The following is a 41,991-nucleotide window of genomic DNA, read 5'->3' as shown; positions in this document are numbered from 1 at the left end:
CACAAATGCGCGGGGTTCGGGACCGAGACTTCTTCATATTCCGACTGGTCAAACTCTACGCCTAAAAATTTAACACTTCTAACTGCCAAATTTAACATATGCACCGCCATTTCGGCTTGACCCATAAATTTGTCATCGTCATCTTTCAGTGGCAACCCTATTCCGGACGAAGGTTTTGCTCATGGTTCTGCGCTTCCCGATGACTTCAAACTATGGCTAAGCCGACATCCCGGTCTCAGCATTGATGAAGCCCTTCACCGTTACCGCGATGAACAAAAAGCTAAGCAACGTCGCAAAGGGCTTAAACTACACTAATATCAAAAACACCACCGAGAGAAGCATACGCCTCCCTCGGTGGTGTTTTACTATACCCTACATGATTATGCTTAAGCTATGAACTCATATTAGGTTTTTGCTAATGATATTATTTTCTTAGTTGAGTAGCTGTTTTACGCTTTGATTGAGGTTGATTTTTTGAACGAAGTAATTTAATTGCCTTTTCTAAATCATTGAGTGATTCTTTTATTTGCATCAGTTGAAAGGCTGTCCAAACATCATTTGTTGGCAATGAGTTAACGCTTGTAATACGTTCAATCTTTTTAAGTATTCCATCGTAAAAACAGAACTCGATTACTTGTGGTTTCTTCGTAAATTCATCTGGAAATGTTAATTGATAGCCAGTATAGGAGACATGAACCTTCTTGGAGCCTAATCTACTTGTAAAATATTGTATTGAATCTCCAATTTCAAAGTAAGAGAAGGCCTCGCGATCGTTAATTTGTTCTATAGGTTTACTCCTCAAATTTATTAAGTAGACCTCGTGATTATAACGTCGCTTGTCATCTTCATCTAATCCTTCGAAGAAAGTTGTGTCGCATTTTTCGGAATTTGAATATTGATCTATACGTATCAAATCCTTTCCCTTAATTACGTAAAAACGGGATGTGATAGTATTTCCTCTATCAGTTCGAATTAGAACAGTATCTGGTACGGCTATGTTCGAATCCAATGTTGTTGTAGATTTGCGTTGCGCATAACACAATCCCACGCAAAAGAAAGAAATAAAGAGAAATAATAATAGTTTTTTCATGATTTGGAATGCTCTGTGGTACTCAAATCGGCTACATAATATATTCGACATATCCGTTCCACCTATTAAATTTATGTTTATAAATCATTATCACGGTTCTTTAATACGGGCACCTCATATTTAGGACTGTTGGCTTTATCTTCATACGTCAGTTCTATGGTTGCACCTCCGAATATTTTAGGTGCACCAAATAGATTACATCTTATATATCCATTTGATAAAGATAACAAAAGGTCTCCATCAACAGCCTGAATCTTTGCTTTTGGATATTTCGTCCTCAATCCTTGACAAATTCGTTTATATAATGCCACAATTTTAGATTGATTCATTCCAGTCATAGATTCGTTATATCGTACGACGGCCTTGTATACGCTTCCTGTTTCTTTATTGGAACTTATTTCAATGCCTGCAATTGTTCCAAAAAAGAAACCAGAAAACCCTGACTTGCTATAGCTGTCCTTATGTATATCTTTTTCTTCCAACTTTTCTTTAAAAGAATCAAAATCTCCATTTAATGGAATTTCCATAAATTGGATGTGTGACTGTGCATATACGTTAATGCACGCAATAATTACCGCAAGAAAACTGAATACTCTTTTCATATTATTTACGTTTTATCCATGTTGTACAATTTAGAATGCCGCCTGTTAAGGCTACATCGTTGTAATCTATTGTTTCGATGATTTTGTTTGGGAAAACTTCTTTGAGTTTGGAAAGTGCTTCTGCATCTCTATTGTCGGGAACGCCAAATACTGGCATAACAATAAGATTGCCAACTTCAAGATAATTTAAGTATATTCCAATTGCGTGTTCATTGTTACCTTTTATTTTATGCTCAAACCATGGAAAGTTAATATATTTTAGATTAGCTTTTTCAAGGGCTTTGCTAACGGCCACTTTCATATACTTTAAATCCTGGTCCAGATTGTTTACGAGCACCGTATTACTGTCTACAAAGCGAATCATACCGTCTGCATGTCCCGTGTAATCATACTCAGGTTTATAGGCCGGAATTATTATGATCTCACATTCAAGGAGTGTAGAGAGTTCGTTAAAGAGCTTTTCTTTGTCCCAGTCTGGATTCTCTGAGAAAATGCGGTCGGTTATGATGGCTTTATTGCCAAGCATTACAACATTGCCACCGTCAAGATTGATGCCGGAGAATATAGGATTTATACCGTTGACGTTATCAACGTGTCTAACATCCGAGCGTGAATCAGAATATTCCGGGGCTCTCAGATATGAGGGATCGTATTTGAATTGTATGAGTTTGCCACTTGGCGTTTGCACGGGCATATAATCCCTACACCATATATCTTTTGTGCCTTCAAGGAATGCAAAAGGTATATTATGTTTGTTCAAAATATCAGTCAGACGCTTGCAAGTTTCTGCATATTGTTTCGCTAAGATTGCTGATAGATACACTATCTCTGTGCATTTTTTGTCTTTGGGGGCAGTTTTCGGAATCTTTGTTTCCTGATGAGCAGAAGTAGTCGCGTTAGAATTCGTCTTTAAATGGCGCGTAGCCCACTCATTTCGGAACTTCTTCTCATCAGAACCGAGAAGAAGTTTACAGATTTCGGGAGTTGGCTCGATATGGTTCTCATTGCATATATCATAGGAAAGTGCCGGGTCACAAAACATCGTAGGAGTGAATTCCACGATATGATAGTCGGCAATGCCATGGATATTAAACGGGTCCTGAGCGATGATAGTGTCCACTGCCGAGCGGTTCTCAGCATTTATCACAATCACGCCACCGACACGAGGAGTCTGCGGCCCGGACATAATGAAATCACCTGTGGCATAATGCTCCGCAAGATAATCACGATGAGCCTGAAGATAGCGGTCAACTTCCTCCAAAGGCTTTTTATAAGTCAGAATTGCTATGAACATATGTATTTACAAATTTAGCGTGTCCAGTATCGTTCAGAGAGATACTTACATAAATCCGGATATGAATTCTCAATCGGTTTCATTAGAACCGCAGGATCGATAATAAGATATTTTGATTGATCAGCGAGCATGCTACGCCAAGTTTCCTCCATATTTTTACCTGACACACGATAAGTTTTATTGAGCAAATCAACGTCAGCCGATGGTATGACATGTATGTGCATATAATGATCTGCTTTCACGCATTCTGATTCCTTGTTAGAAAGCATTTGCTCTGCCCAAAGAGTCTGCCTCATAAGTTGATAGAACGGTTCAAAATAGTAAACTGAACCATCGTATACTGAAAGAGATTTAAGTTGCTTGGAGTTGTTGATTAAGTCTGTATAGCGATGCATGCGAACCTTACCTTTTTCTCCAGCCGATTTATCAGAGGATGGATAGTCATTGTAACTCTCGGTATATTTCCATTCGATTGGAAGCAGCCAATTCTCATCGTTATTGTCCACGGCCAGAATAAGAGCATCCACAGATGTGCAGTTGCTCCCACGGGTTGGGCCATCTTCGTTAAGATGGTCGTTGTCGCTAACAGCCTCAAATGCTATGTATCCTTTATCTTTATCGCAGTTAAGGGGTAGAACCTTTTTGAATTTATTGCATATTCCATTAATAAGTGCCAGTACTGCCTCAGGGTCTTTGCGAATAGCGAAAAGATGATTTAAGCATGCAATTTGAGAAGAAAGAACATGTCCGGTAGGAGTTGTTCCGCCCCACCAACTAATATTGTTCTCTATGAAATATTGGATTGCATTTTCACGTATCGGCTCGTAAAGATTATTTCCTCCATTTCTTAATACAAATGGATATTGCTTACCCTTAAAAAAACCGTTGCCTTTGTCTTTTCCAAAGAAGGATTTGTCAATCAGTTCCAAATGTCTTTGTCTCTCAGCGTTGTAAAACGTTCTCATAATTTAAGGACTTCACTGGCTCAATGAAGCAATTTGTTATAAAGGAAAACGTGAGCCGACAATGCCACGTCTTGATTGTAGGTCGTAGGAAACCCTTTGGACAGATGTAACAAAGTGACCCACGCTATGAGCGTGAGAACCACTATGCCAATCCTTGTCCTTGATGAATTTCCTACGTTCACAATCACAAGATTGAGCATAACGCTTCCGATTTTTCAAAATGTCGTGGAATGGTATACGCCAATCCGAATGCAAAGGTACGAAAAATTTTTGAGATTTTAACGATTTTGCGTGGTGACCTAATAGAGATTTTTGCTGAGGTCACCATATTTTCTCCCTGTAACTATTCAGCGGACACGCTAAGGCGATAATGTGGAATAGACATCACCATTATAAGTAAATTCAACCTGCTGATTTTATAGTAATTAGCTGCAATTTTATTTGGTAAAGTCAAATAAGTTTTGTGTCTTTGTATCTGTGAAACAGCCGGTTAATGACATAACAGAAGTGCTGCGCGGATTATCCGCCCAGATTGAGTCGATGCAGAAAACCATCGACTCTCAGCATGCGACAATATGTCAGATTAACCGGAACGGACAGGCTCAACTCAGGAAAATTCAATCTCTTGAGCGGATGCTCAAAAAGAAGGATAAAGAACTTGAGGAACTTCGCAAACGCCTTTCAAAATATGAGGAGCCCCCGAAGAACTCCGGCAACAGCAGCACACCTCCGTCAAAAGAGCAGATGAGAGACGAGATTGTCCGTCGTACAAAGTCCCTGCGTAAACCGTCAGGCAGGAAACCCGGAGGTCAGCCAGGCCATGAAGGAAACACCCTCGAATTGAACGACTCTGTCGACAATATCGTGGATGAGAAACCCGGCATGTGTGATGAATGCGGAGATTCACTGGATGGATGTGATACCGAACTGGATTACATCACACAGATAATCTCGTTGCCTGAACTAAAGCCATTGATAACGGAGGTCAGACATTACGTCACGATATGCCGTACTTGTGGCAAGCGTGTAAAAGCCCACTCCCGACGTCGCCGTTCCAACGCCGTTGTGTATGACGCTTCTGTAAAAGGTTTTGTCGTATACCTGTCAACGGTTCAGTTCCTCCCATATAATCGTATAGCAGCTTTTTTCAAAGAAGTGTTCGGTCTTGAAATCAGCCAGGGGTCAATGGTCAACTGGATCAACGAGGCCAGACGGTCGGCCGAACCTGCCATTGAGAAAATCAAGGAGTATATAATGCAGTCACCTGTAGTTGGTTTTGATGAATCGGGTTGCTACTGCAACAAACGTCTTGACTGGGCGTGGATAGCGCAGACAGTGTATTTTACACTTGTGTTCCATGGCAAAAGCCGCAAAGGGCGGGAACTTGAAGACCGTTTTGGCGATTCACTCGAACGCATGACAGCAGTGACCGACCGTCACAGCGCATACTTCGCACTTCATTTTCTAAATCATCAGGTGTGCCTGGCGCATCTGCTTCGCGAATGCCAGTATCTCAACGAACTTGACAAGGAGCAGCAGTGGTCCGGATCGGTGGAAAGCCTCTTTCAGGAAGCGATACATGAACGGAATCAGAAGCCGACGGAGTCGATTGACCCTCAGTCATGGCTTGACCGCCTTGACAATCTCATTGATGAAAATTTATCAAGGCTCAACGAAAAGTTTACCACTTTCAAGAACGGCTTGCTGAAATGCCGTGACTACATCTTCAACTTTCTACGAGACCCGGCAATACCGCCGGACAACAACTCCTCAGAACGTGGAATAAGAAAGTTGAAAATCAAACTCAAAAACTCCGGTTGCTTCCGTTCAGACCTCGGTGCCGATGCCTTTATGGATCTGCATTCAATCGTCGAGACAACCAAGAAGCACGGCAACTCGCCCTACAACGCAATCCTCGCCCTTTTCTAAACGGCGACTACATCGGCGCGTCCGCTGAATAGTTACGTGGGTTGATGCTTTGTGAGTCGTAAAGTTATGGGTGCGAGGGATGTAGGGTGTGGGAGTCGAAAAAGGGCAATGGGGTTAGTCTAAAGAGTCAATATAGTCAAAAAGTCAGGACCGCAGTACGGGAGGTGAATATTCCGGTACTATTGTCCTGACTTTTTGACTATATTGACTCTTTAAACTTTATAGAAAGTATCAGAGACCTTTGCCGTGGCAGTTTTTGTATTTTTTGCCTGAGCCGCAGGGGCAGGGGTCGTTGCGGTTGATGCGGGGACCGGCCTTGACGGGCTGTACGGGCTGCTTGGCCGAGGCTCCCTGTGAGGCTGCGCGCTGGGCTGCTTCGCCGGGGAGGTTCTCGCGCGAGGTCTGATATTTAGAGTAGTCCTCGCGACGCTCGGGTGCGGCACGTTTGATCTCGGGCTGAGGTTTGGGTGCTTCGGGAGCGGGCTGAGCGGGAGCTTCCGCCTCGGGGGCCTCTTCAGAGCCTTCGGCAGCCTCGGGTGCGGGCTGGGCGGGAGCTTGGGGACGGGGCATCGGGGGAGCCTGCTGCACGTAGATCTGGCCGCGCATGAGGGTTGACATGGCTTTGATGTTGAGCTGGTTGAGCATAGCCTCGAAGAGATGGAACGACTCTACCTTATAGATTACCAGCGGGTCTTTCTGCTCGTAGGAAGCATTCTGAACGCTCTGGCGCAACTGGTCGAGTTCGCGGAGGTGTTCTTTCCACAGCTCGTCGATGGTGACGAGGAGCACTGCTTTGTGCCACTCCTTGACAATCGACTTGCAGCCGGTGCGATAGGCCTCGTCGATGTCGACCACGAGGTTGAAGAACCGTTTGCCGTCGGTCATGGGCACGGCGATACGGCCCTTGAAGCCACGGTTTTCAACGCAGTCGGTGACTACGGGCATTGCAACTTCGATGATGCGGTCGCGCTTGCGGTCGAAAGCCTCGTTGGCTGCGGCGTGGATCTTCTCGATGGCGTCCTCCTTGCTCATGTTGCGGAACTCATCTTCGGTGAAGGGAGCCTCGATGGTGAGGGTGCGGAAGAGGTCCATGGCGAGATCCTGGTAGCCGGCGGGGTAGGTGTTGTTGACAAAGTTCTCGATGACGTCCCACATCATGTTGGCGATGTCGATGCCGATGCGCTCGCCGAGGAGAGCGTGGTGGCGGCGGTTGTAGATGTAGGTACGCTGCTTGTTCATCACGTCGTCATACTCGAGCAGACGTTTACGGATGCCGAAGTTGTTTTCCTCGACGCGTTTCTGGGCGTTGCCGATGGCGTTGGTGACCATGCGGCTCTCGATGCGCTCGCCCTCCTGGAGTCCGAGAGTGTCGAGCATCTTCATGACGCGGTCGGTGGCGAAAAGGCGCATGAGCTGGTCCTCGAAGGATACGTAGAACACTGACGAGCCCGGGTCGCCCTGACGTCCGGCACGTCCGCGCAACTGGCGGTCGACGCGACGGCTTTCGTGACGCTCGGTGCCGATGATGGCGAGACCTCCGGCGGCCTTGACCTCGGGGGTGAGCTTGATGTCGGTACCGCGGCCGGCCATGTTGGTGGCTATGGTCACCATGCCCTGCTTGCCGGCGTGGGCCACGATTTCGGCCTCCTTCTGGTGGAGCTTGGCGTTGAGCACGTTGTGGGGTATGTGGCGCATGGTGAGCATGCGGCTGAGGAGCTCGGAGATCTCGACCGAAGTGGTGCCCACGAGCACGGGGCGTCCCTGCTCGACCATGGCCTGGATTTCGTCGATTACGGCGGCGTATTTTTCTTTCTTGGTCTTGTAGACGCGGTCGTCCATGTCGATGCGGGCCACGGGACGGTTGGTCGGGATGGTCACCACGTCGAGTTTGTAGATGTCCCAGAGCTCGCCTGCCTCGGTCTCGGCTGTACCGGTCATACCGGCCAGCTTGTGATACATGCGGAAGTAGTTCTGGAGCGTGATGGTGGCGAATGTCTGAGTAGCGGCCTCGACCTTGACGTGCTCCTTGGCCTCGATGGCCTGGTGGAGACCGTCGGAGTAGCGGCGGCCCTCCATGATGCGGCCGGTCTGCTCGTCGACAATCTTGATTTTGCCCTCGTCAATCACGTATTCCACATCCTTCTCAAAGAGAGTGTAGGCCTTGAGGAGCTGTGTGACGGTGTGGACGCGCTCGGCCTTGACTGCGTAGTCCTGCATGAGTTCGTCCTTGCGGCGTGCGCGCTCGGCGGGGTCCTCGATGGTCTCGGCTTCGGAGAGCTGTGAGGCTATGTCGGGGAGCACGAAGAACTGCGGGTCGTCGCTCTTGCCGGTGAGCTCGTCGATGCCTTTGTCGGTAAGTTCTACGCTGCGGTTTTTCTCGTCGATGACAAAGTAGAGCGGGTCGGTGACGGTCGGCATCTCGCGCTGGTTGTCCTGAAGATAATAGGCTTCGGTCTCGAGCATGAGATTCTTCATGCCGTCCTGCGAGAGAAACTTGATGAGCGCGCCGTTTTTGGGGAGGCCTTTGAAGGCGCGGAAGAGCAGTAGCGCGCCCTCTTTGCGAGTCTCCTTGTCGTCGGAAGCAATCTTGGTCTTGGCTTCGGCGAGGATTTTGGTGACGAGACGACGCTGGGCTTCGTAGACTTTCTCTACGTTGGCGCGATACTGGTCAAAGAGCTGGTCGTCGCCTTTGGGCACGGGGCCGGATATAATAAGAGGTGTACGGGCGTCGTCGATGAGCACCGAGTCGACCTCGTCGACGATGGCATAGTAGTGTTTGCGCTGCACCATGTCGCCGGGGGTCATGGCCATGTTGTCGCGCAGGTAGTCGAAACCAAACTCGTTGTTGGTGCCGAATGTGATGTCACACATATAGGCGGCGCGACGCTGCGGGGTGTTGGGCTGATGCTTGTCGATGCAGTCGACTGTCGAGCCGTGGAACATGTAGAGCGGGCCCATCCACTCCGAGTCACGCTTGGAGAGGTAGTCGTTGACAGTCACCACGTGGACGCCGCGGCCCGAGAGCGAGCGGAGAAACACGGGGAGTGTGGCCACGAGAGTCTTACCCTCGCCGGTGGCCATCTCGGCGATTTTGCCCTGATGAAGCACGATGCCGCCGATGAGCTGCACGCGATAGTGCACCATGTCCCAGGTGACTTCGTTGCCGCCGGCCATCCAGTGGTTTTTCCATATGGCGTTGTCGCCGTCGATGGTGACGAAATCTTTGCCTTGTGCGGCGAGCTCGCGGTCGAGCTGAGTGGCTTTGACGGTGATTGTCTCGTTGGCAGCAAAGCGGGCGGCTGTCTCGCGCACTACTGCAAACACCATGGGCAGGTGGTGGTTGAGACGCTCTTCGATGGTGTCGAGCATGGTCTTCTCGTTGCGGTCGATTTTGTCCCACACGGGCTGACGCTCGTCAAAGGGAAGTTCCTCGACTTCGAGACGGAGACGTTCGTTCTCTTCCTGCTCGGCTGAAACGGCTTTCTTTATGTCGGCGCGAATCTCGGTGATGCGGTCGCGCAACTGGTCTATATTGAGTGATTTCACCTCGGGCTCGAGGGCCTCGATCTGCTTTACTATCGGCTCGATCTCCTTGAGGTCGCGGGTCGACTTGTTGCCGAACAGCTTGGTGATAAATGATGTGAATGACATACCTTTATTATAATTGGCAATCCTAATTCTAATTAGTAATTAGTAATTAGTAATTAGTAATTAGTAATTGCGTGGTTGGGTGATTTTGTTGTTTTGATTTTTGTTGGCATCATATGGCCGGACGGTGTCCGGATTGCCGAAACGTGAGGGGTGAATCGCCACCTTATGAGGAGTCTGAGTCAGTCAGTCTGTCTATAAATGGTAAGTAGCTAATTACTAATTACTAATTACTAATTACTAATTGCTAATTACTAATTGCTAATTGCTAATTTGATTAAAGAGTATTGACTGAATCGGTGCGGCGGAGGCTGCATTGGGCGAACGTATGCGCAGTATGCGTGCCAGGGTCGGGGCGATGGCACGTGCGTCGATGCGTTCGATGATTTCGGAGGCGTCGAGGCCGGGTGAAAGTATGTAGACCGGCGATGTGGTGGCTTGCCAGCGCACTACGGGGAGCTGAGCGCGCTCCTCGGCCGTCTTGACCGACTCATATTCTTCGCCGTCGGTGACTTCCCAGCCCGGGTTGACCATCACGAGCAGGTCGCCGGCATGGTTGGCCGAGATGTTGCGGTGGAGTGCGGTGGGGTCGTCGCCGGCACGGCGTGCGATAATGTCGTCGAGTGTATATACGTCGCTCACGCCGCTCATGCGGGCCAGAAATTCCGCGCCCTCGCGGCGCAGGTCGGCGTCGTTCATGCCGCGCTCCTTGATGAGCGAGCGGTTGAGATAGAAAAATCCGTTGTGATAACCGCTTACCCACTCACCGTTGCCGTGCAGTGCCATGAGATACATGTTGAGCAGCGACACGGCCTTGCGGGGTGAAAATTCGCCCGACGGTATGCCCCAGCGTTCCTCGTCGCGTTTGCCACCCGAGGGGGCCGGAGTTCCGGCTACGAAGAGCAGGGTGTTGGCCATGCCGGGACCGTTCTCCACGGCCTTGACTATCGAGGCGATGTCGCGGTCGAGGCGGAGCAGGGCGTCCATGGTCTCGATGCGGTTGTCGGCCTCTCGTCCGTAGAGATAGGGGCTGACGTTCACGCCGATGCTGAGCATGTCGGTGACGCCGCGCTTGCCCAGCGAGAGTGTCGAGATATACTCGGCCGCGGTCGTGGCCACCTCGCGGTTGGATATGGCCGACGTCTTGAATATCTTGAAGCGGTCGGTGTCGCGCGAGGGGAATGTATGGCGGAAGGGGTAGAGTTTCTTGTATTCGGGCAGGTCGGGATAGCGGTCAAGCGGTATCGACGGCTCCCAGGCCATGGTGTCGAGGCGCGAGGCGAGTGTGAGGCCCACGTTGCGCCGTGCTATGGGTGTGGGAGTCTCGCGGAAGTGGGTCGAGGTGGTCCACTTGCCGTTGACGTCGCTTATCCAGAAGCTGCTGTTGCCGGCGTGTCCGGCCAGGAGGAGAGCTATCTGCGGGTCGGGGGCTATGGAGTGGACCTGCCCGAGACCGCCGTCGCTGATGCGTATCTCGTCGCTGAGGGTCGACACCAGGAGCGGGGCGGGGGTGAGCTGCTGCTCGGAGTAGCTGCCGGCCAGCTTGGGGTCGAGAAGTATGGGATATTCACGCCGTGTGGTGATGTCCCAGGCCTTGGCCGAGGGCACACCGTTGACCACCGGGGCCGCGCCCGAGACTATTACAGCCGTGGCGGCTGTGGCGTCCATGCCGGGGCCGTAGTCGACGTTGCGTAAGGTCACGCCGTCAGATATGAGCCGCTCGAAGCCGCCCTCGGTGAAGTTGGACCTCAGCAGGTCGACATACTCGGCGGTCAGACCCTCCACAAATATTCCCACCACCAGAGTGGGACGCGAGGCCGGGGCTTTGGCTCCGGGACGTGCGCCCACGGCGGCGATGGATACCATCGAGGCCACGAGGGCGCAGACTATGCGCGTGTTGAGTGAAAGGTCTTTGCGTTTCATTTATTGTTGCCGGTGTCGGCGGTCCGACACGTGTTGTGGCGTGATTTTATTGTGAGAATGTTAGTGACGCTTCTGACAGCCGAGGCTATCATGAGTGGCCAGAAGGCCGGATTGGGCGACTGCACGCCGGCTAAAAATATAGCTGCCAGTGCAATCAGGCATGCAAAGTTAACACTTTGATAGCATATCTCCAAGCCTTTTCCCCTTTTTAGCCAGGGAGATACCGCGCCGACAAAGCAGAGCGGGTTGAGCCAGAGATAGAGCCAGTTGGGCGAGGTGGCCTCGTGGACTGACACGAAGATGAGAAATGTGAGGAGAAGACCTTCCGTTCCGCAGAGCGAGAAGTAGAGGGTGTCAAACCATCGCGCGGCCTTGGCGTGGCCTTGTTTCTGCCTGATACTTACCCATATGGCGAGCAGAAATATGACCGAGGCCCAGAACATCGGGGTGAGTGTCCACGGTGTCGGGCCGGCCGGTGCGGGGGGTGTGGCCGACGACCCAATCAGATAACCGTCGGAGAGGGTCAATTGTTCACCGCCGGGTGTTGTCGCTCCGGCTATCATGTCGGCGAGCACCACGGGGGCAAAGCCTGTCTCGCGCTGTGAGATGGGGCGGTCGATGCCTGAGCCGAGGGCGGTGTCGATGCCAAACTGATACCACGGATAGTTGCGGTGATAGTGGCGCATGACGTTACGGAACGTCGTGGCGTCTCTTCCCTCAAGAGCTTTGCTGCCGAGTGTCACGGTGTCGCCTATGGCCTTCTCGATCATCATGAGCGGACGCGTGGCACAGTTGTCGAGCACGTAGTTGTAGCGATACACGCGGTTTTCGGGCCGTATGTTGGTCATTATCATGTCGACGAGGCGGTCGGTCTGGGCGGGGGTGAGACGTAGAGTCTGCTCCCGCACCGTGCGTCCCTGACGTCGGTAGGCTTCGAGAAAGCGGTCGGTCGACACGGCTGCGGCTATATAGTCGGTCTCGCCTTTGACAAATCGGTAGACAAAGCCGGGCGAGTCGAAGTCAAAGACTCCCCAGTTGACCGTAAAGTCGCCATACAGGGGGTGTTGTATTCTCAGTCCGGTGTGTCCCTCCAGCTCGTAGATTTCCCGCCCTTCGCTGCATGTCAGCAGCGACACCACGGCGGTGTCGGAGGCTCCCGCGCGGAGCGACAGGAGTATGGCAAATGTTATGAACAGACAGCGCAGCATCGGTGTGAGGTGGGTCAGCCCAGGAGGCGGGTTATATAGTCGGTGGATATGATGGCGAAGATTTTCTTGCCGTCGGGGGTGAACGACGGCGAGGAGGAGCGGAAGAGGTCGCTGAGCAGGCGGTCGATGTCATCGGCAGTCAGCGGCTGGCCGCGGCGTATGGCTCCGGCGCGGGCCATGGAGAGGGCAAACTGCTCATACATTGCCGAGGCCGGGTCGAGCCCTGTCGAGGAGATGTTGTCGATCATGGCGAGCACCATGTCGCGCGCGGGAGTGTCGGCCATCTGCGATGGGATGCCGTCGATGCTCCAGGTGTTGCCGCCACGCGGTGTGATGACAAAACCGAGTTCCGACATGCGTGTGCGTATGTCGGCCAGCACTGTGCTCTGGGCCGCGGAGAGCTCGAGCACGTCGGGAAACATCGTGGCCTGGGCTACATACTCCTGTTCGCCGGCCTTGGCGATATATGAGTCATAGAGCACACGCAGGTGGGCGCGGTGCTGGTCGATGATCATGAGTCCGTCGCGCGAGGGGGTGAGGATATATGAGTCCTTATACTGGTAGGCGTTGCCTTCGGAGTGGGAGTGCATGGTGTGCCCGGCCTCGATGGGGAGCGGCGCGGGAGCCGGCTGTGACGACTCGGCTGTGGTCTCGGGCGCGGCTGCGAGTCCCTCGTCGCGCTTGCGCATGAAGTCGTCATAGAGTTTGGCCCAGTCGGTGGCCACCGAGGCGCGTGAGCCTGTCGAGACGTCGCGTCCTGACTGACGGAACGACTGCGAGGCCTCGCGCCGGGCCGTGTGTGACACGGGGCGTGAAAATTCAGGCCCGAGGATGTCGGAAGGGAGGGGCACCGGTTCGCTGAAGGGGTTGTACTCGTTGTCAATCACGAGCTCGGGCATCCGCTCGGTCTCGGGATTGAACACGGGTATCTCGGGCGCGTCCTCCTGGTCAAAGTCGAGCACGGGGCCTACGTTGAAGCGGCCGAGCGAGTCGCGTATGGCGGCGGTGAGTATCTGCCATATGGCCTGCTCGTTTTCAAACTTTATCTCGTTTTTGGTCGGATGTATGTTTACGTCGATGGTCTCGGGGTCGACGTGCAGATTGATGAAATAGTTGGGCTGCGCGTCGGTCGGAATGAGCTTTTCATAACACTGCATCACGGCCTTGTGAAAGTAGGGGTGACGCATGTTGCGGCCGTTGACCATGAAATATTGCAACTGATTACGGCGGCGTGCGTTTTCGGGCAGACCGATGAATCCGTTGACGCTCACTATCGACGTGTCGGTCTCGATGGGTATGAGCTGCTTGTCGAGATTTTTGCCGAAGAGGTCGCATATTCTCTTCTTCATCGACCCGTGCATGAGCGAGTGGAGAGTGGTGTCGTTGCTTATGAGGGTGAAGTCCACGCCGATGTTGACAAGCGCGAGACGTTCAAACTCTCTCATGATGGCACTCATCTCGACCGAGTCCTTCTTGAGAAACTTGCGTCGGGCCGGGGTGTTGAAAAACAGGTTTTTGACCATCATGTTGGAGCCCGGAGCACAGGCCTCGGGTTCCTGACTCTCGACCTTTGAACCGTTGATGACGAGCCGTGTGCCCAACTGGGCATCATGGAGCATGGTGCGCAGGTCGACATGAGCGATGGCGGCTATCGAGGCCAGGGCCTCGCCGCGAAATCCCATGGTGTTGAGAGCAAACAGGTCGTCGGCCTTGGCTATCTTGCTCGTGGCATGACGCTCGAAGGCCAGACGCGCGTCGGTGTCGCTCATGCCCGAACCGTTGTCGATTACCTGTATGAGCGTGCGTCCGGCGTCCTTGAGTATTATTGTGATAGCCGTGGCTCCGGCGTCTATCGAGTTTTCGACGAGCTCTTTGATTACCGAAGCAGGGCGTTGTATCACTTCTCCGGCCGCTATCTGGTTGGCTACGGAGTCGGGCAGAAGGCGTATAATGTCACTCATCGTTATCCTCCTCTTCTTGCTTGGTTACGGTGGTCGAGGAGGAGGTAGGAGTTGCAGCCGCAGGGTCGCTGTCGGGGTCGCCTGACGGGTCGGGACTGTCACTGCCGTCGGGTGTCACGTTGCCGTCACTGTCGGGCACGACTGTCTCGGGGTGAGCGGTTATGGAGTCGGTCCGCAGGGTGAGCGAGTCGGCTGCCACGGCTACGGAGTCGGGCAGTGTCATGTGTATCGAGTCGCCGGTGACCGTGAGGGAGTCGGCTGTCACGGCGGCCGAGTCGGCCGGCGGTGCCGGAATGTCGGGCTTGGCTACGGGCACCTGCGGGGCCGGTTTGCCTGTGGCTTGGCCTCGGGCGGTGAGAGCGGTCTTGCTCATGCGTCCGAGTATGTTCTGCCGGGCCAGTTCGGCCATCTCGGCGGGATATTCAAAGACTTCGGCCGGCGACATGGGGCGCAGCGGCTCATACCAGCGGAATTTTGGCAGGTAATAGCTGTTGCGCTTGGCCAGATAGAGCGGAGTGACCTTGCCGGTGGTCTCGGGCCACATGATGAGGCGGCGCAGAGTGTTGTCCTCAAAGTAGGCGTCCATGTAGGAGCTCTCGGTGTAGGAAAACTTGTTGTAGGTCGAGTCGTTTTCCATCGGAAACATTATGGTCTGCACATTGCCCTCGGCATAGAGCCGGCTTATGGTCGAGTCGGCCATCCACACGGTCATGTCGGAGGCCGAGAGCTGGTTATAGCAGTCCTCGCCGATGTGTTGCGACATGAGTCCCATCTCGGGGAGTCGCGCCCAGTCGGCTGTCGAGTCGGAGAGATGCACCCATATGACGTTGCCCACCACCTGCTTGTCGCCGTTCCAGACGATGGGATTGTAATACATATATAATATAGAGTCGCGTTCCACCATGCTCATGGAGTCGCACAGACCCTGGATGTCGTTGCGGAAGAAGCGCACTCGGTGATAGACGTTGGTGATCTTGGTCGAGTCGGAGGGGGCCATGCATGCGGTGATGGTGTCGCCGTGGAGATAGAGGGTGTCGGAGCGGGAATACTCCATGGCCAGGGCGTTGCCGGTGACAAACGCACTGTCTATCAGCTCGTCATAGTAGCCGTAGTCGCCGAGTATGGACGACTGACGGGCCGAGTCGGTGAGTATCATGTTGCCGAACGCTTCGCCGAAACCGCCGTCGCGGTCATAGAAGAGCGTGTCGCCCGTGAGGGTATTGCCACGCTTCATGTGGACCTTCGACCGCTCGTAGAGGTCGGCGATGCCGGTGCGTGTGTCGTAATATCCCGAGGTGGAGTTGATTTCTCCGTCCTTGCTCGTGATGAGTGTCTCGCACATGAGCTGCGCTATGGCAGTGTTGGTGTTGTAGGTGAGCGAGTCGGTATACATCTTGAGCGTGTCGTTCTTGTCGGGCCCGGTGAGCTCGACGTTGAGGTAGAAGAACGCGTCCTTGGTCGACGGGTAATAGAAACCCTGCTCGGAGGTCAGTGTGTTGGTCTTGTCATCGAGTTTGCCTCCGACCATATAGTAGCCCATATCCTGGGGCATGTCGTAGAAAAATACCGGCGTGGTGAGAGTGACGTCGCGGTTGATGAGCCTCACGTCGCGGCCGGGATAGGCGCGCAGCTCGGCCACTTCGGTCGTGCCGTCATAGTAGAGTTCGTCGCCGTAGACAAAGAGTGTGTCGCCCTGCTCCATCCTCACGTTGCTGTAGGCCTCGAGCGAGGATGACTCCTCATAGAAGCGGGCCGAGTCGCAATACATGAACATGTCGCTCTTTCTGAACTGCACGTTGCCTACAAGTATCTGTACGTCGGTGCCGAGCGGCTTGTCGAGCACTTCGGCATACTCGACAAACACCTTGCCGGGCTCGTGGCGGTCGGCCTGGGGTATGGTGGGGCGTATGACTGGTTTGCGGTCACGGGCCGCGCTCTTCTCCTTAGCTGCCGGAGCCTTGGCCGAGCCGTTTTTGGGCGTCTGGGCGAGCATGGCCGGGAGCGAAACGAGTGCTACGGCCACAATGGCTGCGACCGGAGCTCTCATTTGTCGGATGTGCCTGTTTTGATCCAGCCTTTGTGAGAGAACTCGCAGTCACGCCATCCGTCCTCGATGCGTGTGTATGTGTCGGCAATCTTCTTGTCGAGCCACTTTTCGAGCAACTGATGGCGTCGCGACTGCTCGCAGAGGTTCTTGATGAGCTGATAGTCGTCCGAGAGATTGGCGCGGTGACCCTCGATGCGGGCGGTGAGCCTGACCAGTGCCACGATGTCCTGGTTGGTCTTGGGGTCTTTCATGATGAAGGCCTGCGAGATGTCGCCGGGCTGCATGTTGTTGACCTCCTTGGCTATCTCCTGGGGGAGCTCCGACATCTGGAAGCGGGCGGTGTTGTAGTCGTCCGAGTTCATGTTGGAGTTGACCATCACGCCGCGGTTGTTGCGGGTGTCCTTGTCGTTGGAGAGCACGGCTACGGCCTCCTCAAAGGGTATTTTCTTGTCGATGAGGTCGGTGCGGAGCGAGTCGAGGCGCAACACGGCGTCGGTGAGGTCTTTCTCGGCCACGCGCGGACGCAGCAGTATGTGGCGCACGTTGATACGGTCGCCGCGCTTCTCGATGAGCTGGATTATGTGGTAGCCATACTCGGTCTCGACAATCTTCGACACCTTTTTGGGGTCGTTGAGGTTGAAGGCTACGGCTGCAAACTCGGGCACGTAGGTCGAGCGGCCGGCAAAGCCGAGTTCGCCGCCTCGGGCCGCCGAGCCGGGGTCTTCGCTATAGAGGATGGCGAGGGTCGAAAAATCGCTCTCACCCTTGTTGATGCGGTCGGTGTAGTCGCGCAGACGGGCCTTGACATTATCGATTTCCTCGCGCGGAATGGCCGGGGCTGCGGTGAGTATCTGCACCTCCACCTTGCGGGGCACGTAGGGGATGGAGTCTTCGGGCATCTTGTCGAAATAGCGGCGCACGTCTGACGGAGTGGCCTTGATGTCCTTGACCAGACTCTGCTGCACCTGCTGCACTCTCGAGCGGTTGGAAATCATCTCGTGGAGCATGTCGCGGATGGCGGGGAGCGACTTGTTGAACATCTGCTCGACCTTCTCCTGCGAGCCAAGCTGGGCCACATAGTTGTTGATGGTCATCTCGACCTGCTGCATCACCATTGACTCCGACACATCGATAGTGTCAAGCTCGGCCTGGTGGAGATAGAGCTTCTCGATGGCGAGCTGCTCGGGTATCACACAGTAGGGGTCACCGTTGATGGGGGTCTTCTCATAGAGCATCGACTGATAAGCCTCCTCGATGTCAGACTTCCAGATGGGCTGATCGCCCACAACCCAGGCCACTTCCTCGGCCGAATTGTCAATGGCGGCTACGGCATACGATATGCCCAGGAGCGACACTATGCCTAAAAGTATTATATTCTTGACTTTCACGTGTGTTGGCGGTGTTAGAGTTATGAATTATGCAATTTGGCTTCAAAGTTACGAAAAATTCTTGGACGCGTGGGATTTTTTTTATATTTTTGGTCTTAATAAAAGATAATTGGACTATGAAACCTACCGATATAGACACCACGCCGACCGCTATGGCCCGTGACGGCAAGCCGTTTGTAATCACCGTCGGACGCGAGTTTGGCAGCGGAGGACGCGAGCTGGCCCGCGCCCTCGCCGACGAGCTGGGCATCGCCTACTACGACAAGGAGCTGCTGGCCGAGTCGGCCAAGCTCGCCGGCATAGAGCCGGAATTTTTCGAGCAGAAAGACGAGCGTTTCCCGTCGTTTCTCCACGGCATATTCTCGTTCACAATGGGTGTGACCCCGATGTGTTACTACACCGGAGGCGGCTCCATCACCGACGATTCGCTCTATAAGGCAGTGAGCGATTTTCTCAGGTCGGAGGTCGAGAAGCGTTCGTTTGTTGTGGTGGGTCGCACCGCCGACTACATACTGCGTGACCGTCCTAACGTAATCAATATCTTTCTTCACGCCCCGATGGAGGAGTGTGTCAGACGCATCACGGCGCGTGCCGACGCTCTGACCCCCGAGAAGGCCGAGGCGATGGCCAAACGCACCAACCGCTGGCGTGCCGACTATTACAACTTCTTCACCGACAAGGAGTGGGGTCACGCCTCAAGCTATGACCTCACCATCGACACTTCGCTCATGCCCATGCCCAAAATCGTCGAGCTGGTCAAGAGCTACCTCCGCCTCCGAGAAATATTGCCTGAGTAAATCTCTCGGGGAGGGAATACAAAAGTCTCTCGAGGGGGATACAAAAGGACAAAAGTCTCAAAAGAAACAAAAGTTTTTTATTTTAGTTGTCTGTTATGCTGACAAATAAAAATAAGACTTTTGTTTCTTTTGAGACTTTTGTCCTTTTGTATCCCCTTTCCCGATGGGGTTAATGTTGTTTGCGGCGTTTGCCGATGTTGGTGAGAACCATTCCGGCTATGATAATGGCCATGGCCAGCACCTGTATCCATTTCAGTTTGTCGAGCCCCATGAGTACGGCCGAGATGGTGGCGAATGCCGGCAGGAGATACTGGTAGAGCGACACGAGTTCCGAACCGATGTTTTTGATGGCCGGCTGGACGAGAAAATAGGCTATGAATGTCGGACATAGTAGTATGAAGCCGATTTCAATCCAAGGCGTGGCCTCGGCTGTGTGGAGTATGGGCAAATGCTGCATGCCGGGTAGTAACAGCAGTCCCGGAATGGCCGCGAAGAGAAACACCCATCGGAGCATTGTCACGGGACGATAGGTGGCCGAGGGCCGCTCGAGTATCACGAGATAGAAGGCATAACATAGTGTCGAGGCCACGGCAAGGATGTCGCCGAGCAGATTGTCGCTGCCGTTCTTGCCCCCCTGGCCTGCGAGAATCACTGTCACCGCGCCGGCAAAAGATACCGCCACACCGACATATTCGAGCATCGACGGCCGTCTGTGCTGAAAGATGACGCCGATAAGTATCACGAACACGGGCGGGAGCGTCATGATGATGGAGATGTCGATGGGGTTGCCGTAGCGCAGCGAGGTGACAAAGAGAAAGATGAAGAGAAACAGCCCGACCACACCTCCGAGCACGAGCCTCGGCCAGTCGCCGCGCTTTATACGGTCACATCTGACAAACAGTGAGGTAAGCCACAGCAGCACGGCTCCGCCTATGAGCCGCACAGCGGCGATGCCGTTGGCTGTCATCCAGTCGGGGATGAGTGCTTTGGTGACAGATACGTTGACGCCCCAAAATATGGTGGCGAGCAGTATGCAGACGTTTCCGATGAGAAAGCCGCCTGAGGATCGGGATGGTTTTTGCATGTCTGGGCTTGTGGATGTTGTTATCATAAATAACGAGTCTTCCCGCCGGATGGTTTCTTAAAGGGTGATGTGGCGAAATTAAAACCATAAACTCTTGGCTGAAATTTGTTGGAATCAAAAAAACTCACTACCTTTGCAGTGCATTACGATGTATGACATCAGTGCACGGGGCGTAGCGCAGTCCGGTAGCGCACCTGGTTTGGGACCAGGTGGTCGCAGGTTCGAATCCTGTCACCCCGACCCACTTGAGGCTCTGTCATCCCCCCGCACGTAAGGAGATACATAAGGACAAAAGTCTCAAAAGTTTTTCATTCATCCTCTTTCGGGGCAATGAGTGAAAAACTTTTTCTTTTTTATGCATCTTGCGGCTTGGTTTGGCTAAATGACAATAATATTGTATATTTGCCAATAAAAATGCTGTTATTATGGATGTTCAACAGGAAAAAAACGTAATGGAGGTTGTGTATGACGGTGCTGACGGGATTGTTGGTCGGCTTAAGCATATCATGATGCTCCGTCACCTGTCGCAGCGGGCATTGGCCCGTCTGCTCAAGCTCGATCCGTCAAATCTATCGAAGGTGATGACCGGCAAACTGCCTTTTACCGAGGGGCTTGTCAACCGCATCGTGGCCGACCTCGGTGTGTCAAAGCCGTGGCTCAAGAGCGGTGAGGGATTGCCGTTTGAGAAAGAGCCGCTTGCCCGCGACATCACACTCTCTGGCTCGCCCCGGCTGATGACAGCCGGTGGAGGAGTGCCCGTGTATGACATCGATGTCACCGCCGGGTGCCGCAGTCTGGAGCAGATATTCAGCGAGACACGCCCGGTGGGCATGATGAATATACCCGAACTGCCGGCCGACACGCACATCGTCAAGGTCAGAGGCGACAGCATGAGTCCGCGCATATGCAACGGCGGATATGTGGCCATACGACACATCCGCGACCCCCGCAATATATTCTGGGGCCAGATGTATGTGGTGCAGCTTGAGGAATACAGGATGGTGAAATATGTGCGCCGTCACTCCGACCCCTCGATGGTGGTGCTCCACAGCGACAATCCCGCCTATGACGACATGGATGTAGCCCGCGCCGACATCTGCGCCCTCTACATTGTGGAGGCCGTGCTTAATTACGAACTTTTATAACTATAAACTTTCCAAACTATAAAGAAGTTAGTAATTTTGTAGCAAAATTTCTGAATACGACTATGAGCGATATATTACTTGAAGTCCGCGACCTTCACGCATCGGTGGAGGGGAAGGAGATACTCAAAGGTCTCAACCTTACCGTCCGCGAGGGCGAGGTGCATGCCATAATGGGCCCCAACGGCTCGGGCAAAAGTACGATGTCGGGCGTTCTTGCCGGCAATCCCGCCTATACGGTGACCGAGGGCTCGGCCAAGCTCCACGGCGTGGAGCTGCTCGACCTGCCTCCCGAGACCCGCAGCCACGAGGGTCTGTTTCTGTCATTCCAATACCCGGTGGAGATACCCGGAGTGTCGATGGTCAACTTTATGCGCGCCGCCGTCAACGCCAAGCGCAAGTATCTCAACGAGGATCCCATGTCGGCAAGCGACTTCCTGAAGCTCATGCGTCAGAAGCGCGAGATTGTGGAACTTGACAATAAACTGGCCTCACGCTCGGTCAACGAGGGTTTCTCGGGCGGCGAGAAGAAGCGCAACGAGATATTCCAGATGGCTGTGCTCGAGCCGCGTCTGTCGATTCTCGACGAGACCGATTCGGGCCTCGACATCGACGCTCTGCGAGTGGTGGCCGGCGGTGTCAACAAGCTCAAGACTTCCCGAAACGCTACCATAGTCATCACCCACTATCAGCGTCTTCTTGACTATATCAAGCCTGATTACGTGCATATCCTCTATAAAGGCCGCATCGTCAAGACCGGCGGCCCCGAACTGGCCCTCGAGCTTGAGGAGCGCGGATATGACTGGATTAAGGAGGGCAATTATTAATTAGCAATTGGCAATTAGTAATTAGTAATTGATTCGGTTTCAGTTAATTACTAATTAACAATTACTAATTACTAATTGAACAAGTGCTGCTGATTGAAATGAAATGAGTGCCATTAAGCAATATACCGACCTCTATGACGCGATGCGCGAAGCCGTGCATGCATCGACCGGCGAGCCGCTCAACGCGCTGCGCACCGCCGCCCGTGCAGGGCTTGACCTGCAGTCGCTCCCGACACGTCGCACCGAGGGGTTTGAAAAGACCTCGATTGAGGATATGTTTGCGCCCGACTATGGCGTGAACGTCAACCGTGTGGGCATACCGGTGGATGTGGCCGCCACATTCCGCTGCGATGTGCCCAATATGTCGACACTCCAGGCCACTGTGGTCAACGATAAGTTTGTCCCCTCGGCCACGCTCGACGAGCGTCTGCCCGAAGGGGTGACTTTCATGTCGCTCGCAAGAGCCTCGCGCGAGATGCCCGAGATAGTCGACCGTTACTATGGCTCGCTGGCTCCGCTTGCCGACGCCTCGGTGTCGCTCAACACCATGCTTGTGCAGGACGGAGTGTTTATCCATGTGGCCAAAGGCACGCGTCCCGACAAGGCCCTACAGTTGGTCAACATCTTCTCGTCGCCCGCTCCGCTCGCAGCCTTCCGCCGCATGCTCATCGTGGTCGAGGAGGACGCCGAGCTGACACTGCTCGTGTGTGACCACACCCAGGACCGCACGCAGAGCTATCTCGCATCACAGGTGACAGAGATAGCCGTGGGCCGCAACGCCCGGCTGGAGATGTGCTCCATCGAGGAGTCGTCGGCCAAGACCTCGCGCTACTCGCGCATGTTTGTCGCCCAGCAGGAGGGGAGCGACGTGACTGTCAACAACACCACGCTCACCTGTGGCGTCACACGCAACGATTTTGACATCGAGCTCCTCGGCGAGCATTGCGAGTGTCACATCAACGGCATGGCCATAGGCTCGGAGCGGATGCATATCGACAATGACACGGTTGTGATGCACCGCGCGCCCCGTTGCCGCAGCAATCAACTGTTCAAATACGTTATGGACGATGAGTCGAGCGGAGCCTTTGAGGGCAGCATCACCGTGATGCCCGACGCTCCCTACACCGAGGCTTATCAGAGCAACCGCAATATACTTGCAAGCACCAACGCACGCATGCACTGCAAGCCGCAGCTCATTATCAACAACGATGAGGTGAAATGCAGCCACGGAGCCACTACGGGTCAGATTGACGAGGACGCGCTCTTCTACATGCGTTCGCGCGGCATACCCGAGGCCGAGGCCCGCAAGATGCTGATGCAGGCGTTTATGGTCGATGTCATAGACTCGGTGCATATACCCGGTCTGCAGGACCGTCTGCGTCATCTCGTCGACCGCCGTTTCTCGGGCACGCTCGGCAACTGCGAGACGTGCGAACTAAAAAATTAACAACATGGATATTGAGAAGATTCGCTCCGGGTTTCCGATACTCGAACGAAAACTATATAACCGACCGCTGGTCTATCTCGACAATACAGCCACATCACAGACCCCCGACACGGTGGTCAAGGCTGTGGTCGACGGATACACCACGACCAAGGCCAATGTGCACCGTGGCGTGCACACGCTCTCGCAGGAGGCTACCGAGCTCCAGGAGGCTGCACGCCGACGGGTGAAGGGGTGGATCAACGCCGCCTCGACTTCCGAGGTTATATTCACGCGCGGCACCACCGAGGCTCTCAACCTCGTAGCCTCCTCGTTTGGCGGCATGATGCTCGGCGAGGGTGACGAGTTGATACTCACCGAGATGGAGCATCACGCCAATATCGTGCCCTGGCAGTTGCTGCGCGACCGCATCGGATTTACCATACGCGTGGTGCCCGTCAATGCCATCGGCGAGCTCGACATGGAAGCCTATCGTGAGATGTTTAACGAGCGCACGCGTCTTGTGAGCGTGTGTCATGCCTCCAACGTGCTCGGTACCGTCAATCCCGTCAAGGAGATGACAGCCATAGCCCACGGCCACGGAGTGCCTGTGGTGGTGGACGGAGCCCAGGCTGCACCCCACATGTCGATTGACGTGCGCGACCTCGATGCGGACTTCTATGCGTTCTCGGCCCATAAGATGTATGGCCCGACAGGCGTGGGTGTGCTCTACGGCAAGGAGAAATGGCTCGAAAAGATGCCTCCCTACCAGGGTGGCGGCGAGATGATCGAGTCGGTGTCGTTTGAACGCACCACGTATGCCGAACTACCCTATAAATTCGAGGCCGGCACGCCCGATTTCATCGGTATCTCGGCGTTGGCCAAGGCTATAGATTTCATGGAAGAGACCGGCGTTGAGCAGATAGCCGCCCATGAGCATGAACTGCTTGACTACACTACGCGCCGCATGCTTGAGGAGATACCCGGCATGAGGATTTTCGGACAGGCTCCGGGTAAATGTGCCATTATCTCGTTTCTTGTCGGCAACATCCACCATTACGATATGGGAATGCTGCTCGACAAGCTCGGTGTGGAGGTACGCACGGGCCATCACTGCGCCCAGCCGCTGATGCATGTGCTCGGTGTTGAGGGTGTGGTACGCGCCTCGTTTGCCGTCTACAACACACTCGAGGAGTGTGACGCCTTTATCGCCGCCCTCAAGCGTGTCACCGCTATATTGGAGTGACGGAGATTGGATTGTCAATTATGTGGAGAAATTTCTCGTTGAAATGGGAGCCGTATTCGCTTTCATGGGCGGCAGTGTCATATAGAAGTGTCGGGTGATGATTATTATATCGACATCCTGATGTACAATACCTTTCTACATCGCTATTTATTTACATGATATGGGCTTGGACATATATTCAGGTAAATTGACTCGCTATTACAGTCGCAACTGGAAAACCATCGTACAGCGGATGGCGGAGGAAAACGGACAGAAGTGCGTGATGACAGACGGTGACGGTAATGAAATAAAACCCGTAGAGGATAAAGCGGAAATAGAGGATATACGGACTACCGTGACCAAATGGATTGATAATATCGCCGTGACCATCGACATGCCGGAGCCTTCACCGTTATGGGACGAAACATCCGAATGTGACTATTATACGGACAAACCCGATTGGGAGGCCTTCGGGGCATTGATAATGTTGCAGGCTTGCCTCGCTCTGAATCGCCCGTTGCCAGAATATGTGGACAGCAAATGGAATGCCTATGACGAGCCGGTAGTCAAAGAGGCTATGTCAAAGAAAATAGCCAATTCATTGCTTTATGATACAGCTCTTTGGCTGCCAATCCCGGATGACATTATCTTTGTAGCGGAATACCCTACAGGCACTGTGGGGGCAATCTCTACGCTATCACTTCTGAAACGCGAACTGGAAAACCTAAACCGACAGCTATGGAAGGCCGATGAAGCCACCATACACTCCTGGCGAAACGACAAATACTATATACCGGTAAAACAAAAAGAGCCGAAACTCCTTTTGGGATTCATCCGCAGGTCAGACAAAACACCCAAAGAGAGATACCGCACCGAGGAGCTGGCTCAATGTGCCTACTCGATGCTATATCAGGCGGTGCTTTTTGCGGAAGAACACCGTGTGCCTATATTAATGGATTATTAAAACCTTCCAAATTGGTCTTACAGGAGGCTTTTGGCAAGGAGCCATGTGAGGCGGCGGAGGTGGAGGTTGTGAAGATAGATGAGCCGCTGGCGGCGGGGATGGGGGGTGCGCTGCATGACTTTGGCGTAGAGTGAGGCCGAGAGGGAGTGAGCGGTAGCATAGCCTTCGTGGCCGGCATGCGATGTGTTGTCGAGGGCTTCGCGCTCGTAGGCTGCGGCGAGTATCATGCAGCGTGCGTCGAGCCAGTCGAGCCATCTGCGTCGGCGGCTGTCGGAGTCAGGCAGTGACAGGAAATGGCTGCGGATGGTGTCAAGCGAACGTTGCCATCGCTCGGGGTGCGCGCTGAATCCCATGCCGGTGATTGATTCTTCCTGCTGATAGGTTGTGACGGTCGGCGAGCCCGAGAGCCGCAGGATGGCGGAGGTGTGCATGAGCAGACGTGTGGCGAGCTCGTAATCGTTCCACCCGCTCAGATTCTCGTCCCATGCTCCGACGGCACGAAACAGTGAGGTGCGGGCCACATAGCGTTGGGTCGACAGGCAGCCGCGGAAGAGATGATGAAACATGGCGTCGCGTCCGGCCCGGAAGTATAGCCGCCTCTCTGTCCCGTCGATAAAGCGGGTGAGGATGTCACGGCCGATTATATCAGCCTGCGGATTGGAGTCGATGGCGCGTGAGAAGTCGCTGACGTGGGTCGGAGCCATCACGTCGTCGGAATCAAAAAACATGGTCCACTCGGTGGTCACATGTTCCAGTCCGCGGTTGCGTGCGGCGCATGCTCCGGGACGCGGCTGAGACAGTAGAGTCACATAGTCCTTGCCGTCGGCCCAGGCGCGCATCGCGTCCACTGAACTGTCGGATGAATTGTTGTCGACCAGTATCACCCGAGCCGGTCTCAGAGTCTGCGCGTCGATGCTGCGCAGAGTGCGCGCGATGGTGTGCGCGCGATTGTAGACCGGGATAACTATTGTGACTGGCGAATGCAAGAGTGAAAATGTGACGAAATGGAGAGAGAGGCTTATCGTTTGCGGTTACGCACGGAGCGAGTGGCCGACGAGGGGGTGGAGGCCTTCACGCTCTTGGGTTTCTTGACCTTGGCGGGTTTGGTCTTGGATGCAGAGCTTTTTTTAGCTCCGCGTTTTGTGCGTGACGCGCGAGTGGAGGTCGGTTTCTCCACGCTGTCTTCGGCCACTGAGGTCTCGCTTGCTGCGGCATCGCCCGATGCGAGAGCCTCGGCTTTTTCGGCTGCTTCACGGCGGGCGGCAAGCTCTTCGAGCGAGGGCACCCAGAGCTTCTTTTCATAGTTGTCGAGACGCTGCTGTATGCTGTCGCGTGCATGGGCCAGCTCATCGGGATCGGGATAGAGCTGCATGAGCGACTTGTTTTTCAGATTGCGGGTCTTATAAATGTCACCTTCGTAGAGCCCGAGCCGGAAATAGTCGTCATAGGTGCATGTGGCGAGGTTGTTGTCGTCGTCGGTAAAGATGTTTTGTGTGGTGATGTAGGGACGGAGGTCGTCATATCTCACCCAGAACATCGGGTAGCGTATGGCCTCGGCTCCGAAGTCGCCGGCGCGGTGGAGCACGGGGCATATGGCCTCGACGAGTGTGCGCATGCGGTTGGAGCGGAGGTCAAACTCCCAACGCTCGATGATGTAATAGCTCAGCACCTCCGAGGCCGGGATGTCGGACTCCTCGATGGTGAAGCGCGGATTTTTCTCGGTCGAGCCTTTGGCCTCGGAGTAGAGTATGTAGAAGCGGTCGAGGACATCGCGCATGTTGACCTTGAAATCGTCGCTGAACACCTCGCGTCCGTCAAGATACTCATAGCCTCGGAGCGAGCCGTCGGCCATGCGCTTCATGATGATGCGAAACAGGTTGTCCTGTCCCTCGACGGGTTCGTCGGGATAGTAGAGTGCGCCGTTGGCGTCTTTGGTCAGGTCGAGGCTGCGATACATCACGCGCATCCACTGGAGCTCGCTGTCGTCGGTCGAGGAGCTTTCGAGGCGGTTTTGCATGCGCTGTGTCACCCCCGGGGTGTCTTGCCTTGTGTTGCGGTCGGAGGCCTTGCGGCGCACTACCGACGAACTCGACGAGGCGTCCTGCGCGAAGGCGCAGACCCCGATGAAAAGAGCTATGGCTGTGAGAAGAAATTTCTTCATTGATATATATTGCATGTATATGTTGCGCCCGAAGGCTAAACTTTAAACTCCAAACTTTTAAACTCATTAATTGACAATGACCTCCATCGGCGAGAGCACTCTCTCGATGCCGTCGGGACCCTTGGCGCGGATGCGGGAGATGTAAAACCGCTTGCCGCGCGCGAGCCGCTTGAACTGGTCGCGCTGACGCTGGGTGAAGGCCGGTCCCTGCGACACTTCAGGGATGGCGTTGCCCATCTGGTCGAAAAACACGGTCTCGAATCCGAGCACCTGGAAGTCGATGTTGAGCATGTCGTCATCAATGGCCGCCTCGATGCCGGGTATGGTGGTCAGGAGTGATTTGGCTATAGGTCTGCCCCCCTTGTAGCGGTCTTTGGTGCCGTTTGGAGCCGTGAACGAGAGGAACGCGGTCGGGTCGGGGAGTTTGCGCACGCGGAATGTCGACGTGGCCACAGTCTGCGGGCGTCCGTCGATATTGGCTGTGACTGTCACGGTAGCATTCTCACCCACCTTGGCGGGGCGCGCTATCCACGAGTCGCCCTGACGGGTGAGGGAGCCGTTGGTCATTGTGGCCGACACACCGTTCATCGGCACTCCGGGGACTGAGATGCTCACGGGGTTGTTGATGCCGGCATAGAGCACGTTCATCATGGTGGCCGATACGGTGGCTGTCGGCTCCATGACGGTGTAGGACGAACTGAAGGGGTGGCGTGTCGACGAGCCGTCGCCGTGGGCCACCTCGATATAGCCCGAGTAGTCGAAAGTGCCTGTCGACGAGGTGTTAAATTCGTAGATGCCCCTGTCGTTGCCGAGAGGTTTGCCTCCGACAAATATGTCGGGGCGGGCCGTGGTGTCGACGGCGGCGAGGACTATGGCTGCGGAGTATTTGCCCCCGCGCATCACCATACGCGACTGGGGGATGACAAAGGCGTTGAGCTCGTTGACGCGCACGTCGCCTGCATCCACGCCGGCCAGCAGGGCGGCCAGGGCCTCGCCCTCGGCATAGCGTATGTCGTTCTGGAGCTTTGTCATGAGAGTGACGGCTGCCACTACGGGCTGATGTTCAAACTTGGCCTCTTCCCACAGTTGGTCCTGCACTGTGCCGGGGCGGCGGTAGGGGGCGGTGGAGAGGGCTTCGTCGATTGATGCGCGCTTCACTGAGTCGGATATGAGCGAGGTCACGAAGTCGCGATAGGTGTCGATGGATGTGCGCAGATGCTGACCGCGTGTTTTGCCCGGACCGAGCAGCACGATTGAGGCCGCGTCGAGGTCGTCGCGGCGGTTGATGTTGTCGGGAGAGCCCTCTTCGCCGTCGGCCTGACGCACGATGGCGAGTTTGAGCGAGTCGACCAGAGTGTAGAGGCTTGCGGCATTTTTGCGTACCTGCGAGGCTTTCTCGAGCCACGGGGTGCCTTTCTCCGGATTCTGCTGAGTGAAGCTCTCAAGCTGGCCATATATGGCGTCGTTGCGTCGGCCTATGTTGGCATTGGTGCGCGCCAGCCCGTCTTCGACCTGTACGAAGCCGTCGAGCACGTCGCTCGACACGTTGAGGGCTAGCATGGCGGTGAGGACGATATACATGAGGTTTATCATCTTCTGCCTTGGTGAGAGCCTTACTACTGATTCTGCCATGGGGTATTTGCTCTTCGAGCAAAGGTTATGAGGTTATGAGGTTATAAGGTTATGAGGGGGGATGGGGCTGATGGGCCTGATGGCTTAAACTCTATGCTTTCAACTTTCAACTCTATACTTTATACATCGAGACTGTAGAGTTGTGGATCATCTTTTCGTATATCTGGTTGAGCTGCTGCATGTAGCGGGCCATTTTTTCGGTCTCCTCACAGTAGCGGGCACTCTGCGCCGCGCTTTTTTCATACATGTCGCGTATGTCCTTGATGCCGCGGTTGACACGGTCGATCGATTCGAGCTGCGAGGATATGCTTTTGAGCTGTATCTCATAGATGGTGTTGAGTCCGCCGATGTTGCGGTTGAGGTCGCTCATCTGAGATATGTAGTCGTGAGAGTTGGCCTGGAGAGCCGAAGAGTTGTCGGTGATGGCCTGATAGCTCTGCAGGAGCATTGCGGAGACGGCGTTGAGGCTTTGGGTGGTCTCGCGCAACTGGGCGAGCTGCTCTGTGATGGCCGACATCTGCTCGACATAATCGCGTGAGACTGAGGCCACGTCGGCCGCGGGTACGGGTTGGGGTACTGCGGGGCCTGCGGCAATCACCTGTCCGGCCATTCCCGCAGACGGCTCTGCACAGAGGGCCGGCTGACGGTCGACCTGTGTGGCTATGACTTGTGCGGCGGCCGAAGTCTCCGCATCATCGCCCTCGCCGTCGGTCTTGCGGTCGAGCTCGGGGAACACGTCTTCCCAGTGATATTCCTTGGGCGGACGGTCGAAGGCCGTGAGGATAAACATCACAATCTCCGTGCCCATGCCTATACACAGGAGGGTGTCGCCTCCCTGTATATGCAATATCTTGAAGAGCGCGCCACAGATGACGATGGCGGCTCCGATGCTGTAGGCAAAGTTGAAAAGACGCTGTCCGCCCTCCCAAGTCATTATGGTGCGGTAGCGCGACTTGATATTTTCTTTATTCATGTTCATGGCGTTGTTGACCATTAAACGTTATATTGATTGTAAATTCTAAACTCTACTTGCGCGCCTTGGTGCCTTTGGCAAAACCTATCTGCGAGCGCACGCAGCGGAAGCCTATGTAGCTGCGTTGCTCGTTCTGATATTCCCACATGCGCAGGTCGGAGCGCACGTTGTGGGCCACATCTTTCCAAGAGCCTCCGCGTACGATTTTGCGCTTCATCCTGTAGGGGTCTTCCTGAGCGGCGTCGTAGCGATATTCGGGGTTGAGGTCGCTGGTGAGCTTGCCGACGCTCTCGGTGTAGGCGGTCGATGTCCATTCGCTCACATTGCCGGCCATGTCGTAGAGACCGAAATCGTTGGGGGCGTATGTGCCTACACGCGAGGTGATGAGCTGTCCGTCCTGCACGAAGTTACCCTCCTGCGGCTTGAAGTTGGCATAGAAGCAGCCCTGGTCTTCGGTGAGCGGCAGGTCGCCGTCCCATGGATACATGTTTTCGCTCTTGCCGGCGCGGGCCGCATACTCCCACTCGGCCTCGGTGGGGAGGCGGTAGGGCTCGATATAGACCCCTTCGCGACCGAGCGAACGGCGCAGGAAGTCGGTGCGCCAGTTGGCAAAGGCGTTGGCCTGCTCCCAGCTCACACCCACCACGGGATAGTCGCTGTAGCCTCCGTGAGAGAAGTACATGCGCACGTAAGGCTCGTTGTAGGCGTTGTCAAAGTCGTTGATCCATGCCGTGGTGTCGGGATATACGTTGACTATATAGGTGTTGACGAAGTCATAGGGGCCGGTGAGGGCGCGGGTGACAGTCTCGCGTATAATCTGTCCGTCATCGTTGACATAGGCGGTGTCCTTGGAGATGAGAGGGAGCTCGGTGGGGACAGGACGGTCGGTGTTATACTCGCGACGGGCGGGGTTGAGACGGTTTTTGCGCTTGGCCGCCTCGGTGTGGTTGTATATCTCGTAGCGATAGTTGAGCTGCTCGGGGTCGAGTTCCTTGACGCCGGTGATGGGGTTGATGCGGTAGAGGCTCTCGATGGCGCGCTGCTCGTCCTCGTTGGCGTTGCGCCAGGGTATGGCCTTGGCCCAGTTGAGGTGGGGTGTCACGGGGTTGCCCTCGCGGTCTTCCTCGATTTTATACTCCTCGTTGCCTCCGTAGGAGGGGTCGGCGAGACGCTCGCGGATGATGGAGTCGCGCACCCAGAACACAAACTGCTTGTATTTGGCGTTGGTGATTTCGGTCTCGTCCATCCAGAAAGCGTCGACCGACACGCCGCGTTGGTCGGCCTTGAGATTCCAGAGCGAGTCGTCCTTGGCGGGGCCCATCTTGACCGAGCCGCGGCTCACGAGCACCATGCCGTAGGGGGTCGGTTCGGCCCACGAGGTGCCCCCCACGCCGGTGACTTCTCCTCCCATGGAGTTGCGGCTGCCTGTGGCGCAGCTCACGGCCATGCCCACAAGGAGGAGTGCGGAGAGTATATGTAGTATCTTTTTCATAAGTTACATTATGCGTATGCTCTTGTGTTTGTTGCGGTTTTTCTCTGAGAAGTCGAGTTTAAGGTTGTAGCCGGCAAATATCTCGTGGCTTCCCGACGAAGCCTTGGCGATGTCGCTCAGGTGGTAGTCATAGCTGTAGCCGATGAATATCCCCTTGAGCTCGGCTCCGAGCATGAGCGACACGGCGTCGCCGTAGCGGTAGCCGATGCCGGCCGAAAACATCTTGTTGTATCTGGCGCGGACGGTAGCGGCCACGTCGGTAAACGTGAAGTCGCTCCTTATCAGCACTGAAGGTAGCACTTCAAATAACGTGTTTTTCACGGGAATATTGCCCTCGGCGTTAAAATAGAGCGTCCGATTGGCCGTAAAACTGTATTTTTTAGCCATGCCGTCACCCGATGAGCTCGGTTCGCCCGAGCCTTGAGTGCCGTTTTCGTCGCTGAATGTAACGGTGGGATTGTTGGCATGGAGCAGCGAGAGGCCGGCTTTGAACCGCTTGTGTACATAATAGACACCGAGGCCGAGGTCAAAGGCGTTGCCGGCCACGTCGCGGTCGGGCAGGGCGTTGTCGGTGCTCTGGTGATAGTCATCATCGTCGGGGATGTAGACTTCCGAGCCCTTGAACTGCTCGTTGAAAAATCCGGCCTGGAGGGCAAAGGTAAATTCGCCCTTCAATGCCTTGTGCTTATAGCCTATCTGGGCATTGGCCGTGAGATTGCGAAACAGTCCGTATGACTCCTGCTGCACCACCACTCCCGCGCCCCATCGTTTGCCGAGAAATTTGAACGGGGTGTCGGCCGCGCCTACAAACGTGCGAGGGGCATTGTCGATGCCTGTCCATTGGGCTCGCACGCCTCCGCGCAGACGTATGTTGTCGGTGTCACCGGCGGCCGCAGGGTTGTAATAGGTCGGCACGGCCCAGTAGTGCGTGAGCATGGCGTCGCCCTGGGCCGAGAGACGCGGAGCGACGGCGATGGTCAGGGCCGCGACGGCCATGGCCTTGAGAAGTATGTGGGGGAGGATGCGGGGCATTATTCAAAATAGAATGTGAATACCACCATGCGCGAGAGGGCTTTTTTGAGCGAACGGGTGATTTTGAGTTTGTCAGGCTCGTCCTCCAGGTCGGGGCGGTCGTGGTCTATTATATCGGAGAGGCCGAAGCAGAATTTCACTTCGGGTATGAATTTGAAATAAGGCAGATAGAAGTCGCAGCCGAAGCCGGCTGTCAGATACATGTCGAAAGGCTTGGCGCGCAGATAGTCGCCGCTGCTGCGGGTGAGATTGATCGACGGCATCACTCCGGCGGTGATGTAGGGGCGCGACTGGCGATAGCGCATGCCTGAGAATTTCAGGTCGACGGGGAGCACGATATAGGTCGACTTGACATTTTGTCTCAGCTCCGCACCTGTCAGATATTCGCGCATTGTGATGTCGCGGTTGCCGAAATACATGCCCGGAGTGAAGCGGAGGTTGAACAGAGAGTTGAGCCGCAGGTCGATGAGGCCGTTGACGCAAAATCCTGGCGAGAACGAGGGCTGTTCCATATACCATTGCTCGCCCTGCTCGGTGACAAAACCGTTGTGGACAAAGGTTACGTCCTGGGTGTGCACGCCCACCGAGAAGCCGAGGTGCCAGCGGCGCATGTCGGCATACGGACGGTTGAGCACCTTGTCGTTGAGAGCCTGGGCCGAGGCCGTGAAGCCCACGCCGGCCACTGCTGCGACGAGCATCGCAACACAGACGCGCAGATATGTGATAACACCGTGATTCATCATCTATTTAAACGCATCCACGCCCCGATTATTGCATTATCGCGGCGAAAGGGATGATGCAAAAGGACCCGTGTCAGCAATTTTTTCTTCGTGAGAGATGCGTCTGTCAGGCTTTTGACTCGATTGAGCCCGAGGCGAGGGTGGTGTGGATGATGTCGCCGGGACGGATGTCGGCGGCCGAGGTGACGGCGCGGCCGTTGACGCGGGTTATGGAGTAGCCGCGCGCGAGAGTGGCCTGCGGCGAAAGCACCTGCACGAGTCCGTCGATGCGCTCGAGACGGGCCCGCTGACGCTCTATCACGCCCTCGGCCGAGGCTGTGAGACGTTCGGCCATGACGTCGAGACGCGACATCTCGGGGCGCAGGCAGGTCGAGGCTGCGTCGCTGACAGCCACCGCGAGGCGGTCGAGCCGTGTGCGGGCGTTACGGAGAGCCATGTCGGGGAGATGGGGGAGGGCCGCTCCGATGCGGGCTATCTGTTCGCGGTTTCCGGCCAGAAGGTCGGAGGCCAGCATGTAGATTTCCGAGCCGAGACGGTGGAGCGTGGCCAGAGCCTCGTCGCCGCGCGCTATGAGCCACTCGGCGGCTGCCGTGGGGGTCTTGACGCGCATGTTGGCCACCGAGTCGAGCACGGTGATGTCACGCTCATGGCCTATGCCGATGATTACGGGGAGCGGAAACTGGGCAATGTTGGCGGCCAGTTCGTAGCTCTCGAAGGCAGCGAGGTCGCTTGTGGCTCCGCCGCCGCGTATTATCACCACACCGTCCCACATCTCCTCGTCGGCCGCTATCTGCTCGAGCGCGGCAATGATGCTGGCGGCGGCCGACGCACCCTGCATGAGCGCGGGATAGAGACGCACGCGGAAGTCGAGCCGCGAGGGGTTGGTGAAGAGCTGATGGACAAAATCGCCGTAGCCGGCTGCTCCGGGTGCCGAGATGACAGCCATGCGCAGGGGCACTTCGGGCCACATGAGGCTGCGGTTGAGGTCGATGATGCCTTCGGCCGTCAGGCGCGCGATTATTTCCCGTCGGCGGCGCACGAGGTCGCCGAGTGTGTAGGACGGGTCAATCTCGGTGATGTTGGCCGAGAGGCCGTAGGCGGGGTGAAACGAGGCCGTGACGCGTACCAGTACCTTGATGCCGCTGCCAAACTGCTGGCCGGTGGCTTGGGTGAAGGCGGCGTCGATGCGGGCAAATGTGCTGCGCCATATTGTGGCGCGTACGCGGGCCACGGGTTCGCCCGTGAGGGGGTGTTTCTGCACCAGTTCGAGGTAACAGTGGCCCGAGCGTCGCACGTCGGAGGTCTCGGCCGTCACCCATATGCCGGCCAGTCCGGGCACGCCGTTGACGGCCCCGGCTATGCGTGAGGTAAATTCTTCGAGGGTGATGGGTTCAGTCATAGGGCATTGGCCTAAAGCCATGGGATTTCTTTAAAGCCATGGGATTTCTTTAAAGCCATGAGATTTCTTTAAAGGCATAGGTGCGGGCTATGCCGTCGGCGCGGTCGGTGAGCGTGATGATGCCCGAGGGGTCTACCGAGTCGACGCGGGCGGTCATGGCGTGGCCTCGCTGATGGTCATAGAAGGGGTGCCACCCTTGGTTGCGCCACAGCCGGCTGAAATATTCCCCGCTGAGCGACTGCTGAGGCGAGGCAAGCGCGGCGTCGACGCGCCCGAGGATGTCAGAGACCATGGCGCGGGCCAGCGATTCGACATCAAACTCTATCTTGGGCATGAGCTGGCGCATCGACACGGGGTTGGGGGCGTCGGAGCGAAACTCCGTCTGGTTGACGTTGAGTCCGATACCGACGATTGTGCGGTCGATGGAGGTGCCGGTGATGGTGTTCTCGATAAGGATGCCGCATATCTTGCGGTCGTCGACATATATGTCGTTGGGCCACTTGATGCTCACCGGAGCGGCCACGAAGTGGCTTACCATGTCGGCGATGGCGAGCGACACGGCCTGGGAGATGACAAACTGGCGCGCCGGATGCAGCCCCTCGGGACGCAGCAGGAGCGAGAGTGTGATGTTGCATCCCGGCTCGGCTTCCCACGAGTTGCCTCGCTGTCCGCGTCCGGCTGTCTGCTCGCGGGCCATGACCACCGTGCCGTGGGGGGCGTCGGCGGCTATCCCGGCGAGATAACTGTTTGTCGAGGGCAGAGTGTCCTTTATGATAAACATCGCGCGGGAGGAGTGTCAGAAAGTCAGTCGGCGCGAGCCGTCGGGGAGCACTTCGATGTTGACGCGGACGGTGTCGTCTGGGAGTATGTCGTCGATGCGGTCGGGCCATTCGATGAAGCAGAGCGCGCCCGAGTCGAGATAGTCCTCGATGCCTATGTCAAAGGCCTGCTCGAGATTCTCGATGCGGTAGAGGTCGAAGTGATAGATGAGTTCGGCCGTGGTGTCGGAGCGGTATTCGTTGACTATGGCAAATGTCGGCGAGCCTGTCGGGTCGTCCTCCACGCCGAGGGCACGGCACAGGGCGTTGATAAAAGTTGTCTTGCCGGCACCCATCTCGCCGGTGAAGGTGTAGACGGTCTCGTCGCCCATCTCCGCCATAAACTCGCGGGCGGCTTCGTCAAGCGCGTCGGTCGATCGGATTATTATCTCTTTCATGATTATCTTAACTCTTTAACTTTATAAACTCTTTAACTTTATAAACTCTTTAAACTTTAAACTTTAAACTTCCTTAGGCATCAGTGTGATTATCGGCACGAGCATCTCCTGGAGCGATATGCCTCCGTGCTGGAAAGTGCCGTCGTAATACTGCACGTAGTGGTTGTAGTTGTTGGGATAGGCAAAGAAGTCGCGTCCGGTGGCAAAGATGTAGGTCGACGACACGTTGGGGGCGGGGAGGCCGAAACGTGTGGGCGACTTGATTTCGTAGACCTCCTTGCGCGGATAGTCGAGGTTTTTGCCCACCTTGTAGCGGAGGTTGGTGTTGGTGTTGCGGTCGCCTATCACCTTGACGGGACGGTCGACGCGCACGGTGCCGTGGTCGGTGGTCAGGACTATCCTGAAACCCTTGGCCGCGATGGCGCGGAATATCTCAAGGGCCGGCGAGTGGCGAAACCACGACTCGGTCAGCGAGCGGTAGGCGGCGTCGGTCGAGGCCAGTTCGCGTATCATGCGCGACTCGGTGCGCGCGTGTGACAGCATGTCGATAAAGTTGAACACTATGACATTGAGGTCGTTGTCGAGGAGATTGGCGAAGTCGGAGAGCAGTTTTTCGCCGGCGGCAGAGTCGTTGACCTTGTTGTAGGAGAAGCGACATTTGCGCCTGTAACGCTCAAACTGGGTGGCTATCAGCGGCGACTCGTTGAGGTTTTTGCCCTCGGGCGAGTCCTCGTCGACCCACAGGTCGGGAAACATCCGCGCAATGTCGACCGGCATCAGGCCCGAGAAGATGGAGTTGCGCGCATATTGTGTAGCGGTGGGGAGTATGGAGCAGTAGAGGTCTTCCTTGAATGTGAAGGTGTCGGCCAGTAGCGGCTTGATGGCCGACCATTGGTCGAGGCGGAAGTTGTCGATGAGGATGAAAAACACTTTCTCGCCGGCGTCGAGCAGCGGGAATACTCTCGATTTGAATACCTCGGGCGAGAACATCGGCCGTCCCTCCGACTTGGAGTCGGTGATCCATGACTCGTAGTTGCGGCATATGTATTTGCAGAAGGTCGAGTCGGCTTCGGTGCGCTGCATGGCCAGCAGTTCGTCCATCGAGCTGTCGGTGGCCGAGAGCTGCATCTCCCACTGCACGAGCACGCGGTAGAGCTCCATCCAGTCGTCCATCGATGCGGCACTGTTGATCATCGATGCTATGCGCGAGAAGTCCTGCCGGTAGTCGGTGGCGGCTTTTTCGCTCACCAGACGGTCGCTGTGGAGGTTTTTCTTGATCGACGAGAGTATCTGGTTGGGGTTGACGGGCTTGATGAGGTAGTCGGCTATCTTGCTGCCCACGGCCTGGTCCATGATGTTCTCTTCCTCGCTCTTGGTAATCATTATCACGGGGATGTGGGGCGAGGCTTGCTTGATGCGCTGGAGAGTCTCGAGGCCGGTGAGACCCGGCATGTTCTCGTCGAGTATGATGAGGTCAAAGGGCTGCTCCTCGGCCATGGCGAGGGCGTCGGCACCGCTGCAGCAGGTGGCGATGTCGTAGCCTTTTGATTTCAGAAACATTATGTGGGGCTTGAGGAGGTCTATCTCGTCGTCAGCCCATAATAACTTTGCCAATGGGTGGTCTGTGGTTAGAAAGTTAGTAATAACGTTTTGTGCGGCGACTCTCAGTCGTCCTCGTCTCCTTCCGAGCCGAGTGGATAGTCGGGCAGGGTGGTGACGGGTGTCGATTTTTTGTCAGGCTCTTTGACCGGTTCTTTGACCGTGGTTTTGTCTGCTTTTTTGGTCTCTTTTTTGGTCTCTGTTTTTGTCGCGGGTTTAGGCTCGGTTTTGGTCTCCAGCTTTACTTCCTGAGAGTCCGTGTCCTCCGGCGCGGGGGGATACATCTCCTCGGCCGGCGGATATTCGTCGGGCGGGAGCACCGACTCGTGGGTGTCGCGGATGGTCTCCTCGCCGATGAAGCGGAAGTAGTCATCAAACGATCCGGCTCCCTTCAGCAGTTGCTCGAAGTTGTTTTTGCTTATCTCGACGGGGCGTACCTCGGCCGGCATGGTGAAGGTGCCGTCGCGTGCCAGCAGTGAGCGGTAGTGGTTGAGCTCGGCCTGATTGTCGAATCCCTTTATTATAAGCAGCCCCAGCGGGCCAAAGTTCATTACCTCGAGGTCAAAATCCTTGACGACGTAGGTCGAGAAGTTGTGACGCGCCACCTCGTAGAGCAGTTGGTTGGGCGACAGGGCTTCGGTCGAGAAGAGCAGCACGAGATAGTGGGGCTCGTCGGGCGCGAGAGTGAACTCAGGCGCGCCCGCCTCGCCTGCCAGTAGCGTGGAGTCGTTGCTCAGACGTATGTCCCACAGCATGCTGCGGGTGTTGGAGCCCGACGAGTGGAGCTTGCGGCCCTCCGAGAGTCCGCGGCTCCAGGATGCCGCCAGCGGGGCGATGTCGGCGTCGGGATAACGGTCGAGCAGTTGACGGAGCACGTCGCCAAACTCTTCGGCCTTGTTGTCGGTCACATAGGCCAGCGCGTGGAGAAACATGAACTTAGGCATCAGCGGCGACAGCGGATAGTCGCGCTCCACGCGGCGGTATATCTCGTGTACCTCGCTGTTGCGGTCGGCGAGATAGTCGTCATAGGCCCGGCGGTAGAGCGACTCCTGCTCGGCCTCCATGTTGCGCAGTTTCTGTATATAGGCGGGGTCTTTCATGGCCCGGCCGTATTTCGAGTCGGCAAACTCCGAGAGTATACGTTGGCGGAACGGCTCGGCCAGGTCTTCGCGCCCCGTGCGCATGTGCATGAGATAGCGGTTGTAATACACGTCGAGACGATACACGTTGTCGGGATAGCGTGTCATGAGCTTGTCCCATTCGGCCTGTGCGGCGGAGAAGTCCTCCATGCGGTCCTTGAGTATGAGCCCTGAGTTGTAGAGCCCCTCCTGGATCACTTCGTTGGCCGTGGCCTTCTGCACGTCGGTGACGGGTATCTGCCGGAGATAGTATTCGGGAAAATGCGGGTCGGTGGCGCGAGGCGAGGCGTCGGCAGCCGCGATGCTGTCGGCCGGCTCGTCGGAGATCTCCGTGCTGTCGCTTGTGTCGGCCGAGTCATCCTCTTCGCCGGGCTCGTCGATGGCTGCAAACGAAGCCTTGTTGCGTCTGCGCCAGTCATCCTCGAGTTTGCGCGAGCCCCACCTGCGCTGGAAGTCGGTGCGTCCGGCGTTGCGTGTGGCGGTGTTGTAGAAATACCATGATTTATCGGTGTTGAGCGTAAACTCCTGTGGCGCGCTGCCGGCCGGAGTGTTGAGATTGCTCCCCTCGGCCTCGCGCTGTGCCATGTATTCCTCTCGGCGCGCCTCCTCGGCCTCCTCGCGCTCCTTTTTTTTCAAGGCTTCGATTATGCCGTCGATTACCTTGAGCCGCTCGGCCTCGGGCATGGCGGCCAGGCGCAGCAGAGAGTCGTTGAGCACGACGTTCTGCGTGTAGACCGACAGTTCGTCGAGCACGTCCGAGCGGTGTTTCATGGCGGCATATCCCGGATAGGTTTCGGGTAGCTGCGGCACCCCCTCGGCATAGCAGGGCTGGGCCTTGTCATAGCGTCCGCGGTCATAATAGAGACCTCCGAGCGTCACCTGTGCTATGGCTTTGTCCACACCGTTGCGTGTGGAGTGCTTGGCGGCGAGCTCATAGTTGGTGATGGCGTTGGCCGTGTCGCGGCGCGAGAGATAGAGATTGCCGATGGCATAATATATCTGGTCGAGATACTCCCGGTTGCTGCCATAGCGGGTCATGCGTCGCAGGGCCTTGACTTCGGGAGTGATGTCCGCGCCGCCGTAGACCTCGCTCTGCTTGATGCGAGCATTGAGTTTCGCGCGATATGACGAGCTCTGTGAGCCGGCTTTTTTGTAGGCCTCATAGGCCTCGGCATTGCGTCCGGCGGCGGCACAAACGCGCCCGAGTATGAAATTGATGCGGGCCTTCTGATTCTTGCCAGCAAGCCGTGCGGCCTCGCGCAACTGAGGTATGGCGCGCTCATAGTCATGTGAACGCACATAGAAGTCGGCCGCGGTGAAGGCATACAGCTCCTTGAGCTGTCGCGACGTCAGTTGCTCCTGCTTGATGCGTGTGATTATGACCTCGGCCTCATAGAGCCAGTCGAGGGCACAGTAACTCCGCGCCTCCCATAGCCGTGCCTCGGTGACAGTGGCGGGGAGCCAGGTGAAATGTTTGCTGATGTAATAGAATGTCGATGCGGCTCCGAGAAAATCGCCGTTCATATACTGCGAGCGTCCCATCATCATCCACGCATTGTGCAGAAAAGGGTTGTATTCGTCGCGTTTGAGCCATTTCTTGTATTCCGGGTCATTGCCCTTGCCGGCCTTGCGCCGGGGCCGTTTTTTGATGCTGTGGAGCTGTATGGCCTTCTGGGCTTTCTCGATTGAGCGGAAGAACGAGCCCGAGGGTCTCGGAGCAGAGGGGACACCATAGGCCTCGGCGGGATGCAGGAGCATGGGCCCGGTGTAATCATCCTCATAAGCCGCCTCCATCTCCTTGAGCGTCTCCTTGTAGTGCTCGTCGCCGTTGAAATATACGTTATAGCGTGTGATGAAGGCCTGATAGTTGCGCGTGGCGGCAGTGTTTTTCTTAGGGGAACAAGCACACAGGGCCATGGCCAAAGCCACAGCCGTCACTAACGCCACGCCCCATCGCGGGCGCGACACAAAGATGTGGGCTACGTTTCTCACTGCAGTAATAACGCACATGCGCGCGAGGATATTGCAAAGGTATGTATACAAAAAAAGAATGAGTAACGAAATCCGAAGATTATCAATTACTCATTCTCCTCTCTCCTCAGCGGTATGGACGGGACTCGAACCCGCGACCCCCTGCGTGACAGGCAGGTATTCTAACCAGCTGAACTACCACACCAAGGTTTTATCGAGGTGCTATCGGTTAGTTCCCTTTAGCGAGTGCAAAGTTATAGCAGATTTGAGTACTGTGCAAATATTTTAGGAAAAAAATCACTCAAAAAGTGCATTTTCCGTGAAACAGAATATTTGTTGGTCGAAAAGGCGGTGGGATTCGGGCCGAAAATCGGGTGAAATGGGCTTGATGAGGCTAATGGACCGAGTGGGGCGAATGGGGCAGATGGGCCAAAAAAGATGAAATTTTTTGAAAAAAATCACCGACGGCTGATGAGACCTATGAGCCAAATGGGGCGGATGAGCCAAATGGGGCGGATGGGCCGAATGGGGCAAATATTTTAAAAAAAAATCGTCAGCTTTATTAGGCTCGCTGGCTCCATACTGCCGCGTTGAGGGAGAAAGGTGGTCATGTTGTCAAGTCGTGGTTGATGATTATAGGTTTGCTATCCCTCATCCCTGATGGCAACGGCCATGAGTTTGCCGGGCGAGGGGATATGATATTCTACTGTAAACGTCCGCCCGCGTGCGTGGGCGCGCGTAAGGTCGGCAGTGAGCTCTATCTCGGAGATGACCAGGCCGGGCATGCCGCCACACTTGAACACCGCCTCCTTGGCCGTCCAGTAACGCAGCAGCGCGTCAAGTCCGTGAGGTCCGCGCGCGGCCTCGGCAGGCGTGAGAAACTTTCCCGCTATCCTCGTCAGTTGCTGGCGGGCGGTCTCGATGTCGACCCCCACGGGGCGTCGGCTCACCGCGAGCACACACTCGCCGGCACAATGCGACACCGAGACATACACATCGTCACGCCCCTCCACATAGGGGCTCCCGTCATCCCTGTGGGCTATCGTCGCGTCGGGCCCGAAAACCGTCGTCACAAGCCGCACCACGGCCGCGCGTTCCGCCTCACGGCGCGCGCTGCGTC

Annotated in this window: 31 protein-coding genes, 2 tRNA genes and 1 pseudogene (1 of these 34 cut by a window edge); 9 read left to right on the top strand and 25 right to left on the bottom strand. The window is 55.5% G+C overall.

Annotated features, from left to right (window positions below):
- Window positions 1-424: 424 nt before the first annotated feature.
- The 4 genes from QGT73_RS01755 to QGT73_RS01735 form a co-directional block, all read right to left on the bottom strand.
- Entirely contained in the window at window positions 425-1,090 is a 666-nt protein-coding gene (locus tag QGT73_RS01755; protein WP_280121164.1) for a hypothetical protein, read from the bottom strand.
- A 77-nt stretch (window positions 1,091-1,167) separates the two neighbouring features.
- A complete protein-coding gene (locus QGT73_RS01750) occupies window positions 1,168-1,692 on the bottom strand; it encodes a hypothetical protein (RefSeq protein WP_280121163.1) in 525 nt (174 codons plus the stop codon).
- A 1-nt stretch (window position 1,693) separates the two neighbouring features.
- The gene (locus QGT73_RS01745; protein WP_425278373.1) at window positions 1,694-2,986 is read right to left on the bottom strand and encodes an agmatine deiminase family protein; all 1,293 of its coding nucleotides are present in this window, start codon (window positions 2,984-2,986) and stop codon (window positions 1,694-1,696) included.
- A 14-nt stretch (window positions 2,987-3,000) separates the two neighbouring features.
- Complete coding sequence (locus QGT73_RS01735) at window positions 3,001-3,951, bottom strand: PGN_0703 family putative restriction endonuclease (protein ID WP_280121162.1); 951 nt, start codon at window positions 3,949-3,951, stop codon at window positions 3,001-3,003.
- 477 nt (window positions 3,952-4,428) lie between these two features.
- Between QGT73_RS01735 and tnpC the strand changes: the two genes are divergently transcribed.
- On the top strand, window positions 4,429-5,880 hold the full coding sequence (gene tnpC, locus QGT73_RS01730; protein WP_068960006.1) for an IS66 family transposase: 1,452 nt from the start codon (window positions 4,429-4,431) through the stop codon (window positions 5,878-5,880).
- A 231-nt stretch (window positions 5,881-6,111) separates the two neighbouring features.
- Here tnpC and secA read toward each other — a convergent pair whose 3' ends face one another.
- The 6 genes from secA to QGT73_RS01700 all read right to left on the bottom strand — a co-directional run bounded on the left by secA (window position 6,112) and on the right by QGT73_RS01700 (window position 18,055).
- Entirely contained in the window at window positions 6,112-9,531 is a 3,420-nt protein-coding gene (secA, locus tag QGT73_RS01725) for a preprotein translocase subunit SecA (protein ID WP_280121161.1), read from the bottom strand.
- A 258-nt stretch (window positions 9,532-9,789) separates the two neighbouring features.
- Window positions 9,790-11,451, bottom strand: a complete 1,662-nt coding sequence (locus QGT73_RS01720; RefSeq protein WP_280121160.1) for an alkaline phosphatase family protein — start codon at window positions 11,449-11,451, stop codon at window positions 9,790-9,792.
- Window positions 11,448-12,659, bottom strand: a complete 1,212-nt coding sequence (locus tag QGT73_RS01715) for a lipoprotein N-acyltransferase Lnb domain-containing protein (RefSeq protein WP_280121159.1) — start codon at window positions 12,657-12,659, stop codon at window positions 11,448-11,450. Before QGT73_RS01715 ends, QGT73_RS01720 begins: the two co-directional genes overlap by 4 nt.
- Window positions 12,660-12,673: 14 nt before the next feature.
- Entirely contained in the window at window positions 12,674-14,620 is a 1,947-nt protein-coding gene (gene mutL, locus QGT73_RS01710; protein WP_280121158.1) for a DNA mismatch repair endonuclease MutL, read from the bottom strand.
- The gene (locus QGT73_RS01705) at window positions 14,613-16,667 is read right to left on the bottom strand and encodes an OstA-like protein (RefSeq protein WP_280121157.1); all 2,055 of its coding nucleotides are present in this window, start codon (window positions 16,665-16,667) and stop codon (window positions 14,613-14,615) included. The genes mutL and QGT73_RS01705 overlap by 8 nt, the downstream gene beginning before the upstream one ends.
- Window positions 16,664-18,055 (bottom strand): peptidylprolyl isomerase, encoded by a 1,392-nt coding sequence (locus QGT73_RS01700; RefSeq protein WP_280121156.1) that lies wholly within the window; start codon window positions 18,053-18,055, stop codon window positions 16,664-16,666. Before QGT73_RS01700 ends, QGT73_RS01705 begins: the two co-directional genes overlap by 4 nt.
- A gap of 116 nt (window positions 18,056-18,171) precedes the next feature.
- On the opposite strand from QGT73_RS01700, the gene QGT73_RS01695 reads away from it, so the two are divergent.
- Entirely contained in the window at window positions 18,172-18,852 is a 681-nt protein-coding gene (locus tag QGT73_RS01695) for a cytidylate kinase-like family protein (protein ID WP_280121155.1), read from the top strand.
- A 169-nt stretch (window positions 18,853-19,021) separates the two neighbouring features.
- Here QGT73_RS01695 and QGT73_RS01690 read toward each other — a convergent pair whose 3' ends face one another.
- Window positions 19,022-19,936, bottom strand: coding sequence for a DMT family transporter (locus tag QGT73_RS01690; protein WP_280121154.1), 915 nt, complete (start codon window positions 19,934-19,936; stop codon window positions 19,022-19,024).
- Between the two features lie 166 nt (window positions 19,937-20,102).
- On the opposite strand from QGT73_RS01690, the gene QGT73_RS01685 reads away from it, so the two are divergent.
- The 7 genes and pseudogenes from QGT73_RS01685 (at window position 20,103) to QGT73_RS01655 (ending at window position 25,517) form a co-directional block, all read left to right on the top strand.
- A tRNA-Pro gene (locus QGT73_RS01685) sits at window positions 20,103-20,176 on the top strand.
- A 185-nt stretch (window positions 20,177-20,361) separates the two neighbouring features.
- Complete coding sequence (locus QGT73_RS01680) at window positions 20,362-21,081, top strand: LexA family transcriptional regulator (RefSeq protein WP_280121153.1); 720 nt, start codon at window positions 20,362-20,364, stop codon at window positions 21,079-21,081.
- A 62-nt stretch (window positions 21,082-21,143) separates the two neighbouring features.
- The gene (gene sufC / locus QGT73_RS01675; protein ID WP_280121152.1) at window positions 21,144-21,905 is read left to right on the top strand and encodes a Fe-S cluster assembly ATPase SufC; all 762 of its coding nucleotides are present in this window, start codon (window positions 21,144-21,146) and stop codon (window positions 21,903-21,905) included.
- Window positions 21,906-22,008: 103 nt separating this feature from the next.
- Entirely contained in the window at window positions 22,009-23,352 is a 1,344-nt protein-coding gene (gene sufD / locus QGT73_RS01670) for a Fe-S cluster assembly protein SufD (RefSeq protein WP_280121151.1), read from the top strand.
- 4 nt (window positions 23,353-23,356) lie between these two features.
- The gene (locus QGT73_RS01665; protein ID WP_280121150.1) at window positions 23,357-24,574 is read left to right on the top strand and encodes an aminotransferase class V-fold PLP-dependent enzyme; all 1,218 of its coding nucleotides are present in this window, start codon (window positions 23,357-23,359) and stop codon (window positions 24,572-24,574) included.
- A gap of 10 nt (window positions 24,575-24,584) precedes the next feature.
- Window positions 24,585-24,724 (top strand): annotated as a pseudogene (locus tag QGT73_RS01660) (PDDEXK nuclease domain-containing protein); the annotation flags it as partial.
- Window positions 24,725-24,734: 10 nt separating this feature from the next.
- Window positions 24,735-25,517, top strand: coding sequence for a hypothetical protein (locus QGT73_RS01655; protein ID WP_280121149.1), 783 nt, complete (start codon window positions 24,735-24,737; stop codon window positions 25,515-25,517).
- 17 nt (window positions 25,518-25,534) lie between these two features.
- On the opposite strand, the gene QGT73_RS01650 is transcribed toward QGT73_RS01655, so the two are convergent.
- The 14 genes from QGT73_RS01650 to QGT73_RS01585 form a co-directional block, all read right to left on the bottom strand.
- On the bottom strand, window positions 25,535-26,503 hold the full coding sequence (locus QGT73_RS01650) for a glycosyltransferase family 2 protein (protein WP_280121148.1): 969 nt from the start codon (window positions 26,501-26,503) through the stop codon (window positions 25,535-25,537).
- A gap of 32 nt (window positions 26,504-26,535) precedes the next feature.
- Complete coding sequence (gene porN / locus QGT73_RS01645) at window positions 26,536-27,678, bottom strand: type IX secretion system ring subunit PorN/GldN (RefSeq protein WP_280121147.1); 1,143 nt, start codon at window positions 27,676-27,678, stop codon at window positions 26,536-26,538.
- A gap of 66 nt (window positions 27,679-27,744) precedes the next feature.
- Window positions 27,745-29,310: a type IX secretion system motor protein PorM/GldM gene (gene porM / locus QGT73_RS01640; protein ID WP_280121146.1), complete on the bottom strand. Its 1,566-nt coding sequence runs from the start codon at window positions 29,308-29,310 to the stop codon at window positions 27,745-27,747.
- Between the two features lie 112 nt (window positions 29,311-29,422).
- Window positions 29,423-30,289 carry a type IX secretion system motor protein PorL/GldL gene (porL, locus tag QGT73_RS01635; protein ID WP_280121145.1) on the bottom strand — a complete coding sequence of 289 codons (867 nt, stop codon included), beginning with the start codon at window positions 30,287-30,289 and terminating at the stop codon, window positions 29,423-29,425.
- A gap of 46 nt (window positions 30,290-30,335) precedes the next feature.
- The gene (gene porK, locus QGT73_RS01630; RefSeq protein ID WP_280121144.1) at window positions 30,336-31,775 is read right to left on the bottom strand and encodes a T9SS ring complex lipoprotein PorK/GldK; all 1,440 of its coding nucleotides are present in this window, start codon (window positions 31,773-31,775) and stop codon (window positions 30,336-30,338) included.
- 3 nt (window positions 31,776-31,778) lie between these two features.
- The gene (locus QGT73_RS01625; RefSeq protein ID WP_280121143.1) at window positions 31,779-32,807 is read right to left on the bottom strand and encodes a PorP/SprF family type IX secretion system membrane protein; all 1,029 of its coding nucleotides are present in this window, start codon (window positions 32,805-32,807) and stop codon (window positions 31,779-31,781) included.
- Window positions 32,807-33,550: a type IX secretion/gliding motility protein PorT/SprT gene (gene porT, locus QGT73_RS01620; RefSeq protein WP_280121142.1), complete on the bottom strand. Its 744-nt coding sequence runs from the start codon at window positions 33,548-33,550 to the stop codon at window positions 32,807-32,809. Before porT ends, QGT73_RS01625 begins: the two co-directional genes overlap by 1 nt.
- A gap of 103 nt (window positions 33,551-33,653) precedes the next feature.
- A complete protein-coding gene (gene xseA, locus QGT73_RS01615) occupies window positions 33,654-34,946 on the bottom strand; it encodes an exodeoxyribonuclease VII large subunit (RefSeq protein WP_280121141.1) in 1,293 nt (430 codons plus the stop codon).
- A gap of 49 nt (window positions 34,947-34,995) precedes the next feature.
- Window positions 34,996-35,727 (bottom strand): biotin--[acetyl-CoA-carboxylase] ligase, encoded by a 732-nt coding sequence (locus QGT73_RS01610; protein WP_280121140.1) that lies wholly within the window; start codon window positions 35,725-35,727, stop codon window positions 34,996-34,998.
- 15 nt (window positions 35,728-35,742) lie between these two features.
- Window positions 35,743-36,162 (bottom strand): tRNA (adenosine(37)-N6)-threonylcarbamoyltransferase complex ATPase subunit type 1 TsaE, encoded by a 420-nt coding sequence (tsaE, locus tag QGT73_RS01605; RefSeq protein ID WP_123616755.1) that lies wholly within the window; start codon window positions 36,160-36,162, stop codon window positions 35,743-35,745.
- 63 nt (window positions 36,163-36,225) lie between these two features.
- Window positions 36,226-37,776: a T9SS response regulator signal transducer PorX gene (gene porX, locus QGT73_RS01600; protein WP_280121139.1), complete on the bottom strand. Its 1,551-nt coding sequence runs from the start codon at window positions 37,774-37,776 to the stop codon at window positions 36,226-36,228.
- A 50-nt stretch (window positions 37,777-37,826) separates the two neighbouring features.
- Window positions 37,827-40,892, bottom strand: a complete 3,066-nt coding sequence (gene porW / locus QGT73_RS01595; RefSeq protein ID WP_280121138.1) for a type IX secretion system periplasmic lipoprotein PorW/SprE — start codon at window positions 40,890-40,892, stop codon at window positions 37,827-37,829.
- Between the two features lie 110 nt (window positions 40,893-41,002).
- A tRNA-Asp gene (locus QGT73_RS01590) sits at window positions 41,003-41,076 on the bottom strand.
- Window positions 41,077-41,515: 439 nt separating this feature from the next.
- Window positions 41,516-41,991, bottom strand: the 3' portion of a protein-coding gene (locus tag QGT73_RS01585; RefSeq protein ID WP_280121165.1) for a 4'-phosphopantetheinyl transferase family protein. It continues 31 nt past the right edge of the window; the window shows 476 of its 507 coding nt (coding positions 32-507); its start codon lies beyond the right edge, outside the window; the stop codon is at window positions 41,516-41,518.

This window comes from Duncaniella muricolitica (genome assembly GCF_910574735.1).
Lineage (GTDB): Bacteria > Bacteroidota > Bacteroidia > Bacteroidales > Muribaculaceae > Duncaniella > Duncaniella muricolitica.
Note: the sequence above shows the minus strand (reverse complement) of the source record. Positions and strands in the feature narration are given on the sequence as shown.

Excerpts from the sequence above, each read along its gene's own strand:
- QGT73_RS01755 (WP_280121164.1), bottom strand. The coding sequence starts at position 1,090 with ATGAAAAAACTATTATTATTTCTCTTTATTTCTTTCTTTTGCGTGGGA.
- QGT73_RS01750 (WP_280121163.1), bottom strand. The coding sequence starts at position 1,692 with ATGAAAAGAGTATTCAGTTTTCTTGCGGTAATTATTGCGTGCATTAAC.
- QGT73_RS01745 (WP_425278373.1), bottom strand. The coding sequence starts at position 2,986 with ATGTTCATAGCAATTCTGACTTATAAAAAGCCTTTGGAGGAAGTTGAC.
- QGT73_RS01735 (WP_280121162.1), bottom strand. The coding sequence starts at position 3,951 with ATGAGAACGTTTTACAACGCTGAGAGACAAAGACATTTGGAACTGATT.
- secA (WP_280121161.1), bottom strand. The coding sequence starts at position 9,531 with ATGTCATTCACATCATTTATCACCAAGCTGTTCGGCAACAAGTCGACC.
- QGT73_RS01720 (WP_280121160.1), bottom strand. The coding sequence starts at position 11,451 with ATGAAACGCAAAGACCTTTCACTCAACACGCGCATAGTCTGCGCCCTC.
- QGT73_RS01715 (WP_280121159.1), bottom strand. The coding sequence starts at position 12,659 with ATGCTGCGCTGTCTGTTCATAACATTTGCCATACTCCTGTCGCTCCGC.
- mutL (WP_280121158.1), bottom strand. The coding sequence starts at position 14,620 with ATGAGTGACATTATACGCCTTCTGCCCGACTCCGTAGCCAACCAGATA.
- QGT73_RS01705 (WP_280121157.1), bottom strand. The coding sequence starts at position 16,667 with ATGAGAGCTCCGGTCGCAGCCATTGTGGCCGTAGCACTCGTTTCGCTC.
- QGT73_RS01695 (WP_280121155.1), top strand. The coding sequence starts at position 18,172 with ATGAAACCTACCGATATAGACACCACGCCGACCGCTATGGCCCGTGAC.
- QGT73_RS01690 (WP_280121154.1), bottom strand. The coding sequence starts at position 19,936 with ATGCAAAAACCATCCCGATCCTCAGGCGGCTTTCTCATCGGAAACGTC.
- QGT73_RS01680 (WP_280121153.1), top strand. The coding sequence starts at position 20,362 with ATGGATGTTCAACAGGAAAAAAACGTAATGGAGGTTGTGTATGACGGT.
- sufC (WP_280121152.1), top strand. The coding sequence starts at position 21,144 with ATGAGCGATATATTACTTGAAGTCCGCGACCTTCACGCATCGGTGGAG.
- sufD (WP_280121151.1), top strand. The coding sequence starts at position 22,009 with ATGAGTGCCATTAAGCAATATACCGACCTCTATGACGCGATGCGCGAA.
- QGT73_RS01665 (WP_280121150.1), top strand. The coding sequence starts at position 23,357 with ATGGATATTGAGAAGATTCGCTCCGGGTTTCCGATACTCGAACGAAAA.
- QGT73_RS01655 (WP_280121149.1), top strand. The coding sequence starts at position 24,735 with ATGGGCTTGGACATATATTCAGGTAAATTGACTCGCTATTACAGTCGC.
- porN (WP_280121147.1), bottom strand. The coding sequence starts at position 27,678 with ATGAAGAAATTTCTTCTCACAGCCATAGCTCTTTTCATCGGGGTCTGC.
- porM (WP_280121146.1), bottom strand. The coding sequence starts at position 29,310 with ATGGCAGAATCAGTAGTAAGGCTCTCACCAAGGCAGAAGATGATAAAC.
- porL (WP_280121145.1), bottom strand. The coding sequence starts at position 30,289 with ATGAACATGAATAAAGAAAATATCAAGTCGCGCTACCGCACCATAATG.
- porK (WP_280121144.1), bottom strand. The coding sequence starts at position 31,775 with ATGAAAAAGATACTACATATACTCTCCGCACTCCTCCTTGTGGGCATG.
- QGT73_RS01625 (WP_280121143.1), bottom strand. The coding sequence starts at position 32,807 with ATGCCCCGCATCCTCCCCCACATACTTCTCAAGGCCATGGCCGTCGCG.
- porT (WP_280121142.1), bottom strand. The coding sequence starts at position 33,550 with ATGATGAATCACGGTGTTATCACATATCTGCGCGTCTGTGTTGCGATG.
- xseA (WP_280121141.1), bottom strand. The coding sequence starts at position 34,946 with ATGACTGAACCCATCACCCTCGAAGAATTTACCTCACGCATAGCCGGG.
- QGT73_RS01610 (WP_280121140.1), bottom strand. The coding sequence starts at position 35,727 with ATGTTTATCATAAAGGACACTCTGCCCTCGACAAACAGTTATCTCGCC.
- tsaE (WP_123616755.1), bottom strand. The coding sequence starts at position 36,162 with ATGAAAGAGATAATAATCCGATCGACCGACGCGCTTGACGAAGCCGCC.